This is a genomic window from Nonomuraea sp. K271 (assembly GCF_009908215.1).
Lineage (GTDB): Bacteria > Actinomycetota > Actinomycetes > Streptosporangiales > Streptosporangiaceae > Nonomuraea > Nonomuraea longispora.
In genome coordinates this window covers 1-47173 of record NZ_JAAAHR010000060.1, presented here as the reverse complement: position 1 = coordinate 47173, position 47173 = coordinate 1, and the positions used below count along the sequence as shown (strand labels likewise).

General features: G+C 70.4%; 43 protein-coding genes and 4 pseudogenes. 21 read left to right on the top strand and 26 right to left on the bottom strand.

The window, feature by feature from the left end; translation table 11 throughout:
- The 4 genes and pseudogenes from GUY59_RS21635 to GUY59_RS21620 all read left to right on the top strand — a co-directional run.
- A pseudogene (locus GUY59_RS21635) lies at positions 1-373 on the top strand (hypothetical protein); the annotation flags it as partial.
- A 159-nt stretch (positions 374-532) separates the two neighbouring features.
- Positions 533-1159, top strand: coding sequence for a hypothetical protein (locus GUY59_RS21630; RefSeq protein WP_138202323.1), 627 nt, complete (start codon positions 533-535; stop codon positions 1157-1159).
- Complete coding sequence (locus GUY59_RS21625) at positions 1156-2244, top strand: C40 family peptidase (protein WP_138202324.1); 1089 nt, start codon at positions 1156-1158, stop codon at positions 2242-2244. The genes GUY59_RS21630 and GUY59_RS21625 overlap by 4 nt, the downstream gene beginning before the upstream one ends.
- Positions 2245-2257: 13 nt before the next feature.
- Positions 2258-2650 carry a (deoxy)nucleoside triphosphate pyrophosphohydrolase gene (locus GUY59_RS21620; RefSeq protein WP_138202325.1) on the top strand — a complete coding sequence of 131 codons (393 nt, stop codon included), beginning with the start codon at positions 2258-2260 and terminating at the stop codon, positions 2648-2650.
- Positions 2651-3125: 475 nt separating this feature from the next.
- Here GUY59_RS21620 and GUY59_RS21615 read toward each other — a convergent pair whose 3' ends face one another.
- On the bottom strand, positions 3126-3341 hold the full coding sequence (locus GUY59_RS21615) for a hypothetical protein (RefSeq protein WP_138202326.1): 216 nt from the start codon (positions 3339-3341) through the stop codon (positions 3126-3128).
- Positions 3342-4436: 1095 nt separating this feature from the next.
- Between GUY59_RS21615 and GUY59_RS21610 the strand changes: the two genes are divergently transcribed.
- Positions 4437-5774, top strand: coding sequence for a hypothetical protein (locus tag GUY59_RS21610; RefSeq protein ID WP_161714644.1), 1338 nt, complete (start codon positions 4437-4439; stop codon positions 5772-5774).
- A gap of 66 nt (positions 5775-5840) precedes the next feature.
- Here GUY59_RS21610 and GUY59_RS21605 read toward each other — a convergent pair whose 3' ends face one another.
- The 7 genes from GUY59_RS21605 to GUY59_RS21575 form a co-directional block, all read right to left on the bottom strand.
- Positions 5841-6593 (bottom strand): succinate dehydrogenase/fumarate reductase iron-sulfur subunit, encoded by a 753-nt coding sequence (locus GUY59_RS21605; RefSeq protein ID WP_138202327.1) that lies wholly within the window; start codon positions 6591-6593, stop codon positions 5841-5843.
- Entirely contained in the window at positions 6590-8488 is a 1899-nt protein-coding gene (locus tag GUY59_RS21600) for a fumarate reductase/succinate dehydrogenase flavoprotein subunit (RefSeq protein ID WP_132334174.1), read from the bottom strand. The genes GUY59_RS21605 and GUY59_RS21600 overlap by 4 nt, the downstream gene beginning before the upstream one ends.
- A 12-nt stretch (positions 8489-8500) precedes the next feature.
- Positions 8501-9289: a hypothetical protein gene (locus GUY59_RS21595; RefSeq protein ID WP_132334173.1), complete on the bottom strand. Its 789-nt coding sequence runs from the start codon at positions 9287-9289 to the stop codon at positions 8501-8503.
- A gap of 193 nt (positions 9290-9482) precedes the next feature.
- On the bottom strand, positions 9483-9932 hold the full coding sequence (locus GUY59_RS21590) for a response regulator (protein ID WP_138202328.1): 450 nt from the start codon (positions 9930-9932) through the stop codon (positions 9483-9485).
- A complete protein-coding gene (locus tag GUY59_RS21585) occupies positions 9929-11071 on the bottom strand; it encodes a sensor histidine kinase (RefSeq protein ID WP_138202329.1) in 1143 nt (380 codons plus the stop codon). Before GUY59_RS21585 ends, GUY59_RS21590 begins: the two co-directional genes overlap by 4 nt.
- Positions 11068-12201 carry a PP2C family protein-serine/threonine phosphatase gene (locus tag GUY59_RS21580; protein ID WP_138202330.1) on the bottom strand — a complete coding sequence of 378 codons (1134 nt, stop codon included), beginning with the start codon at positions 12199-12201 and terminating at the stop codon, positions 11068-11070. The genes GUY59_RS21585 and GUY59_RS21580 overlap by 4 nt, the downstream gene beginning before the upstream one ends.
- Before the next feature lie 32 nt (positions 12202-12233).
- Positions 12234-13163 carry a LysR family transcriptional regulator gene (locus GUY59_RS21575; protein WP_132334169.1) on the bottom strand — a complete coding sequence of 310 codons (930 nt, stop codon included), beginning with the start codon at positions 13161-13163 and terminating at the stop codon, positions 12234-12236.
- A 134-nt stretch (positions 13164-13297) separates the two neighbouring features.
- Here GUY59_RS21575 and GUY59_RS21570 point away from each other — a divergent pair, with 134 nt between their 5' ends.
- The 3 genes from GUY59_RS21570 to GUY59_RS21560 are packed head-to-tail and all read left to right on the top strand — an operon-like array spanning position 13298 to position 16700.
- Positions 13298-14044, top strand: coding sequence for a succinate dehydrogenase cytochrome b subunit (locus tag GUY59_RS21570; RefSeq protein WP_289514066.1), 747 nt, complete (start codon positions 13298-13300; stop codon positions 14042-14044).
- Positions 14041-15963, top strand: coding sequence for a fumarate reductase/succinate dehydrogenase flavoprotein subunit (locus GUY59_RS21565; RefSeq protein ID WP_138202331.1), 1923 nt, complete (start codon positions 14041-14043; stop codon positions 15961-15963). Before GUY59_RS21570 ends, GUY59_RS21565 begins: the two co-directional genes overlap by 4 nt.
- Positions 15960-16700, top strand: a complete 741-nt coding sequence (locus tag GUY59_RS21560) for a succinate dehydrogenase/fumarate reductase iron-sulfur subunit (RefSeq protein WP_138202332.1) — start codon at positions 15960-15962, stop codon at positions 16698-16700. Before GUY59_RS21565 ends, GUY59_RS21560 begins: the two co-directional genes overlap by 4 nt.
- Positions 16701-16707: 7 nt before the next feature.
- Here GUY59_RS21560 and GUY59_RS21555 read toward each other — a convergent pair whose 3' ends face one another.
- Positions 16708-17538: an alpha/beta fold hydrolase gene (locus tag GUY59_RS21555; protein ID WP_138202333.1), complete on the bottom strand. Its 831-nt coding sequence runs from the start codon at positions 17536-17538 to the stop codon at positions 16708-16710.
- Positions 17513-18001, bottom strand: coding sequence for a hypothetical protein (locus GUY59_RS21550; RefSeq protein ID WP_252375030.1), 489 nt, complete (start codon positions 17999-18001; stop codon positions 17513-17515). Before GUY59_RS21550 ends, GUY59_RS21555 begins: the two co-directional genes overlap by 26 nt.
- Before the next feature lie 104 nt (positions 18002-18105).
- On the opposite strand from GUY59_RS21550, the gene GUY59_RS21545 reads away from it, so the two are divergent.
- The gene (locus GUY59_RS21545) at positions 18106-18306 is read left to right on the top strand and encodes a hypothetical protein (protein ID WP_138202335.1); all 201 of its coding nucleotides are present in this window, start codon (positions 18106-18108) and stop codon (positions 18304-18306) included.
- 47 nt (positions 18307-18353) lie between these two features.
- On the opposite strand, the gene GUY59_RS21540 is transcribed toward GUY59_RS21545, so the two are convergent.
- Genes GUY59_RS21540 through GUY59_RS21530 form a run of 3 tightly spaced genes read right to left on the bottom strand, consistent with a single transcriptional unit; the run spans position 18354 to position 19694 of the window.
- Complete coding sequence (locus tag GUY59_RS21540; RefSeq protein ID WP_138202336.1) at positions 18354-18761, bottom strand: hypothetical protein; 408 nt, start codon at positions 18759-18761, stop codon at positions 18354-18356.
- Complete coding sequence (locus tag GUY59_RS21535; RefSeq protein ID WP_132334163.1) at positions 18758-19006, bottom strand: hypothetical protein; 249 nt, start codon at positions 19004-19006, stop codon at positions 18758-18760. The genes GUY59_RS21540 and GUY59_RS21535 overlap by 4 nt, the downstream gene beginning before the upstream one ends.
- A gap of 58 nt (positions 19007-19064) precedes the next feature.
- Positions 19065-19694 (bottom strand): TetR/AcrR family transcriptional regulator, encoded by a 630-nt coding sequence (locus GUY59_RS21530; RefSeq protein ID WP_132334162.1) that lies wholly within the window; start codon positions 19692-19694, stop codon positions 19065-19067.
- Positions 19695-19800: 106 nt separating this feature from the next.
- On the opposite strand from GUY59_RS21530, the gene GUY59_RS21525 reads away from it, so the two are divergent.
- Both GUY59_RS21525 and GUY59_RS21520 read left to right on the top strand, forming a co-directional pair.
- Positions 19801-21258, top strand: coding sequence for an MFS transporter (locus GUY59_RS21525; RefSeq protein WP_236667373.1), 1458 nt, complete (start codon positions 19801-19803; stop codon positions 21256-21258).
- Between the two features lie 168 nt (positions 21259-21426).
- Positions 21427-21783 (top strand): cupin domain-containing protein, encoded by a 357-nt coding sequence (locus tag GUY59_RS21520; protein WP_132334160.1) that lies wholly within the window; start codon positions 21427-21429, stop codon positions 21781-21783.
- A gap of 22 nt (positions 21784-21805) precedes the next feature.
- Here the strand turns inward: GUY59_RS21520 and GUY59_RS21515 are convergent, their stop codons facing one another.
- The gene (locus GUY59_RS21515) at positions 21806-22189 is read right to left on the bottom strand and encodes a nuclear transport factor 2 family protein (protein ID WP_252375031.1); all 384 of its coding nucleotides are present in this window, start codon (positions 22187-22189) and stop codon (positions 21806-21808) included.
- A gap of 77 nt (positions 22190-22266) precedes the next feature.
- Positions 22267-23421, bottom strand: coding sequence for an RtcB family protein (locus GUY59_RS21510; protein WP_138202338.1), 1155 nt, complete (start codon positions 23419-23421; stop codon positions 22267-22269).
- 342 nt (positions 23422-23763) lie between these two features.
- Here GUY59_RS21510 and GUY59_RS21505 point away from each other — a divergent pair, with 342 nt between their 5' ends.
- From GUY59_RS21505 to GUY59_RS21495, 3 genes are read left to right on the top strand one after another with little or no spacing between them, the layout of a single operon-like run.
- The gene (locus tag GUY59_RS21505) at positions 23764-24606 is read left to right on the top strand and encodes a DUF1996 domain-containing protein (protein WP_236667372.1); all 843 of its coding nucleotides are present in this window, start codon (positions 23764-23766) and stop codon (positions 24604-24606) included.
- Positions 24607-24663: 57 nt separating this feature from the next.
- Positions 24664-25209, top strand: a complete 546-nt coding sequence (locus tag GUY59_RS21500; RefSeq protein ID WP_138202340.1) for a DUF305 domain-containing protein — start codon at positions 24664-24666, stop codon at positions 25207-25209.
- A gap of 9 nt (positions 25210-25218) precedes the next feature.
- Positions 25219-25890 (top strand): phosphotransferase, encoded by a 672-nt coding sequence (locus tag GUY59_RS21495; RefSeq protein ID WP_138202341.1) that lies wholly within the window; start codon positions 25219-25221, stop codon positions 25888-25890.
- A gap of 30 nt (positions 25891-25920) precedes the next feature.
- Here GUY59_RS21495 and GUY59_RS21490 read toward each other — a convergent pair whose 3' ends face one another.
- From GUY59_RS21490 to GUY59_RS51425, 3 genes and pseudogenes are all read right to left on the bottom strand, one after another.
- Entirely contained in the window at positions 25921-26715 is a 795-nt protein-coding gene (locus GUY59_RS21490; RefSeq protein ID WP_252375032.1) for an SDR family oxidoreductase, read from the bottom strand.
- A 78-nt stretch (positions 26716-26793) separates the two neighbouring features.
- On the bottom strand, positions 26794-27414 hold the full coding sequence (locus GUY59_RS21485; RefSeq protein ID WP_138202351.1) for a phosphotransferase: 621 nt from the start codon (positions 27412-27414) through the stop codon (positions 26794-26796).
- A 69-nt stretch (positions 27415-27483) separates the two neighbouring features.
- Positions 27484-27672, bottom strand: a pseudogene (locus tag GUY59_RS51425) (respiratory nitrate reductase subunit gamma); the annotation flags it as partial.
- Between GUY59_RS51425 and GUY59_RS48860 the strand changes: the two are divergent.
- The 3 genes and pseudogenes from GUY59_RS48860 to GUY59_RS21465 all read left to right on the top strand — a co-directional run.
- A pseudogene (locus GUY59_RS48860) lies at positions 27671-27972 on the top strand (MFS transporter); the annotation flags it as partial. The pseudogenes GUY59_RS51425 and GUY59_RS48860 sit on opposite strands and share 2 nt — an antisense overlap.
- Positions 27973-28179: 207 nt before the next feature.
- A complete protein-coding gene (locus GUY59_RS21470) occupies positions 28180-29868 on the top strand; it encodes an ABC transporter ATP-binding protein (RefSeq protein ID WP_138202343.1) in 1689 nt (562 codons plus the stop codon).
- Positions 29869-29871: 3 nt separating this feature from the next.
- Positions 29872-31632 carry an ABC transporter ATP-binding protein gene (locus GUY59_RS21465; protein WP_138202344.1) on the top strand — a complete coding sequence of 587 codons (1761 nt, stop codon included), beginning with the start codon at positions 29872-29874 and terminating at the stop codon, positions 31630-31632.
- 112 nt (positions 31633-31744) lie between these two features.
- Here GUY59_RS21465 and GUY59_RS21460 read toward each other — a convergent pair whose 3' ends face one another.
- Together GUY59_RS21460 and GUY59_RS21455 are read right to left on the bottom strand one after the other, a co-directional pair.
- A complete protein-coding gene (locus tag GUY59_RS21460) occupies positions 31745-33133 on the bottom strand; it encodes an alpha/beta fold hydrolase (RefSeq protein WP_138202345.1) in 1389 nt (462 codons plus the stop codon).
- A 165-nt stretch (positions 33134-33298) separates the two neighbouring features.
- Positions 33299-35362, bottom strand: coding sequence for a S9 family peptidase (locus tag GUY59_RS21455; protein WP_138202346.1), 2064 nt, complete (start codon positions 35360-35362; stop codon positions 33299-33301).
- Between the two features lie 44 nt (positions 35363-35406).
- Between GUY59_RS21455 and mshB the strand changes: the two genes are divergently transcribed.
- The 3 genes from mshB to GUY59_RS21440 are packed head-to-tail and all read left to right on the top strand — an operon-like array spanning position 35407 to position 37259.
- On the top strand, positions 35407-36312 hold the full coding sequence (mshB, locus tag GUY59_RS21450; protein WP_138202347.1) for an N-acetyl-1-D-myo-inositol-2-amino-2-deoxy-alpha-D-glucopyranoside deacetylase: 906 nt from the start codon (positions 35407-35409) through the stop codon (positions 36310-36312).
- 11 nt (positions 36313-36323) lie between these two features.
- Positions 36324-36737, top strand: coding sequence for a DUF6113 family protein (locus GUY59_RS21445; RefSeq protein WP_138202348.1), 414 nt, complete (start codon positions 36324-36326; stop codon positions 36735-36737).
- Between the two features lie 18 nt (positions 36738-36755).
- Positions 36756-37259 carry a flavin reductase family protein gene (locus GUY59_RS21440; RefSeq protein ID WP_252375033.1) on the top strand — a complete coding sequence of 168 codons (504 nt, stop codon included), beginning with the start codon at positions 36756-36758 and terminating at the stop codon, positions 37257-37259.
- 68 nt (positions 37260-37327) lie between these two features.
- Here GUY59_RS21440 and GUY59_RS21435 read toward each other — a convergent pair whose 3' ends face one another.
- Positions 37328-38218, bottom strand: a complete 891-nt coding sequence (locus tag GUY59_RS21435) for a hypothetical protein (protein WP_161714643.1) — start codon at positions 38216-38218, stop codon at positions 37328-37330.
- A 75-nt stretch (positions 38219-38293) separates the two neighbouring features.
- On the opposite strand from GUY59_RS21435, the gene GUY59_RS21430 reads away from it, so the two are divergent.
- Positions 38294-38716, top strand: coding sequence for a hypothetical protein (locus GUY59_RS21430; RefSeq protein ID WP_138208206.1), 423 nt, complete (start codon positions 38294-38296; stop codon positions 38714-38716).
- Between the two features lie 56 nt (positions 38717-38772).
- Here GUY59_RS21430 and GUY59_RS21425 read toward each other — a convergent pair whose 3' ends face one another.
- The 5 genes and pseudogenes from GUY59_RS21425 to GUY59_RS21405 form a co-directional block, all read right to left on the bottom strand.
- Positions 38773-41259: a penicillin acylase family protein gene (locus GUY59_RS21425; protein WP_138208207.1), complete on the bottom strand. Its 2487-nt coding sequence runs from the start codon at positions 41257-41259 to the stop codon at positions 38773-38775.
- Between the two features lie 105 nt (positions 41260-41364).
- Entirely contained in the window at positions 41365-42729 is a 1365-nt protein-coding gene (gene cysS, locus GUY59_RS21420; RefSeq protein WP_138208208.1) for a cysteine--tRNA ligase, read from the bottom strand.
- 21 nt (positions 42730-42750) lie between these two features.
- Positions 42751-44595, bottom strand: a complete 1845-nt coding sequence (locus tag GUY59_RS21415) for a sigma factor-like helix-turn-helix DNA-binding protein (RefSeq protein WP_138208209.1) — start codon at positions 44593-44595, stop codon at positions 42751-42753.
- Between the two features lie 50 nt (positions 44596-44645).
- Entirely contained in the window at positions 44646-46469 is a 1824-nt protein-coding gene (locus tag GUY59_RS21410; RefSeq protein ID WP_138208210.1) for a UvrD-helicase domain-containing protein, read from the bottom strand.
- A 4-nt stretch (positions 46470-46473) separates the two neighbouring features.
- Positions 46474-47173 (bottom strand): annotated as a pseudogene (locus tag GUY59_RS21405) (hypothetical protein); the annotation flags it as partial.

Sequence of the window (47173 nt, the reverse complement as noted above, 5' to 3'; positions counted from 1 at the left end):
CGGCGGGGGGTCCGGCGGTGGCTGGGCGCGGCGCGGCGGCTCGTCGGGCGGCTCCCGTAACGGCTCGTCCGGCTCCTCGCGCGGGTCCAGGTTCGGCGGGTCGGGCGGCACGCGGTCGCGCGGCTCCGGCGGCGGGCTGTTCGGCGGCTCCAACAACTCCAACGGCTCAGGCCGGTCCGGCGGGTCGCGGTCTGGCGGCGGCGGTGGCCGCGGCCAGGCAGGCCCCCGGATCTTCACGTCCGGCGAGTCGTCGTCCCGCTCCTCGGAGGCGCCCCCGCTCTGGCTGCGCAGCGGCAGCGACGGCGGCGGCTCCGGAGGGGACAGCCCCTCGGTGCCGTTCTGGCTCAAGCCGAACTCCACCGACAAGGACTGAACGTGACGCCTCCGCGCCCTGAAGGGAGCGGCTTCTCGCCCCGCTTGCGCGAGAGACGACGGCCAAGCCCTGACCGATGCCCGAAAGCACGAAGCCGAAGCTGTCCGGAGGCGCCGGAAATGGCTGGGGTCCTGGTGACGGTCCCCTCGGGAGGAACTGATGGCACAGCCAGGTGACAGGCGCGGGCTCGCCTTCGCCGTCATCGTCGTGGTCGTCGCCGCGGTCGGCATCTACCTGACGATCGGGCCGTCCGCGGAGGAGCCGGCGGAGCCCGCGCCGGAGGCGACCTCCGCGGCCGTCACACCCGCGGCGTCGAGCACGCCGCTGGCGACCGCGAGCGCCGAGCCGTTCGACGTCTACTCCTACCTGCCCATGCAGAAGGAGCAGCTCGCCGCGGCGGCGGACCTGGCCGAGCGGTTCGCCGCCGAGTACGGCACGTTCCGCCACGACGAGGACCCGGCGGCCTACGCGGCGCGGCTGAAGGCGTACACGACGGCCGAGTTCGGCAACGAGCTGGCCAGGACCGTCTCCTCGGCGGGCACGATCGAGCAGAACCGGAACGATGAGATCGTCTCCACGGCCACGGCCAGGCTGAAGGAGATCAGGCAGGTCGAGAAGACCTCCGTCGTGTTCGTGATCAGCACCACCCGGCAGGTCGCCGCGAAGAGCGGCGACAAACGGCAGGACGAGGAGTTCGCGGTCACGGTGAGCCAGGAGGGAGCCGACTGGCGGGTCTTCGACCTCCGCCCGGCGACCGAGGGCCAGGAGGGAGACATTCTTCAGTGAAAGGCGCGCGTCTCGCTCTCGTGATCGGCCTCGCCGGGGCGTTGATCCTGGTGGCGGTCATACTTTCGCCGATGTTGCTGATCTCGTTGCCGTCCTTCATCTCGGGAGGCGGCACCTCCGTCGACTGCGAGGACGACACGCAGGTGGAGGAGGTGTCCGACTCGGGCAGCTCCGACATCCCCGGCAGATATCTGGAGCTGTACAAGAAGCACGGCAAGAAGATCGGCGTGCAGTGGAACATCCTGGCCGCCGTGGGCAAGCGCGAGACCGACCACGGCCGCTCCGACCTGCCGGGCGTCAAGGACGGCACCAACCACGCGGGCGCTGCGGGGCCGATGCAGTTCCTGATCTCCACGTGGGGCGGCAAGGCCAGGATCCCGATGTCGTCCGACGTCAACGGCTACGCCTCCGACGGCGACGGCGACGGTGTGGGCGACGTCTACAACCCCGCCGACGCCATCCTGGGCGCGGCGAAGATGCTCAAGCGCAACGGCGCGCCGGAGAACGTGCGGCAGGCGCTGTTCGTCTACAACCGGGCCTGGTGGTACGTCGACCAGGTCGTCGAGATCGCCAGGAAATACGCGAAGTCGGGTGAGGTGAAGGTCCCGCCGCAGGCTTCGGAGGAGTGCGACGACCCGCTGATCGAGGCCGCGCCGAGCGACGTCGTGGCCAAGATTTTGAAGTACGCGCTGGACCAGCGCGGCAAGCCGTATCTGTGGGGAGGCACGGGGCCCGACGCGTTCGACTGCTCGGGCGTCATCTACGCGGCCTACCGGGCGGCGGGATTGGTGATTCCGCGGACGACGTTCGTGCAGTGGCCGTTCGGCGTGAAGGTCCAGGAGGGGGAGGAGCAGCCGGGCGACCTGGTGTTCTTCAACTCCGGCCCCGGCACGTCCGCCAACAACCCCGGTCACGTCGGCCTGGTCGTGTCCAAGGGCAAGATGCTGGAGGCCCGCTGCCGGCTGTGCGGGCCCATCAAGGTGACGAGCTACCAGGCCCGTACGAACCGGGTGGGCTTCACCCGTCCCCTGCAGAACCCCGACGTGCTCGAACAGCTGAAGAAGCTGCAGAATCCATCCCTGTAAGGAATGTGACGTGATGAGCACGGTCGTGGTCGTTGCCGCGGTGATCGCCGCCCCCGGTGGCCGGGTGCTCGCGGCCCAGCGCGCCGAACCGGCGGCGCTGGCGGGCGGGTGGGAGTTCCCCGGCGGGAAGGTGGATCCCGGTGAGGACGAGCGGGCCGCGCTCGTACGCGAGTGCCGCGAGGAACTCGGCGTCGAGATCGCGGTGGGCGAACGCGTCGGCGGTGAGTGGCCGCTGTCGCCGGGGTACGTCATGCGCGTGTGGTTGTGCTCCTTGGCCTCGGGCGTGCCCGAAGCCAAGGAGCACCTGGCCCTGCGGTGGCTCGGTCCCGGCGACTATTACGACGTCGAGTGGCTGGACGCGGACCTGCCCATCATGAAGACCGTGGAGAACCTGCTACCCCGGTGACAATCAACTCACTCTGTGTGACATGATGATGACTCGGTGTGATTTGTCGCAACGGGGGAGTGGGAATGATGCGGCGTGGCTGGATCATTGCCGGGGCCCTGCTTCTGACGGCGGTTCCGTGTGTGCCCGTGGGGGCCACCGGGGTTTCGCTGGTGCTCGAGCGGATCAAGGGGTCCGACGGCGCGGGCAAGTGGGTCAGGACGGGGGACGTCCAGCGGTTCAAGGTGCGGCTGAACGGGATGGGCATGGGCGCGAGGGTCGCGGTGGCGGCCAGCCCGGCGGAGGCGCTGGCGGAGGTCGTCTGCGTCCCGCCGCCCGCTCGTTCCGACTTCCCGGAGCCCGCCGGTTCCGGCGTCACGGGGCCTGCCCGGCCGGGAGCCGCCGCGCCTGACCCCACGACGGCGGACCGGGCCGTCCCTCCGGCAAGCCCAGGGGAGGCGGCGTCCGAGGCGCTCGCCCTGCGGGCTTTGGAGGATCACTCCGGCTCCACCCGCGCCGGCGGCGTGCTGCCGGGGACACGGGTGTGCAAGCTGGGCCAGGTCTCCGGGGAACGATCGGTCGACGTGACGCTCACCGCGCCGGCCGGGGCCAGGGCGGTCGCGCTGGCGGCGGTCGCGAGGATGCGCACCGACTCCGGTGACGGGCTGACGACCATGGCCGGCACCGCCACCACGCGGGTCAGGAGCGCCATGCCGTCCGGTCGCCGTGGTGACGCCCATGTGCTTTCTGGCCCGCAGGACCAGCCGCCGGTTCACCACCCTGTCGTCCCCTATGGTCCGCCACCGGGCCCACCCGGGCCGGTGTGGCCCGGAGTGGAGGGCCCGCCACCCGTCGGTCCTGAGGCCGGGTGGCCGCCGCCTGGTTTCGGCATGGAGGTCTGGCCGCCCGTCGGTTTGGGCGGGCGGCCGCCTGTGGGTCCCGAAGGGCCTGACGAGGAGCGGCTCGCGATGCGGCGCGGGGCGCGCGAGCCCGGCATGCCCGGCTCGCAGGCGCGGCAACCTGTGGAGGCCGGGTCCGCCCATTCCCGGGGGACCGGCCAGCCTCAGGTTTCCGAGGAGTCGCAACGATCGGTGCGGGCTCAGGGGCCGGTGCCGGAGGCCGTGCCCGTGCGGTCACAGGGGTCGATGCCGGAGGCTGCTCCTGTGCAGTCGCAGGAGGCGGTGCGGGGAGCCGCGCCTGTGCCGTCGCAGGAGGGGGCCGCGCCTGCGCAGGGGCAAGGACCCGTGCGGGGCCAGGCATCCGCGCCCGCGCAGCCTGAAGGCCCCGCGCAGCCTCAGGGGCCCGCGCAGCCTCAGGGGCCCGCGCAGCCTCACGGGTCCGTGCCGGCTCACAAGGCGACGCCCGCGCGGTCTCAAGGCGCCGCCCAGGTTCGTACGACCGCGCGGGCTCAGGGATCGACCCGATCCCGTGGAGTGGTGGGGTCCCAGCCTGGGGGATTCGGTCAGCCGCTGCCCTACGAGGCCCCGCAGGCGATCGGGGGAGGCGTACCGTCGCCTGAGGTTTCTTTCCCGTCGGCCGCAGGCCCCGCATCGGCGCCGTTGCCGTTCGAAATGGTGTCGTCGGCGAAACGGGTGCCCCCGGATGAGCGGGTCAGCATCGTGGACGGCATGACGGGTTTCTGGCTGGCGGCCGTAGCCGTCGGAGTGCTCCTGGGGGCATTGCGGCTCATTGTCACGGTACAACAGGGCCGTAATCGGAAAATGGGGTTGTAAATCAGTCTTTACTGTTACTTTGACCCGGCTAGTATTCCCTTGACCATGGTTTCGGAACTGTGCGGAGGGCAGCGGTGGCACGCACGCGAGCGACGGCTGTGTCCGCGATCGTCCTGGCGCTAGGCCTGGCCGGTGCGGGAGCGGCTCCGTTCATCGTGCAGAGCGCCAGCGCCTCCGCGGCTGCGTACGACCCTGTCGAGGGGTGCAACCCCGGCGAGGTGTGCGACGCGTACCCGGAGAACCCCGAGACCACGGTGACGGTCACGGCGACGGCCGGCGAGCCGCCGCCCGACGAGCCGGAAGAGGAGCAGGACCCGGAGACGACGATCACCCAGACCGTCACCGCGACTCCTACGAAGACCAAGAAGAGCCCCACGCCGAAGAAGACCACCAAGACGGCGACCCCGAGCGCCACGCCGTCCAGCCCGCAACAGCCGCCGCCGCAGCCGCTGCCCACGCAGAGCGTCGAGGTGCCGCCCAGCACCTCCGCCACCGCCACTCCCGAGGAGAGCGTGGAGATGCCGGCTGTCGCTCCGAGCGACACGCCGACCGACCCGCTGCCGAGCGAGACGCTGCCCGCCTCCTCCGAGGAGGTGCCGCTGGAGTTGCGGAACGCGGCGCCCGAGTTCGACCAGCGCACGCTGACGCAGAAGCTCAGCATTCCCGCGCTGGTGCTGGTGCTGCTCGCGCTCTTCGCCGTGCTCATCTTCGAGGGGCGGCTGCGCCGGATGGCCCACGCGGCGGCGGTACGCAAGGCGGGGCCGGTGGGCCACCCGGAGATGCCTCCGGGTGGCGGTTACCCGGCGGGTCCCGGTTACGCCACGGCGGGCTTTCCCGCCCCCGGCTATCCGGGAGGCACGGCGTACGCGCCGATCATCAGCTTCGTCCCCGTGCAGACCTACCCGGGCGGCCAGGTGCAGTACGGCGCCGTCTACCAGGAGCCGCAGCCGGTCCCGCCGCAGGGCTACCCGCAGCAGGAGCAGCCCCAGGCGGAGGAGCCGGTGGTGCTGCGCCCGGACGAGTTCGGCTCCTACACCCACGAGGCGCCCAAGCAGAGCGAATACCGTGACCCGTTCGAGCCGGTGATCCCGCCTGCGGACATCCCGCCGGGCGGCGCGAGCCCGTACGAGGACGACAGGGAACACCCGATCCCGCCGGCCTCGGCGGCGGAGGCGGGCGACGCGGAGCCCTGGCAGGGCCAGCCGGCCTCGTTGTTCGAGCCGCCCGCCCGCGGCGACGCCGACTACGACCCGCCGCCCTACCTGCCCGCCGACGGCGAGGTGACCGCGATCCAGCCGCTGCCGGACCAGCCGGAGCCGGGGCAGCCGGCGGGCGCGCAGGAGGGGCAGGAGCCCGCCCAGGAGACGCCGGGCGACGCCAAGCGCAAGCGCCGCTGGGGCCGCAAGAAGTAGCGCACGTACGAACCACGAAGGCGGGGGCCGGACGATCCGGCCCCCGCCTTTCGTGTGTCAGCGCCCCTACGAGCTGCGCTTGAAGATCTTGTTGCCCAGCCACACCAGCGGGTCGTACTTGCGGTCGACGACGCGTTCCTTCATGGGGATCAGCGCGTTATCGGTGATCTTGATGTGCTCGGGGCAGACCTCGGTGCAGCACTTGGTGATGTTGCAGTAGCCGAGCCCGTGCTCCTCCTGGGCCGTCTCCTGCCGGTCCGCCACGTCGTACGGGTGCATGTCGAGCTCGGCGATCCGCATGAGAAACCGGGGGCCGGAGAAGTTGGCCTTGTTCTCCTCGTGGTCGCGGATCACGTGGCAGATGTTGTTGCACATGAAGCACTCAATGCACTTGCGGAACTCCTGGGACCGCTCGACGTCGACCTGCTTCATCCGGAACTCGCCGGGCCGGACGTCGGCCGGCGGCGTGAAGGACGGGACCTCCCGGGCCTTCTGGTAGTTGTAGGACACGTCGTTGACGAGGTCCTTGATGACGGGGAACGTGCGCATCGGCGTGACCGTGATGGTCTCGTCCTCGCTGAAGGTGGACATGCGGGTCATGCAGCCCAGGCGCGGCTTGCCGTTGATCTCCATGCTGCACGAGCCGCACTTGCCCGCCTTGCAGTTCCAGCGCACGGCCAGGTCGGGCGCCTGCGTGGCCTGGAGCCGGTGGATGATGTCGAGGACGACCTCGCCCTCGTTGACCTCCACGGTGAAGTCCTCGAGCCTGCCCTCGCCGCCCTCGCCGCGCCAGACCTTGAACTTTGCCTTGTAGCTCATGACTTCGCTATCCCGTCGAACTCGGTCATCTCTTCGTCGGTGAGGTATTTGCTCAGCTCGTCGCGTTCGAAGAGACCGATCAGCTCGTCGCGCATGCGCGGCTGGACCTTCTCCTCGACGCTGACCGAACCGCCCTCGGTGGAGCAGACGAGCAGCTTGCGGCGCCACTCCGGGTTCATCCCGGGGAAGTCGTCGCGGGTGTGCCCGCCGCGGCTCTCCTCGCGCAGCAGCGCGGCGCGTGCCACGCACTCCGAGACAAGCACCATGTTGCGCAGGTCGATCGCGAGATGCCACCCGGGATTGTAGACGCGCGAGCCGGCTGCTCCGACCAGGGCCACGCGCTCCTTCAGCTTCTCCACGACCTGGAGCGCCTCGGCGATCTCGCCGGGCTTGCGGATGATGCCGACCAGGTCGTTCATGGTGCGCTGCAGCTCGTGGTGCACCTCGTAGGGGTTCTCGCCGCTGCGTCCGAGCGGCGCGAGCGCCTCCTCGCGGGCCGCCTCGACCGCGTCGTCGGCGACCTTGGGACGGCCGGCGAGTCCGTCGACGTACGCCGCCGCGCCCGCGCCCGCCCGGCGCCCGAACACGAGCAGGTCGGACAGCGAGTTGCCACCCAGCCGGTTGGAGCCGTGCATGCCGCCGGAGACCTCGCCGGCCGCGAACAGGCCGGGCACGGCCGCCGCGCCCGTGTCGGCCTCGACCTCGACGCCGCCCATGATGTAGTGGCAGGTCGGGCCCACCTGCATGGGCTCGGCGGTGATGTCGACGTCGGCCAGCTCCTTGAACTGGTGGTACATCGACGGCAGCCGCTTCTTGATCTCCTCGGCGGGAAGCCGGGTGGACACGTCGAGGAAGACGCCGCCCTGGGGCGAGCCGCGACCGGCCTTGACCTCGGCGTTGATCGCGCGGGCCACCTCGTCACGCGGCAGCAGCTCCGGCGGGCGCCGGTTGTTGGCCTGGTCGGTGTACCAGCGGTCGCCCTCTTCCTCGCTGGTGGCGTACTTGTCCTTGAACACGTCGGGGACGTAGTCGAACATGAAGCGCTTGCCCTCGGAGTTGCGCAGCACGCCGCCGTCACCGCGGACGGACTCGGTGACGAGGATGCCGCGCACGGACGGCGGCCAGACCATCCCTGTGGGGTGGAACTGGATGAACTCCATGTTGATCAGGTTGGCGCCGGCGAGCAGGGCCAGGGCGTGCCCGTCGCCGGTGTACTCCCAGGAGTTGGAGGTCACGACGTACGATTTGCCGATGCCGCCGGTGGCCAGCACGACGGCCGGCGCGTCGAAGATGATGAAGTTCCCCGTCTCGCGCCAGTAGCCGAACGCGCCGGAGATCGCGTCGCCGTCCTTGAGCAGCCGGGTGACCGTGCACTCGGCGAAGACCTTGATGTAGGCCTCGTGGTCGCCGTGCGTCTCGTAGTCCTCCTGCTGCAGCGCGACGACGCGCTGCTGCAGCGTGCGGATCATCTCCAGGCCGGTACGGTCGCCCACGTGTGCGAGCCGCGGGTATTCGTGCCCGCCGAAGTTCCGCTGGCTGATCTTGCCGTCTTTGGTGCGGTCGAACAGGGCGCCCCAGGCTTCGAGCTCCCAGACGCGGTCGGGCGCCTCCTTGGCGTGCAGTTCGGCCATCCGCCAGTTGTTGAGGAACTTGCCGCCCCGCATGGTGTCACGGAAGTGCACCATCCAGTTGTCGTCGGGGTTGACGTTGCCCATCGCGGCGGCCGCGCCGCCCTCGGCCATGACGGTGTGCGCCTTGCCGAACAGCGACTTGCAGACGATCGCCGTGCGCTTGCCCTGCTGGCGCGCCTCGATCGCGGCCCGCAGGCCGGCGCCGCCCGCGCCGATGACGACGACGTCGTACTCGTGACGCTCTGTGTTTAGCGAGTTTTCCACTGAGGCTGGTCCTTACGCGTACGGGAAGGCGATGATGCCCTTGGCGACCAGGCGCACATAGAGGTCGGCGCCCATGACGGAGAACATCGAGGCCCACGCGAGGGGCTGGTGCTTGGCGTTGAGCTTGGAGACGAACGTCCAGGCCCGGTAGCGCAGCGGGTGACGGGAGAAGTGGTTGAGCCGGCCCGCGGTGATGTGGCGGCACGAGTGGCAGCCGAAGGTGTAGCCGAGGATGAGCACGGCGTTGAGGACCAGGATCCACGAACCGAGACCCAGTGGCTTGTGCACCACGGCCAGGACGGCGTCGTAGGTGAGGATGGCGCCGATCACCACCGCGAAGTAGAAGAAGTAGCGGTGGATGTTCTGGATGATCAGCGGGAACCGGGTCTCACCGGTGTACTTCCCGTGCGGCTCCTGCACGGCGCACGCCGCCGGCGACAGCCAGAACGAGCGGTAGTAGGACTTGCGGTAGTAGTAGCACGTCAGCCGGAACCCGCCGGGCAGGCCGAGGATCAGCAGCCCCGGCGGGAGCGCGTACCAGTCGCCGACGGGCGCCCATCCGAACAGCCGCGCGCCCTCGCAGACCTCCTGGGTCGTCAGGCAGGGCGCGGCGAACGGGGCGATGTAGGGCTCGACGAAGTTGCTCGTGTCGATGATCGCCCACACACCGTAGACAAGGAATGAGCTGAGCCCGAGGAACGTCACTAGCGGTACGAGCCACCATCGGTCGGTGCGCAGCGTGCGCACCTTGACCTGGGCACGCTGCCTTCTCGCTGGTGCTTCGGGCGTCGTTTGGGTCATCGCGGACCTCTCCACCTCCCGCGGACCCATCGCGCAGGGGGTCCGTGGTTTTCGTATTCGCTGGGCGCGCGGATGGCGATCTCCGCTCAGGCGCGCGTTGGTGGGGGATACGTTACGACGACAGGATCGAGTTTAGTGAGCCGGGTCACTCACAATTTCGATGACTCGCTGTGATTCCTGTCACGTAGCCGCGTCACAGGCGCTGCCCCGAGGTGGGAAGTTTAACCACCGTTACAAAAAAATTATCGATTTGCCGGACAACGCGGATGAATTGCTCGAAGTCCACCGGCTTGGACACGTACGCGTTGGCGTGCAGCCGGTAGCTGTGCAGGATGTCCTCCTCCGCCTCCGACGTCGTCAGGATCACCACGGGGATCGTGCGCAGCGCCGGGTCGTCCTTGACCTCCCGCAGCACCTCCCGGCCGCTCATCCTGGGCAGATTGAGGTCGAGCAGGATGAGGTCGGGGCGGATCGCGTCGCGGTATTCGCCCTCCCTCCGCAGATAGGCCATCGCCTGCTCGCCGTCGTTGACCACGTTGAGGCGATTGCGCACCTTGTTGTGGTCGAACGCCTCCTTCGTCAGCAAGATGTCGCCTTGATCGTCCTCCACCAGGAGCACGTCGATCGGCCGCAGGTCAGTCATGATCGGTCTCCAGCCACGGGTAGTGTCCAGCGGAACGTCGTGCCCCCGCTCTGCGCGTCGCCGTCCAGCCACAGTCTGCCACCGTGGTACTCGACGATCTTGCGGCACAGCGCGAGCCCGATCCCCGTACCCGGGTACACGTCCCTGGGGTGCAGCCGCTGGAAGATCAGGAAGATGCGGTCGGCGTATTTCGGCTCGACCCCGATGCCGTTGTCGGAGCAGCTGAACTCCCACATCTCGCCCGACCTCTCCGCCCCGATGTGGACGCGCGGAGGCTCCTCGGAGCGGAACTTCACCGCGTTCTCGATCATATTCTGAAAGAGCTGGGTGAGCTGCATCCGGTCGCCGGTGACCTGGGGCAGCTCGTCGTGGGTGACCGTGGCACCGGTCTCCTCGACCATGGCCGAGAGGTTGTCCAGCGCCGCGTCCAACGCCACGCCCGACTCGACGGCGGTCTTCTCGCTGGTCACCCGACCGACCCTGGAGAAGTCGAGCAGGTCGTTGATGAGCAGTTGCATGCGCTTGGCGCCGTCGACCGCGTAGTGGATGTACTGCCTGGCCCGATCGTCGAGTTGCGGGCCGTAGCGCTGCTCCAGCATCTGGCTGAAGCTGGCGACCTTGCGCAGCGGCTCCTGCAGGTCGTGGCTGGCGACGTAGGCGAACTGCTCCAGTTCGCCGTTGGACCTGCGCAGTTCCACGCTCTGGTCGGTGGCCACCCGCCAGGCCGCGACGATGCGGTCGCGCATGGAGTCGACGTGGCTGGCCAGCTCGGCCAGCTCCGCCGGCCGGTCGACGTGCAGAGCGTGGTCGAAGTCGCCGGCGGCGACCGTACGCACCTGCGTGGTGAGCCGTTCGATGGGGTTCAGCACCGCGTGGCGCACGATGAACGCCAGCCCGACGCCGCAGGCGAGCAGCACCCCGAACACCACGATCAGCGCGTAGTTCAGCCGGGTGAGCTGCGCGGCCACCTCGGGCGGCGGGGACAGCTCCATGGTCCTGACGCTCATCAGCAGAATCACCGTGACGCCGGTCACGAACGCGAGAGCGGCGATCGCTCCGACGAACAGGAACCAGCGGGCGACCGGCAGCCGGCCCAGCCCCGTGGGCTCCCGGGCGGGCGGCAGCGGGTGGATGCTCATCCTCTCCTCCTGCGCAGCAGCACCACGGCCAGGTCGTCACTCAGTGTGCCGACGTGGGTGATGAGCCGGTCGAGATCGATGTCTCCGTGGGCGCGTACGAGCTCGACGAGGCCGTCCACGCCGATCTCCCCGCCGGGCTCGCCCACGGCCGCCTCGATCAGGCCGTCGGTGTAGAGCATCATCGTCCACTCCTCGCCCAGCGGGACGTCGATGACCCGCCACTCCACGTCGGGGAAGATGCCGAGCGGCGGACCGGAGGGCGTGTCGCACACCACCTCGACGTGACCGTCGCGCACCAGCACCGGAGGAGGGTGGCCGACCACGCGCATCCTCGCGTACCGAAGGTCCGGGGCGATGGTGGCCGTGCAGAGGGTGGTGAAGATCTCGGGGGCCTTGCGCTCGGCGCGCAGAAGCGCGTCGAGCGTGCGCAGCATCGTCTCGTCGGTACGCCCGGCCAGCACCAGCGTGCGCCAGGCGATGCGCAGTGCCACGCCGAGCGCCGCCTCGTCGGGACCGTGTCCGCAGACGTCGCCGATCACGACGTGCACGGAGCCGTCCGGCGTCTGCACGGTGTCGAAGAAGTCACCGGCCAGCGTGCCGCCGCTGCCCGGCAGGTAGCGGGTGACGTGCTCGATCGCCTCGGTACGCAGCAGTGCGGCGGGCAGCAGCGCGCTTTCCAGCCTGGCGTTCTCCTTGGCCTGCAGCTCAGCCTGCACGAGCGCCAGATGGGCCAGGTCGGCCCGCTTGCGCTCCATCGCGTATCTGATGGCCCGTGCCAGCAGGCGCGCGTCGATGTCCTGCTTGACCAGGTAGTCCTGGGCGCCCGCCTGCACGGCGGCGACGCCGACGTGGACGTCGCGCAGGCCGGTGAGCACCAGCACGGCCGCGTGCGGGGCCAGCTTCAGGACCTCCTCCAGGGCCTGCAGCCGGCTCGCGTCGGGCAACGTCAGGTCGACCAGCACACACTGGATGTGTTCGTTCAGCTTCTCCTTCGCCTCGCGCAGACTGCGCGCCCAGGAGGTCCTCGGCGGGGCTTCCGCCTCTTTGAGCAGCTCTTCGACGAGGAAGGCGTCGCCATCGTCATCCTCGATGAGGAGCAGCGTCAGCGTTTCTGAAAGATTTGCCGTCAAGACGCCTCTTCGGGGAGTTGGAGCGGTGGTGCTCATTCTGCGATGAGCTCCACCCCTTGTGGAAGCGTGCCCTCATGCCCAGATTCCACCACGAAAGCTAGCAGGATCTCACGGAACGCCTGGGCCGCTCTGGTCGGCTCGACGTCCTTACGGTGAGCGAGGGCGATCGTCCGGCTGAGCCCCGGCGGCGCGAGCGGCGTGCCCGACAGGCCGGGCCGCCCGTCGAGCACCATCGACGGCACCACGGCCACGCCGAGACCGGCCTCCACGAACCGCAGCACCGCGTCCATCTCGCCGCCCTCCACCGCGAACCTCGGCTCGAACCCCGCCTGCCGGCACGCCGCCAGCGTGGCCTCCCGCAGGTCGTAGCCGCGCCGGAACATCACCATCGAACGGCCGCGCAGGTCCTCGATGCGCAGGTAGGGCCCGCGCGTCGCCTCGCGGGAGGGCGCGACGACCACGAGGTTCTCCCTGAGGATCTCCTCCGTCACCAGGACCGGGTCGTCGCTGTGCAGCGGCATTATGATCATCGACAGGTCGAGCTGCCCCCTGGCCAGCGCCCTGACGAGGTCGCGCGAGCCGCCCTCCTCCACCAGCAGCTCAATCCCCGGGTACGCGCGGTGGAAGCGGGCCAGCGCGTCGGCCAGCAGCCCCGCGCACAACGACGGCGTGGCGCCCAGCCGCACCCGGCCACGGCGCAGCCCCGCGAGCTCGGCCACCTCCTGCCGGGCGGTGTCGGCGTCGGCCAGGATGCGGCGGGCCAGCGGCAGCAGCGCCTCTCCTGCGGCGGTCAGCGTGACGTTGCCCCGGGCGCGGGAGAACAGCCGGGCGCCCAGATCGTCCTCAAGGGTCTTGATCTGCTTGCTGAGTGACGGCTGCGCCACCCGCATGCGCTCGGCCGCCTGGGTGAAGTGCCTGGTCTCCGCGACCGCGACGAAGTAGGCCAGTTGTTGCAGCTGCATGTGATTTTCCTCGCATCGGCCGACCGTCCCTGGCTTGGAGCGACCGTACAAACCAAGCATCATAGCCGGTGGCTATCGAAACGAGGCCTACGATGACTTGGACGGATCATCGCTGCGTACATAGCGTCTAAGACGTGACTGCCACGATAGAGCGCGGCGCCGCCACAGCGCCCGTCACCCCGCCCAGCACCCCGAAGCGCAGCAGAGCGCGCGGCTTCATGGGTTCCTCGAACGGCAAGAAGGCCGTGATGGCCGTCACGGGCGCCGTGATGGTGCTCTTCCTCGTCCTCCACATGCTCGGCAACCTCAAGATCTTTTTCGGCCGCGACTCGTTCAACGACTACGCGCACGCGCTGCGCACGCTGCTCGAGCCGCTCGCCCCCTACCGCACGGTGCTGACGATCGTGGAGATCGTGCTCGTCGCCTCCGTCGTCCTGCACATGTGGGCCGCGATCTCGCTGGCCCGGCGCGCGGGCAAGGCCAGGCCGGTGAAGTACGTCGCCAAGAAGTCGCAGGCGAGCGGCTACACCACCCACATCATGCGGTTCGGCGGCCTGACGATCGCGCTGTTCGTGGTCTGGCACCTGCTCGACCTGACCTTCGGCGTCGTCAACCCCAAGGGCTTCGACGCGGCCCCCGCCGACCGGATGGTCGCGGGCTTCGACCCGTCCCGGTGGTGGGTCACGCTCATCTACGTCGTCGCCGTCGTCATGGTCGGGCTGCACCTGCGGCACGGCGTCTGGAGCGCGTTCCAGACACTCGGCTGGGCCGGCCGAACCCGCACCAGGACGCTGCGCCTCGGTGCGGGGCTGCTGTCCGCCGTGCTGGTCGTCGGCTTCCTCGCCCCGCCCCTCGCGATCACGTTCGGAGTCGTGCAGTGAACTACACCCAGGGCCCGGACATCCGGGACACGAAGGCGCCCTCCGGCCCCATCGAGGAACGGTGGGAGAAGCGGAAGTTCAGCGCCAGGCTGGTCAACCCGGCCAACAAGCGCAAGCTCCACGTGATCGTGGTCGGCACCGGCCTGGCGGGCGGCTCGGCCGCCGCGACCCTCGGCGAGCTGGGCTACAACGTCACCTCGTTCTGCTACCAGGACTCGCCCCGCCGCGCCCACTCCATCGCCGCGCAGGGCGGCATCAACGCCGCGAAGAACTACCGCGGCGACGGCGACAGCATCCACCGGCTCTTCTACGACACCGTGAAGGGCGGCGACTTCCGCGCCCGCGAGTCGAACGTCTACCGCCTCGCCCAGGTCTCCGTGAACATCATCGACCAGGCCGTCGCGCAGGGCGTGCCGTTCGCCCGCGAGTACGGCGGCCTGCTCGACACCCGCTCGTTCGGCGGCGCCCAGGTCTCCCGTACGTTCTACGCCCGCGGGCAGACGGGTCAGCAACTGCTGCTGGGCGCGTACCAGGCGCTGGAGCGGCAGGTCGCGGCCGGGACCGTCACCATGCACACCCGGCACGAGATGCTCGACCTGATCGTCTCCGACGGGCGGGCGCGCGGCGTCATCGTGCGCGACATGGTGACCGGCGAGATCGAGCGGCACGTGGCCGACGCCGTGGTGCTGGCCACGGGCGGCTACGGCAACGTGTTCTTCCTTTCCACCAACGCCAAGGGCTGCAACACCACGGCGATCTGGCGGGCGCACGAGCGGGGCGCGTACTTCGCCAACCCCTGCTACACGCAGATCCACCCGACCTGCATCCCGGTCTCGGGCGAGTACCAGTCGAAGCTGACCCTGATGTCGGAGTCGCTGCGCAACGACGGACGCGTGTGGGTGCCGCTGCGCAAGAACGACTCCCGCGCCCCCGGCGACATCCCCGAGCAGGAACGCGATTACTACCTGGAGCGGATCTACCCCGCGTTCGGGAACCTCGTGCCCCGTGACATCGCCTCCAGGGCCGCCAAGAACGTCTGTGACGAGGGCCGCGGCGTCGGTCCCGGCGGGCTCGGCGTCTACCTGGACTTCCGCGACGCGATCGGCCGGCTCGGGCGTGACGCCGTGGAGGAGAAGTACGGCAACCTGTTCGAGATGTACGAGCGCATCACGGGCGAGAACCCGTACGACGTGCCGATGCGCATCTACCCGGCCGTGCACTACACGATGGGTGGGTTGTGGGTGGACTACGACCTGCAGGCCACGATCCCCGGCCTGTTCGTCATCGGGGAGGCCAACTTCTCCGACCACGGCGCCAACCGGCTCGGCGCGTCGGCGCTGATGCAGGGGCTCGCCGACGGATATTTCGTGCTTCCCACCACCATCGGTGACTACCTCGCGGACGGCCCGTACGGCGACGTCGACGAGGAGGCCGTCGCCGAGGCCGAGGTCAAGGTCCGCGACAAGATCGAGCGCCTGCTGTCCGTCAACGGCACCCGCACCCCCGACTCCTTCCACCGCGAGCTGGGCAAGCTCATGTGGGACTACTGCGGCATGGAACGCACGGAGGAGTCGCTGCGCAAGGCGCTGGAGCGCATCCCCGAGCTGCGCGAGGAGTTCTGGCGGGACATCAAGGTGACCGGCACCGCGGAGGAGCTGAACCAGGTCCTGGAGAAGGCCGGCCGCGTCGCCGACTTCTTCGACCTCGCAGAGCTCATGTGCCTGGACGCCCTGGTCCGCACGGAGTCGTGCGGCGGCCACTTCCGCGCCGAGTCACAGGACTCCGACGGCGAGGCGCTGCGCGACGACGAGCGCTTCGCGCACGTTTCCGCCTGGGAGCGCACCCCCGGCGGGCCGGTGCTGCACAAGGAACCGCTCGAGTACGAGTACGTCAAGATGACCCAGCGGAGCTACAAGTGAACCTGACCCTGCGCGTCTGGCGCCAGAGCGGCCCCTCCGACGACGGGCGGATGGTGACGTACCAGGTGGAGGACGTCTCCCCGGACATGTCCTTCCTGGAGATGCTGGACGTCCTCAACGAGCGTCTCATCCTGGAGGGCGACGACCCGATCGCCTTCGACCACGACTGCCGCGAGGGCATCTGCGGCATGTGCGGCATGGTCATCAACGGCGTGGCGCACGGCGAGCAGCGCGCCACGACGACGTGCCAGTTGCACATGCGCCACTTCGAGGACGGCGCCACGATCACCATCGAACCGTGGCGGGCGGCGCCGTTCCCGGTCGTCAAGGACCTGGTGGTGGACCGGAGCGCGTTCGACCGGATCATCCAGGCGGGCGGTTTCGTCTCCGTGCCGGCCGGTTCGGCGCCCGACGCCCACAGCATCCCCGTACGCAAGGAGGACGCGGACGACGCGTTCGACGCGGCGACCTGCATCGGCTGCGGCGCGTGCGTGGCCGCCTGCCCGAACGGCTCGGCCTCGCTGTTCACCGCCGCCAAGATCACGCATTTGAGCCTGCTGCCCCAGGGCCAGCCGGAACGGGTCCCGCGCGCCAAGGCCATGGTGGACCAGATGGACGCGGAGGGGTTCGGCGGCTGCACGAACACGGGGGAGTGCACAGCGGTCTGCCCCAAGGGCATCCCGCTGGACACCATCGCCCAGATGAACAGCGACTACCTCAAGGCCAACAGGAAGTAGGCCGTCCTCACTCCCGGGCGGCGAGGAAGCCCGTGATCAGGTCGGCGACGGCCGCCGGCTGCTCGGCGAGCAGGTCGTGGCCGGCGTCCAGCTCCCTGACCTGGATGTTCGCCGGCAGGCCGGCGAGGTCGCGGCGCACCCCCCTCCTGAACGCCTCCATCAGCTCCCCGCCGGGCATGCCTTGCGGGTCGCGGGCCGCGATGACGACCAGGGCGTCGCAGGAGACCTCACGCAGCAGGGGGATCGTGTCGCGGAACTCCGGGGTACGGCGCACCGCCTCGAGCAGGTCCACGCCCGGCCGGGCGTGGACCTGCCCGCCCCTTTCGACCAGCGCCCTGGCGGGGAACATGGGCCTGAGCTCGGCGGGCAGCGGCCGGCCCAGGCTCGCGGCCTGCTCGTCGAACGTGGCCCTGAGCCGTGCCAGCTCCCGATCCCTCGCCTCCGGGTCCATCCCCGGGTAGTTGCCCGGGTCGCTCTCGGCGCTGCGCAGCCCGTCGAGGTTGACGATCGCCGGGCATTCGGGATGACGCCTGGCCCACGCCATGGCGAGCATGCCGCCCAGCGACTGGCCGACGACGGGCGGGTTGCCGAGCCCCAGGTGTTTCACCACGGCCTCGAGGTCGTCCAGCGCCTTCTCCCACTCCCACGGGCCGTCGCCGGACCGGCCGTGGCCCCGCAGGTCGAGCGCCACGGCCCGGTGGCCGGGCAGGTCGAGCGGGTCCCAGGCTTCCAGCGTGCCGCCCAGGCCGTGAAGGAGGAGGACGGGCTCGCCGGAGCCGCCGTGGTCGCGTACGGCGAGGGGGATGTCGTGATCAGTGATGGTGACGTCGTGCGGCATGATGCTCCTGAGGTTGGTTGAGCCGTTCGCGGATGGAGCGGGTGCTCACCCCGCCGCCGGGATGCCGGTCGAGCTTCGCGCGCTTGACGAGGTCGTGAACGCCCTGCCGGGTGATGCCGAGCATCGCGCCCGCCGTGGCGAAGGGCACCGCTTCCTTGCCCGGATGGCCCGCGCGCCGGGCCACGGCCCTGCCGAACGCGGTGCGCCACCACTCGTCCGGTGGGTCGAACGGGCCGTCGCCGGGGAAGAGGGCCGCGACCAACCGCGCCGCCGTACGGACCGCGAGGCTCTCGTCGGGGCCGAGCAGCTGGGCGGCCCACACCTCGGCCTCGATCCGCAGCCGCGCCCTGACCGGTTCGACCTGCTCGTCGGAGCCGAACAGGATCTCCAGCGGGTCGACGATCCGCCGCCCGACCAGCTCGGCCAGCTCACTTGCCAACGCCACATGCTCGCGCGTGCTCACTTGACGCACAATAGCAAGTACTTGCGCCATAACGTCAAGTAGCTGGGGCGTGCGGCGTACACGGCCTATCGTGGCCGCGCCAGCCCGAAATCGAGGAGCCCTGTATGTCGGAGCGCGAACAACTGAGTATGTTGAGGAACATACAAAGGGGGCATGACGTCACGTCGGCGTTCCTGGCCCTGTTCGCCATGAAGGGCTTTCAGCCCGATCTGGTCGCCGCGGCACGTCGCAGGGGAGATGTGCTGCTGGTCGACCTGCCTGGGCTGCTCGGAGCCGGCGAGCCTGTGGTGGTTCCCGGCTCGTGATCGGGTGGGCCGGCAGGGGCGAGTGAGGCAGCGGCCGGAAGGCCCGGTCAGGCGGTCTGGCGGGACTCGTCGTTGGCGTTGGTGCGGATCTGCTGGATGCGCTGCTTGGTCAGGCCGAGCAGCTCGCCGATGTCGCCGTCGGACAGGCCCAGCTCGTGCATGTGCTTGACCCGCTTCTTCAGCGTGCGCGTGTAGTCCTCGGCGATCGCGGCGGCCTGGCGCTGGAGTGCGGCGAAGTCGTCGAGGTCCTGCTCGGACAGGCCGGGCAGTGCGTAGTGGAAGACGGGCGCGGCCGGCCGCTCGCGGTCGGCGAACAGGAACGGCAGCCCTTCGGTGACGTCGGCGTGCAGCTCCTTCAGCGTGCGCGCGGACATGCCGCCGGCCACGCCGTCCACCTGGGCCAGCCACAGGCTGCCCGCCAGCGTGATGTGCACGTCAACGCGGTCCGCGGTCATGCGTCCTCCAGCCAGTGGTCGCCGAACAGGTGAGCGAGCCCCTGCTCGAGGGAGTCGACCAGGTGGGGCGTCTCCCCGGGGTAGAGCGGGACGATCGCGCGGGCCGCGACGCGGCCCTCGGCGTCCCACAGCAGGAGGAAGCGTTGCCGCCTGGTCGTCTCCGCCCAGTCGCAGCGCAGGCCATGGGTGTGGGAGAGCCCGATGATCCGGTCGCGGATGGCCGCGTAGTCGTCTCGTTCCACCACACGCGGCAGACTATATCCCTTGCCTACCACCGACAAGAGGTCTTGTCGCCGACATTCGCTATGGCGTGTCCCGGGCCCAGGCGCGCAGGAAGGTGCACACGGCGGCGCGGGCCAGGTCGCGGAGTTCGGTGTCGCCGATCTGGCGGGTGCCCAGACGGGAGCGGGCCTCCAGCGGGCCGAGGAGCAGTGCGAGGAACTGCTCGGCCGCGAGGTCGGGGTCGGTGGCGCGCAGGCGGCCGGAGAGTGTGAGCCGGGCCAGGCGGTCGGCCAGCGCCTGGGTGAGGTGGTGGGGGCCGCTGCCGGTCACGACGTCGAGAATGTCAGGAAATCTCGTGATCTCGGAGTAGAGCAGCCGCTTCAACGCGCACGAACGTTCGTCGGTGTGCAGTCGCAGCAGCGCGTGGGCGACGTCCTCCAAAGCGCCGGCCAGATCGTCGCCCGGGTCGGCCAGCGGCGCGAGCGCGCCGATCCGGGCGTCGAGCGCGGCCTGCGAGGCGGCCTCCACGGCGTGCCGGAACAGCGTGGCCTTGTCGGTCATGTGGTTGTAGACCGTCGGTTTGGCCACGCCCGCTTCGTCGGCGATGTCCTGCACGCAGGCCTGCGTGTATCCCAGGCGGGCGAACACGGCGAACGCGCCGTCGAGGATCGCCTGACGCTTGTCGATGCGCCCGCGGGCGCTGGTGGCCATAACTGTGATTGTACGCCCTGGTTCAACGCTATGGACGTACGGGTTGCATGCGAACGCATGAGATAACTACGTTGAACTCATGAGTTCAATACCGTCGGATAACCGCATGGATGCCCGGCTCCTGGGCATGATCGGCGTGATCCTGCTCGGCGGGTTGCTGGGCATTCTCAACAGCACGATGGCCGCCGTCGCCATCGACACCCTGGCCGGCGCCTTCTCCACCTCGCTCAGCACGGTCGGCTGGACGTCCACCGGCTTCCTGCTCGCGGTCACCGCCACCATCCCGTTCACCACGTGGGCCGTCGACCGGTTCGGCGGCAAGCGGCTGTGGCTGACGGGGCTCGCCCTCTTCCTGGCCGGATCGTTGCTGGCCGGGCTGGCCTGGAACGTCGGCAGCCTGATCGCCTTCCGGGCGCTCCAGGGGTTCGGGGCAGGACTGCTCGACCCGCTCGTGCTGATCCTGCTGGCCAGGGCCGCGGGACCGCGCCGGGCCGGACGCGTGATGGGGCTGATGGGCGTGGTGCTGTCACTCGGGCCCGTGCTCGGGCCGATCGCGGGCGGCGTGGTGCTCGCCGGCCTGTCGTGGCGGTGGATGTTCCTGCTCAGCGTGCCCGTCGGACTGGTCGCTCTGCTGCTGGCCGTACGCGTGATCCCTGCCGAGGAGCCGTCCGATGGGTCGTCCGATAGGTCGTCTGGTGGGTCGTCCGATGGGTCGTCCGGTGGGTCGTCCGGTGGGTTGCCCGCCCGGCTGGACGTCGTCGGGCTGGCGCTGCTCGGGCCCGGATTCGCGGCCGTCGTCCTGGCGCTGTCGCAGACGGCCGAGCAGGGGTCGTTCGCCGCCTGGCAGGCGCTGCTGCCGCTGGCGGCCGGCGTGCTGCTGCTGGCCGCGTACGCCGTCCACGCGCTGCGTGCGCGAGGGGGGAACGCGCCACTCATCGACCTGCGCCTGTTCGCCAGCCGCGGATTCACCGCCAGCGTCACGATCATGGGGCTCGGCGGGTTGTCCCTCTTCGGGGCGCTGTTCGCGCTGCCGCTGTACTACCAGCAGGCGCACGGGCACGGCGTGCTCGCCGCCGGCCTGCTGATGGCCCCGCTCGGGCTCGGCGGCTCGATCGCGATGCCGCTGGCCGGGCGGCTGTCGGACCGCATCGGCGCGCGCGGCCTGGCCGTCGGGGGCGTCATCGTCGCCCTGCTCAGCGCGGTGTCCTTCACCCGGATGGGAGCCGACACCCCCGAGATCTGGCCGGCGCTGGCGGCGCTCACGCTCGGGCTGGGCAGCGGATGTTTCAGCGCGCCCACCATGGGTTCGCTCTATCGCACGCTGCCCGGGCCCATGGTGGCGCAGGGCAGCTCGGTGCTCTACATGCTCAACCAGCTCGGCGCCGCACTCGGCGTGGCGGTCGTCACGCTCGTCCTGCAGACCGCCGGCGACGTGATCACCGGTTTCCACGGCATCTTCTGGTTCGTCGTGGCCGTGCTCGTGATCGTGCTGGCGGTCATCCCGCTCCTGCCCGGCAGGCCGCCTGCACATGTCGTACAGGAAGAGCCGGCGAGAACCCGATGACGGCGTGGTCTCGCGTCCTGGACGGTCACCGGCGGCTCATCCCGCGCCGCGGCACCGGCATGCGGAAATTGGGTCATGATGAGAACCAATTGCGCGGGATTGGCTCTGTGAACGAGCCTTTTTCGCGGCTTGGATGTTTTCTCGTACACCAACCGCCGAGGAGGAGAAATGGCTGTCGAAGTCAGCGCTCAGGTGTCGGTTCCCGAGGTCATCGGCACGTTGCCGGGGCCGTGGCAGCAACGACAGCTCGCCGAGGTGAACGACGCGGTGGTCCGGCTGGCCCGCTTCCACGGTGCTTTTCCGTGGCACCACCACGACGAGGACGAGCTGTTCCTGTGCTGGGACGGAACGTTCAGCATCGAGCTCGAAGGGCGGGAGTCCGTCATCATGCGGACGGGTGATGTCTTCGTCGTGCCCCGAGGATTGCGGCACCGGCCCGTGGCCGACGAGCCGGCGCACGCGCTCATGGTGGAGAAGCCGGAAACGAAGCAGTACGGCAGTCAGCCCGAGAACGGACAGGTGTGAAACGCTCCACCCGATGGACGGCTCACCAGCGCTCCACGAGGTGCTCGCGGCCGGGCGGCGGATCGTAGGGCTCCGGCCAGTAATCGGTGACGCGGCTGATCAACCCCAGGGGCGAGGCCTCGAACCAGACGCACGCGTCCAGTGGCTCATCGCCGACGCGAGCGTCGATCCACGCCGCCGCATGGAGGCCGTCGGCGACGACGCGCCGCACCCGTAGGTGCCAGTCGCCGGGATAATCCCTGTTGAACTGGAGAAAGGCCGGCTTCCCGCGGATGCGCTCGCGGGTCTGCGGCATCTCGTACACCACGTCCTCAGCGAGCAGGCCGCCGAGCGTCTGCCAATCCCGCTGCTCGGTGCTGTCGACGTAGGACTGCACGGCACGCCGGGTTCTGGAGGTCTCGTCCACCCGCCGCACTCTACGTTCTGGCGCCGACAGGAAGACGGCTCCCCGCCTGTCGCGCACGCGGGGAGCCGGCGGGCCGGTCAGCCCTTGTAGTTGAAGATCTGGCGCAGCGTGTGCTGCACCTGCACCAGGTCTCTCTGGTCCGCCATCACCTGGTCGATGGGCTTGTACGCCTCCGGGTGCTCGTCCACCAGGGCGGCGGCCCGGTCGGCGTTCCAGGTGCGGCCGCTCATGGCCGCGGTGAGCGAGGATGCCGACAGCTCACGCTTGGCCTTCGTGCGCGACATGCGGCGGCCCGCCCCGTGGGAGCACGAGGTGTACGACTCGGGGTTTCCCCGCCCGCGCACGATGTACGAGCGCGTGCCCATCGAGCCCGGGATCACGCCCTCGTCGCCGCTGTCGGCCTTGATGGCCCCCTTGCGGGTGATCCACAGCGACTTGCCGTAGTGGGTCTCCTGCTGGGTGAAGTTGTGATGGCAGTTGATCGTGCGGACGCGCCGTCCCTTGCCGGCGACGCGGAACAGGGCGTTGATCAGAACCTTGTCCATCCGGGCGCGCGAGGCCATCGCGTAGCGCTGAGCCCACAACATGTCCTCGACGTACGCGGTGAACTCCGGCGTGTTCTGGACGAAGTACGCCAGGTCAGGGTCCTCCAGGCCGACCTGCTGCCTCTTCATCATCTTCTTGGCGCCCGTGATGTGCAGCTGGGCGAGCTGGTTGCCGATGCCGCGCGAACCCGAGTGCAGCACCGTCCAGACGCGGTCGCGCTCGTCGAGGCAGACCTCGACGAAGTGGTTGCCGGAGCCGAGGGTGCCGAACTGGTCGGCCACCTTCTTGGTCTGCTTCGGGTTGAGGTCGGTGTGGGGGAGCCCGAGGTCGCTGAGTGCGCGGTCGGTCGACGGGTCGTCGTGGCCCTTGCCGACGCCGGCGGGGATGCGCTGCTCCACCAGCGGCATGAGGGCCGCGAGCGTGTCGGGCAGGTCCGAGGCCGTGAGCGTCGTCTCCGTGGCCACCATGCCGCAGCCGATGTCGACGCCGACGGCGGCGGGGATGATCGCGTTCTCGGTGGGGATCACGGAGCCGACCGTGGCACCGATGCCGACGTGCGCGTCTGGCATGAGAGCGACGTGGCCGGAGACGAACGGCAGGCGGGCGGTGCGTGCGGCCTGCATGATCGCGCCTTCGTCGATCTCGCTGGCCCACGACAGCAGGTTCGGTGCGGGCTGGTTCGGCATGACAGAGAACTCCTCACTGGGTCTTGATCAGTGTGGCTGGACCAGTAAGGATTTCCCACTTATTTTACGCAGCCCCGGCCGGAAACGCTTCCCGGCCGAGCGCGGGCAGAGAGAGCGTTTTCTCGCCAATCGGGCCGGTTTTCACATGGTAACAAGCATCTTGACATCGGTGTTAGTGGCGAGGACTCTTCTAGTCAGGGAGCGCTCCCCGAAAACACCCCCCGCTTCTCACTTTGACGGAGACGTCGTGAGTCCACCCCCCGGCCCCGGCGTACGACGCCTGAGGGCCTTCCAGCGCCTTGTCACCGTGCGGGTCCGCCGATGACCACCAAGGGAGCCGCCATGCTCGTTTCCCGACTTCTCGCGTTACTGTCCGTGCTGATCGGTATGGTCGCCGTCGTGCCCCGGCCCGCGGTGGCCGAGCCCGTACGGGTGGCGGAGTTCCTCGCCGACTGCCCGTTCAGCCACCGGCTGCCCGACGACCCGATCGTCTTCCCCGGCCTGCCGGGCGCCTCGCACATGCACAGTTTCTTCGGCAGCCGCGTCACCAACGCCCACACCCAGCTCAACGACCTGCTCAACGGCGCCACGAACTGCAACCCGGCCGTGGACAAGTCGTCGTACTGGGTGCCGACCCTCTACAGGGACAACGCTCCCGTCGAGCCGGCCATCGTCACGTTCTACTACCTCGGCGAGGGCGTGCGTGACGACATCGTCGCAAGGACCCAGCCGCTGCCGCTCGGGCTGCGGATCGTCGCGGGCAACGCCATGGCGACCGGGCCCGACCACACGACGATCTCCCGGTGGTCCTGCCTGCACGCCGGGCACGTGGGCGCCTCGAAGGACTTCGTCACCTGCCCGCCGGGGACGATGCTGGAGTCGTACCTCGACTTCCCGCAGTGCTGGAACGGGCGTGACCTCGACTCCGCCGACCACAAGAGCCACATGGCCTATCCGGTGGCCGGCGCCTGCCCGAGTACGCATCCTGTACCGGTGCCCAAGCTGCGGCAGGTGATCCGTTACCCGGTGAACGGCGACCCGTCGCACTTCCGGCTGGCGTCGGGAGGCGGGTTCACGATGCACGGCGACTTCTTCAACGCCTGGCCGGAGGGGGAGATGGAGCGCCGGGTACGCGACTGCATCCGTCCGGTGATCAAGTGCGGCGCCGACGGGCGGCCGTCGTAACTCCTGTCCGTCGCCCGGGCGGGCCGTCCCGCCCGGGCCTTCGCGGAGGTCGTACGCGTGTCACGGGTGCTCGGGTCCCTGCTGCTGACCTTCATGCTGCTCGGCTGCTCGGCCGCCCCCGCCCCGGCCCCCAGCGGATCCTTCACCACCACCGACGTGGCCTGGCTGCAACTGGCCGAGGCGCTGCACACGCGGGCGCTGCCGCTCCTTGAGCTCGCCGTCGACCGCACGGCCGACCGGCCGCTCGCCGGGCTGGCCGCCCGGCTCGGCAAGAAGCACGAGAGCGAACGCGGCCGGCTGCGTGCCCTGCTCGCCCAGGCCCGGGTCACCGGCGGGAACCCGCACGAGCGGCACGACATGCCCGGCATGCCCACCGCCGCCGACCTGGAAGCGCTGTCGGAGCTGCGGGACGACGCGTTCGACCGGCGGTTCGTCACGTTGTTGCGGGCGTACCTGAAGCAGCTCGCGCTGGTGGCGGACGGCGAGCAGAACGCGGGCGGCGCGCAGCAGGCACGCGAACTCGCGGCCGCCATGCGGCGCGACCACACCGCAGACCTGGGCGAGCTGGATCGCATCGCCGGGCGTCATCAGGCGGCCCGGTAGGTTGGCCCGATGGAGCTCGGGGAGTTGCTGGGGTCGGGACGCAGCGCCGATGTGTACACGATCGGCGAGGACCTGGTCCTGCGCCGCTACCGGTCGGGTCCCGACGCGCGCAGGGAGGCCGCGGTCATGGAGTACGTGGCCGGGCACGGCTATCCCGTGCCCCGCGTGCATCCTGGGGAGGAGCCGGCCACCGACCTGGTGATGGAGCGGCTGACCGGGCCCACGATGTTGCACGCGATGCTCGGCGGCGAGCTCAGCCCCGAGGCGGCGGGCGACGGCATCGCGCGGCTCCTGCTGCGCCTGCACCGCATCCCCGCGCGGTGCTCGGCCGATCCCCGCGATCGGGTGCTCCACCTGGACCTGCACCCGGACAACGTCATGCTCACACCCCGCGGCCCGATGGTGATCGACTGGTCCAACACCGAGGAGGGTTTGCCTGAGGAGGACTGCGCCATCTCGGCGATGATCCTCGCCCAGGTCGCGGCCGACGACGAGGACGGGCAGGCGCCGGCGGCACGGGCGGCGGTCAGCGCGCTGCTGGCCGGGCTGGGCGCCGCGATGGACTATGGCGATGCGCTGGAGCGGGCCAGAGACCGGCGGGGCGCGAACTCCACGATGACCGCCAGAGAGCTGAGCCTGCTCGACGCGGCGACGGCCCTGGTGCGCGAGCTGGGCCGGTGAGCAGCGTCCGGCGTGCGGGCGACGGCCGCCTCACGGCCGCCAGACGCCCCGCGCGCCCGCCTCGGTGACGTAACTCTCGAACGGCTTCGGCGGCCGGTCGGTCACCTGGCTCACGACCTCGGTGACCGGCTGGTCGCCGAGGGCGCGCAGCGCGGCGAACGCCTTGGCCGCACGGATGGCCTCGCCGGAGAAGCCCTGCGCCGCGATGTATTCCTCCTCGCCGCCCAGGTAGGTGATCTGGCGGCCCACCGCCCAGCCGATGATCTCCGCGGCCTCCCCGAACGACAGGGCGCGCGGCCCCGTGATCTCGTAGGAGCGGCCCGCGTGGCCGTCCTGCGTGAGGGCCGCGGCGGCCACCGCGGCGATGTCGTCGGCGTCGACGAACGCCTGGCGCACGGCGCCCATCGGCAACATCAGCTCGCCCGCCATGACCGCGGGCCGCAGGAAACCCTCGTCGAAGTTCTGGTGGAACCAGCTCGGCCGCAGGATCGTCCACCCGGCGCCGCTGTCGCGGACGGCGCGCTCCGCGGCCATCAGCCGCTCGTCGCCCATGACCTCGATGCCGCCGCTGGACAGCAGCACGATGTGCCCGACCCCCTGCTCCACCGACAGCGACACGAACGCCGGATCGATCGGGACGCCGTCGGGGGCCATGAGGAAGACGCCGGACACCCCTCCCACCGCGGGCTCCCATGTGCCGGGCCGCGCCCAGTCGAACGCGGTCTCGCCGCTCCTGGAGGCGGCACGCACGGCGTGGCCTGCCGCGCGCAGCTGCTCGGCCACGCGCCGCCCGATGGTGCCTGTCGCGCCGAGGACTAGGATCACGTGCCGAGTCATGCCCCGAGTCAAGCAAAGGACACCGACAGAACCTGTCAAGGACGTCCGGCGGCCCGCGTCATCCGGTCATTCGGCCCAGGCGGAGGTGGTGTCGAGGCGCTCGCGCCACAGTTTCTCCCCGCCCCCGCCGGGCTCCCATCGGCCGCAGAAGCCGAGCAGGTCGCGGCAGCGCGCCAGCATCGCCGCGTGGCGCTCGGGCCAGCCGGGCACGGGTTCGCCGTATGCGGCGAAGAAGCCGGGCAGCAGCGGCACGTGCTCGGGGTGGTGCATACGGACGATCCACTCGCACCAGGCGAGGTCCTCGACCGGCCGCCCCGGATGGGCCCACTCCCAGTCGAGGATCGCTGTCGTCTCGAACGTGACCGGGTGGAACAACATGTTCTGCGGCCCGTAGTCGCCGTGCACGATGCCGAGCCGGTGGATGCGGGCCAGCATGCGGCCGCACTCGGTGAGCACCTCCGGGGCGCGGCCGTCGTCCAGCAGGTCCTGGCCGTGGGAGCCCTCGACCCAGCGGGTGGTGAGGCTGGTCGCGGTGACCTGGTGGACGCGGGGCACGGGGATGCGGCCGCGCAGGCGGCGCAGATATCTGCTCTCCGTGCTGAGCCTGAACGCCGACTCGGGCCCCTGGTAGCACTTCACGACCAGGGCGCCGTCGCCGACCGTGCTGTTGGTGTACCCGTGCTTCACAAGGGTCGATTCTGGCGCACCCCGACCCCTGACGGGTGCCCCGGCACGCCATCGCCCGCGCCTCCGATACACGATGTAAGGACGGAACAAACAGCCCAACGGGGTGGAAAGTGCGCGCATCTGGGGGCTGAACGGGAGAAGCGTGAGCAGCGCCGTCCCGGCCGTGGTGTGCACCGTGTAAAGAATGCCCGCGCGGGCGCTCCCACCGCATACCCTCACGTCGTCACCTGAAGTGAGACTCTGTTGCACAAAGTGCATGTTCGAACTCTGTACGGGCCAGGTGCGGAACCTGGCGCCGGCCACGGCGGCCTTCGCGGTGACGTTCTGGGCGTGGAACCTCGTCGGCCCGCCGTCGGGGAGCTACAGCGGGTGGTTGCGGCTGTCGCCCACGCAGCTCTCGCTCCTGGTGGCGATCCTGTGATCGTCGGCTCGCTGGGACGCATCCCTACAGTCATGCCGGCCGACCGGTTCGGCGGGCGGCGCATGTTCGCGGCCGTCTGCCTCGTCTCGAACGTGCCCGTCCTGTTCACCGGCTGGGCCCACTCGTACGGCCGGCTCGGCTATTTTCGGCCGCTCGTCATGGGGCCGTCCACGCCGCCACCGAGGCGTACACGATCGGCTACTCTCTCCTCGCGGTCACGGCGCTGGTGACGCTGGCGTACCCGATGCGGGCCTTCACAGGGACCGAGCGCCACCAGGGGAACGTTCCAGCAGGTCGAAAACCCATTGCCGGGCCGCCCCGCACCTTGTCAAGGTTGTCAGGCCATGCGCTCCCTTCCTGAGGCCGATCCCGGCGTGCCCGACATCCGCAGCCCGCTGCGCTATTTGTGGTGGACCGCGCGCAGGCAGTGGTCGACGCTGCTCGCGGGCATCGGCTTCGCCACCCTGTGGTGGCTGGTGCAGGCCCTGATGCCGGCCGTGCTCGGCAAGGGCATCGACGCCGTCACCGCCAAGGACTCCCGCGCGCTGCTGCTCTGGGCGGGCGTCCTGCTGGGGCTCGGCCTGCTGCAGGCCTACACCGGGCTGATGCGGCACCGGATGGCCGTGCAGACCTGGTTGTCGGCCGCCTACCGCACCGTGCAGGTGACCGCCAGGCAGGCCGCCAGGCTCGGCGCCACGCTGCCCAAACGGCTGTCCACCGGCGAGGTCGTCAGCGTCGGCAACTCCGACATCGCCCACATCGGCAGCTCCATGGACATCCTGCTGCGCGGCACCGGCTCCGTCGTGGCGATCGTCACTGTCACCGTGATTCTGTTCTCGACCTCGCTGCCGCTCGGCCTGCTCGTGTTGTTCGGCGTGCCGATCATGGCCCTCGCCGTCTCGCCGCTGCTGCGCCCTCTGCACCGGCGGCAGCGCAGGCACCGCGAGCTGGTCGGCGACCTGTCCACCAGGGCGAGCGACATCGTGGCGGGTCTGCGGGTGCTGCGCGGCATCGGCGGCGAGCAGGTCTTCGCCGGCCGTTATCGCGAGGAGTCGCAGCTCGTCCGCCAGGCCGGCGTCGGCGTGGCCAGGATCGAGTCGGTGCTCGAAGGCGCCCAGATCGTGCTGCCGGGCCTGCTCATCGCCGTCGTCACCGGCGTCGGCGCCTCCTTCGCAGTCGCTGGCGAGATCCCCACCGGCCAGCTCGTCTCGTTGTATCTCTACGCGGTCTTCCTCATCGGCCCCCTACGCACCCTCACCGAGGCCGCCGACAAGCTCACCAAAGGCCACGTCGCAGCAGGCCGCGTGATCCGCATCCTGTCGATCGAGCCCGAGGTCTCCGGCGGCACGGCAAGCAGCCCCGGCGGCGTGCTGCGCGATTCCTACAGCGGCGTCACCCTCCAGCCGTGCTCGCTGACCGCCGTCGCCGCCGACTCGCCCGACGACGCCGCCGCCATCGCCGACCGGCTCGGCCGTTACGCCGACGGCGACGTCACCTTCGGCGCGGCCGACCTGGCCGACCTGCCCCTCGCCGAGATCCGCGCCCGCATCCTCGTCGCCGACAACAGCGCCCGCCTGTTCACCGGCCGCCTGCGCGACGAGCTCGACGTGCGCGGCGGCGCCACCGACGCCCAGCTGCGCGAGGCGCTCCACGCGGCCTGCGCCGACGACATCGTCGAAGCCCTGCCCGACGGGCTCGACACGGTCGTGGCCGAGGCCGGTCGTGAGTTCTCCGGCGGGCAGCAGCAGCGGCTGCGCCTGGTCAGGGCGCTGCTGGCCGACCCCGAGGTGCTCATCCTGGTCGAGCCCACCAGCGCCGTCGACGCCCACAGCGAGGCCCGCATCGCCGGGCGGCTGGCCAAGGCCCGCGCCGGCCGCACCACGCTGGTCTGCACGACCAGCCCTCTGGTGCTCGACCGCACCGACCACGTCATCTACGTCGAGGACGGCAGGGTGCTGGCCGAGGGCACACACCGGCAGTTGCTCGACAACACGCCCGCCTATGCCGCGACCGTGACCCGCGGGGAGGACTGACACATGACCCGCGAGATCCTTCCGGTCGCCGACCGCAAACAGGTGCGCGCCTACGCCAGGCGGCTGACCTTGCGCTATCCGCGCGAGCTCACCGTCGCCCTCCTCCTGCACGGGCTGGCCGCCGTGGCCGGGCTGGCCGTGCCGTGGCAGCTCGGCAGGCTGGTGCAGGACGTGCAGTATGGCGCCGAGGTCAACGTCGTCGTCGTGGCGGCCGCCATCGGGGCGTTCCTGCTGCTGCAGGGCGTGCTCGTCCGCTACGCCGTGCTGGCCTCCGCCAGGCTCGGCGAGAAGGTGCTGGCCGAGCTGCGCGAGGATTTCGTCGACCGGGTGCTCGGGCTGCCCTTGTCCACCGTCGAACGGGCCGGTGCCGGCGACCTGATCACCAGGACCTCCCGCGACGTCGACGCCCTGTCGCGCACCGTGCGGCACGCCGTCCCCGAGACGCTCATCGCGTCCGTCACCTTCGCGATCACCGTGGGCGCCCTGCTCCTGGTCAGTCCGCTGCTCATGCTGCCCATGCTGATCGCCGGCCCGGTGTTGTGGATCTCCAGCCGGTGGTATCTGAAGCGGGCGCGCGACGGCTATCTCCGTGAGAACGCCGCCTACGCCGACCTCACCGAAGGGCTGGCCGAGACCGTCGAGGGCGCCAGGGCGGTGGAGGCGCTCGGGCTGCAGGAGCGGCGCAGGGCCCGCACCGACGACGACATCGCCCGCTCGTACGCCGCCGAGCGCTACACGCTCCACCTGCGCTCCATGTGGTACCCCGCCGTCGAGCTGGGCTATGTGCTGCCCGTCGTGGCCACGCTGCTGGTCGGCGGCCTCTTCTACACCAACGGCTGGGTCACGCTCGCCCAGGTGACCACCGCCACCCTCTATGCCCAGCAGCTCATCGACCCACTCGACAGGTTCCTCATGTGGATCGACGAGCTGCAGGTGGGCGGGGCATCCATGGCCCGGCTGCTCGGCGTGGCCAACGTGCCCGACGACCGGGTGGCCTCCGCGTCGTCGTCTCCCTCCGGCGAACTGCTGGAGGCGTCGGACGTGCGCTACGCCTACCGTGAGGGCCGCGACGTGCTGCACGGCGTGTCGCTGACCGTGCAGCCGGGAGAGCGGCTGGCCATGGTCGGTCCGTCGGGCGCCGGCAAGTCGACGCTGGGGCGGCTGCTGGCCGGCATCCACGGGCCGCGCGCCGGCTCGGTGGCGGTGGGCGGGGTGCCGTTGGTCGAACTGCCTCTCGACGACCTGCGCGGCCACGTCGCGCTCGTCACCCAGGAACACCACGTGTTCAAGGGGACCGTACGCGACAACCTCGTGATCGCCCGCTCCGACGCCGACGACCAGGCCGTGCGGACGGCGCTCGAAGCGGTGGACGCGCTCGACTGGGTGCTGGAACTGCCCGACGGCCTGGAGACCCGGGTGGGCTCCGGAGGGCTCGCCGTCTCGCCCGCGCAGGCCCAGCAACTCGCCCTGGCCCGCCTCGTGCTCGCCGACCCGCACACCCTCGTGCTGGACGAGGCCACCTCTCTCATCGACCCACGGGCCGCCAGGCACCTGGAACGCTCGCTGGCCGCCGTACTCGACAAACGGACGGTCATCGCGATCGCCCACCGCCTCTACACGGCGCACGACGCCGACCGGGTGGCCGTCGTGGAGGACGGACGCATCAGCGAACTGGGCTCCCACGACGAACTGGTGGCGGCGGGCGGCTCCTACGCGGCCCTCTGGACCAGCTGGCACGGCACCTCCTCCACCCCCAACCAGTGACGCCCCTGTCTCGCGCGGTGTGACAGCCTCCGTCTTGTGCGTGGTGACGGACCCGGGGCGTTCCGTGGCGACGGTCGAGGGCGTCCCGTGGCGACGAACCCGGAGTCCGTGGTCAGCATCGGGTGGTCTTGGCGGGGACGGTGCGGTCGGTGAAGTAGCGGTTGATGTGGTCACGGGCGCACTCGTTGAAGCCGTAGAGCGTGTGGCCGGGCCCGTCGTGGTGGACGACGGCGCTGCCCGGGACCGACGACAGTGCTCGGGCCACCGCGTCGGACTCGCCCCACGCTCCCGCCCCGAGCAGGGGCGGCAGACCCTTGGGGAGGGGAGCGGGCTTGTTGGTCACGGGGACCGGCCAGCCGATGCAGCCGAGCATCGCCGTGGCAAGGGTGTTGGCGGAGCCCGCGTTAGGGGCAATCGTGCGTAGGCGGGTGTTGGTGGCGGCCAGCTCCTTGAGGCCGGCGATGCGGGGCCAGTCGGTGCACTCCGTGACGCCCGTGGACTGGTCGGGGTAGCGGGCGCCGCGGGCGGGCACGAAGCCGGACGCGTCTCCCTTGGCGGCCTTGCGGATCGCCTGCGCCAGGCCGGGCCAGGCCGGCTTGCCCTGCCGGGCCCGTCCGATGGCGAAGGACTGCAGGTCGCGGCCGTTGTAGGCGACGTTGGCGGTCGTGGTGGGGACGGGGGTGCGCTCGGCCCTGGCGATCAGCGCCCGCCAGCGGCCGGGCACGTCGGAGCAGTCGTTGGCCCTGCACCAGGCGAAGAAGCGCCGCAGGGAGCTCTCGTTGGCCTTGGCCGACTCTCCCAGCTCACGTTCCCAGCTCGCGGTGCTGTGGTTGATCGTGCCGTCGAGGACCATCGTGCGGATGCGGCCGGGGAAGAGACGGGCATATGCCTGGCCGAAGATGCCCGCGTAGGAGGCGCCGTAGAAGTTGAGCTCGCCGTCGCCGAGGGACTTCCTGATGGCCTCCATGTCTCTGGCGTGGTCGGCCGAGCTCATGTGGGCGAACAACTCGGGGTCTTTCAGGCGGCAGGCCTCGGCGTAGCCGCGGTTGGTGTCGGACAGTCGGCCGAGGGAGGCGTCGTCCTCCGGGGCGTCGGGGATGGGGACGCGGGTCCACGAGCACCGCAGGCCCGTGCTGAGGCCCTGGAACTGCTCGCCGTAGCCGCGAGTGTCCCACGTGACGATGTCCATACGCTCGCGGAGCGCGGCCCACCAGCCGGGGTTGGCCTGGGTCAGGGCGATGCCGGGACCGCCGGGACCGCCGTAGGCCACCAGCACCGACCCCTCCGAGGCGCCGGTGGCCTTGAGCCGCCCCAGTTTCAGGTTGATCGTGCGGCCGCCGGGTTTGCTCCAGTCGACCGGGACCTTGAGGTCGGTGCAGACCATCCCGATCTTGTCACGGGGGCAGGGGCGCCAATCCTGGGCGGTGGTGGTCGCCGCCGCGGCCGGGGCGGTCAGGCTCGCGCCCAGGAGCGCCAGGGTGAGGGTGAGGGATTTCAGCATGGCGTTCACGATCCCGCAGCGGGTGGCGGGATCGCGTCGGACCAGGGTTTGATCTTCGCGGCGCGGGTGTCGGACCTGGGTTTGTCAGACCCTCAGCTCAGTGCGTACGGTGGCCGCCGGGAACGTCCCCGTCCCTCGTCGGTACGGTCGCCGCTCCAGGATGGGTCAGCCCAGCGCCTGCTTGAGGAAGTCCAGTTGCAGCAGGAGCAGGTTCTCCGCCACCACCTCCTGAGGCGTCATGTGCGTCACCCCCGACAGCGGGAGCACGCTGTGCCGGCGACCCGCCGCGAGGAGCGCCGAGGACAGGCGGAGAGTGTGCGCGGCCACGACGTTGTCGTCGGCCAGGCCGTGGACCAGCAGCAGCGGGCGTTCCAGTTTGCCGGCGTCGGCGAACAACGAGGACTTCTCGTACACCTCGGGCTGCTGGTCGGGGTGGCCCAGGTAGCGCTCGGTGTAGCACGTGTCGTACAGCCGCCAGTCGGTCACCGGCGCCCCCGCGACCGCCGCGTGGAACACGTCCGGTCGGCGCAGCACCGCCAGCGCGGCCAGGTAACCGCCGAACGACCAGCCGCGGATGGCGACCTTCGTCAGGTCGAGGTCGTCGGGGTACTGCTCGGCCACCCCTTGCAGGGCGTCGACCTGGTCCTCCAGCGCCGGGGTCGCCAGGTCGTTGAGCACGGCCCGCTCGAAGGCCGTGCCGCGGCCGGGGGTGCCGCGCCCGTCGGCCACGACCACGGCGAACCCCTGCTCGGCGAACCACTGGCTCTCCAGGAAGATGCCGCGCTGGTTGAGCACCCGCTGGGCGTGCGGGCCGCCGTACGGATTCATCAGGACCGGCAGCCGGCGGGAGCCCTGCTCGTGCCACGACGGCAGCACCACGGCGGTGGCCAGGTCGCGACGGCCGGAACGGCCGAGCGAGACCCGCATGTCGAGGCCAGGACGCTCGGCGTACGACGGGATGGGCACCGCCGTGCCGTCGCGCTTCACCACCGTGGTCGAGACGCCTTCGGCGTCGAGGCTCTGCTCGGTCAGTACGCCCACCCCGCCCGACATGCGCCCCGAGAACACCCCGGAACGGGTCGAGACGGGCAGCAGGGAATGGCCGTCCCACGTCCACAGCTGGATCTCGGTCGGGTCGCCGCTCGCGCTGAACAGCACGCTGTCGTGGTCGACGTCGAGCACGGCCCGCACCTGCAACGTCGGTGGGGTGACCGGATGGTCGTCGATGTGGAGCCGGTGGCCGCCGTCGGCGGAGGCCACCCAGACCAGCGACCCGTCGTCGAGGTGTGCGGGCACGCCCGTCACGATGTCGACCCAGGCCGGATCGGTGTCCTCGCGCACCAGCGTGCTCGCGCCGGTCGCCGGGTCGACGGTGAACAGCCGCATCGTCTTCTGGTCGCGGGTCATCGTCACGATCGACAGCGCGTGGGAGTCCCAGGCGGCGGTGGTGAGGTATTCCTCGGTGTACGGCACCGCGACGCGCGACCCGTCGAGCCCCAGCACGAACAGCTCGGTGACCGCGTTGGCCGTGCCGGCCGCCGGGTAACGCTGGACCGTGGCCGGACGGTCGGGGTTGGCCGGATCGGCGATGTGCCAGACGTTGACCGGCGCCTCGTCGGCCCGCTCGACCAGCAGCGCGTCGCTCGACGGCGCCCACCAGTAGCCGCGCATCCTGTCCATCTCCTCGGCGGCGATGAACTCGGCCAGCCCGTACGTCACCGTCCCCGACTCCGGCGTGGCGAGCGCGCGGTCGGCGCCGGAGAGCACGTCCTGGACGCGCAGGGCGCCGCCGGTGACGTAGGCGACGTGCCGCCCGTCAGGGGAGAGCCGGGGGTCGATGACCGCGCCCGGAGTGTCGAGCCGGTGCGCCTGGCCGCCGGCCAGGTCCACCACGTAGAGCCCGCCGGACAGGGCGAAACAGGCCCGGGTCACGGCGGCGTCGGTGGCGTAGGAGACCACGCCGCCCGCGGACTCCCTGCTGCGCTCGCGCCTGGCCCGCTCTTCCGGTGGCAGGTCCTCCTCGTCGGCGTGAAGCGTGCGCGGATCGACGATCAGGCGTTCGACGTGGGTCTCGGTGTCGAGCTCCCACAGGCAGGTCACCGGGTCGTCGCCCGACTGCGTGCGCAGGAAGATCACCCGGCCGCCGTCAGGGGAGATCCTGAAGCCTCTGGGCACTCCGAGGGTGAACCGGCGGGTCCTGGCCGACAGTCGCGGGAAGCTCTCACTCATGGGGCCAATCCTGCCAGGGACGCATGATTGTTACGCTCAGGGCTATGACTGATCGACGGCTCCTGCTCGTGCACGCCCATCCGGACGACGAGTCGATCGGCACCGGGGCGACCATGGCGAAATACGTCGCCGAGGGCGCCCACGTCACGCTGGTGACCTGCACGCTCGGCGAGGAAGGCGAGATCATTCCCGGTGACCTCGCCCATCTGGCGGCCGACAGGGACGACGCGCTGGGGCCGTACCGGATCGGCGAGCTCGACGCCGCCTGCAAGGCGCTGGGGGTCGAGGACCACCGCTTCCTCGGCGCGCCGGGGCGCTGGCGCGACTCGGGCATGATGGGCGTGGCCTCCAACGACCACCCGAAGGCCTTCTGGCAGGCGGACCTCGACGAGGCCGCGGGCGAGCTGGTCAAGGTCATCCGCGAAGTACGCCCTCAGGTGCTGGTGACGTACGACGAGAACGGCTTCTACGGCCACCCCGACCACATCCAGGCGCACCGCGTCTCGCGGAGGGCGTTCGAGCTGGCCGCGGACCCCGGCTTCGGCACGGGCACGCCGTGGCGGATCGCGAAGTCCTACCACACCGCCGTCGCCAGGTCCGTGCTGCGCCGCAGCTCGGAGGCGCTGCGCGAGGCCGGGGTCGGCTTCCTCGTGGAGGACGTCGAGGACATGGCCTTCGGCTGCGCGGACCAGGACATCACCACCGAGATCGACGCGCGTCCCTGGATCGGCAACAAGATCGAGGCCATGCGGGCCCACGCCACGCAGATCACCGTGGCGGAGCCGTGGTTCGCGCTGTCCAACAACATCGGCCAGGAGATCGCGGGGGTCGAGCACTACACCCTGGCGATCGGGTCGCCGGGCCCGCCGGTGCCGGGGCCGCCCGTGGAGGCCGGAGGGCTCGGCGAGCCGTACAACCGCGAGAACGATCTCTTCGCAGGCATCCACTAACCTCAGTCGCTATGGAACATCGCAGCCAGGCCGAGTCGGCGCTGGGCGGGGCGGCGTACGGCATGTTGTTCGTGCTCGGGGTCGTGATGGCGGTCGTCGGCGGCTTCACTCATCCGGCGTGGCAGCTGGACGGGGTGCCGATGGCGGCGCTGGTCTGGGTGCTGGCGTTGTTCGGGGTGAGCCTGGGGGCGGGCCGGCTGATGCGCGCCCGGCTCGGGGCGGTCGCGACGGCGGTCGGGTGGCTGCTGGTGACGATGCCGTTCACGCTGGAGCTGGGCGCGGGTGACCTGGTGATCGCGCGGGGCGCTCCGGGCTACATCTATCTGTACGGTGGTCTGCTGGCCCTCGTGGCGGCCTACCTGCTGTCGCCCTCGTCAGGGGGTTCCTGGTTGTTGCGAGGGTACTCTCCGAATAATCCCATGTAGCGGCATAAAGTATCTTTCGTGCATTTCATCGAGCGGCACGTGGACCCCGCAACCCATCGCAAGGTCGTCGGCCGCTTCACCACCGGAGTCGCGATCGTCACGACCCGCCGCGACGGCGTCGACCACGCGATGACGATCAACTCCTTCACCTCCGTCTCCCTCGAACCGCTGCTCGTGCTCTTCTGCGCCGAGAAGGTGGCCCGGTTCCATGAAGCGGTGCTGGAGACCGGGGTGTGGGGGGTGTCGGTGTTGCCGGCCTCGATGGAGGACGCCTCACGCTTCTTCGCCCACCGCGGGCGACCGCTGAACGGGCAGCTCGCACGGTGGCCGCACCACCGGGGCGAGACGGGGGTGGCGTTGTTCGACAGGGCGATCGCGACGGTGGAGTGCGTCACCACGGCGGTGCACGACGCCGGCGACCACTCGATCGTGGTGGGTGGGGTGAGGGCGCTGAGCACGCCCTCGGAGGAGGCGCCGCTGCTCTACCACGAGGGCCGCTACCACAACCTTGACCTGCCGTAAGCGGCTTGCGCGGCCCATGAGTCGGACCAGGCACACGGCCTGGCCCGATCACTGGGTCCGATCCCGCGTCACTGGGCGGGAGCACTCTCCGAAGGCGGCGGCGGGGCGCCGGTGTCCGTCGGGGGCGTGTCCGTGGGTGCGTCCGTGGGCGGAGGCGTGTCCGTCGGTGCCTCGGTGGGCGGTACGTCGGTCGGCGGCAGCGAGGCCGGTGGACAGGTCGGGATCTCCTCCGTGGGGCTCGCCGAAGGCGGCACGCCGTCCGTCGGCGGCGCGGTGTCCGTCGGGGTCACCGTCTCCGTCGGGGGCTCCGTCGGGGGCTCCGTGGGTGTCTCGGTGGCGGTTTCCGTGGGAGGCGGGGGAGCGGTCTCGTCCGGCGGAGGTGTGTCCGTCGGTACGTCGGTGGGCGGAGGTGTGTCCGTCGGCACGTCGGTCGGCGGCGGGGTCTCCGTCGGCGGGTCACCCGGCCGGCAGGTGAACGTGACCGTCGGGCCGGGCTCGGTGACGGTCACTGTGACCCGTTCCGTCACGGTCGGCAGGGGGATGGGCGTCACCTCGACCCGGGGCTTGCCACGCTTCTTGTACGTGCCCCGGCCGAGCTTCTTCGTGGCCTCGGCCGCGCCGTCGACGACCGGGACGTCCGCGGTCGTGGTCTTGCACGACCCCCGCCGGCACACCCGCTGCTTGACGGTGAAGAGCGCGGGCCCTTCATGGGCGATGGAGACGTCCAGATAGGAGACGCCTCTCTTCTTGACCACCTTGGTCTTGGCGGTGTACTCCCCGGTCGTGGGACTTTCCGAAGGGACTGGAGTCTCGCTCGGGCCGTCGGTTAACGCGACCCTCGCGCCTAGTGGGCTGCCAGTGGATAGAGGTTCGGTCGCTGACGTCTGGGAGATCGCGGCTCCGCCGGCTCCTGCCAGTGCGACGGTGCCGAGCAGCGCGCCCAGGATGGAGAGTTTCATAATCCTGCTCTTGTGGGAGATTTCAGGACCCTGGCCATTATTCCGACTTGTCAAGATCGGTCAAGACTGAGACGCATGGACAAGCGCTTCCGGTTCCGGCGCGTGACGAACTGCCTGAATCTCGCCACACCGCTCGGCGTGCTCGTTGCGGTCATCGGCGGCGCCACCAGGCAGCCCGGCCCCAACGGCCTCATCCTCGCCTTCGGCTACCGCTACCGTTTCCCCGCCGCGAGCGCGTTCACCATCGGCAACGTGGTCCTGACCGGCAGAGACTCGCTGCACGTCCGGCTCGTCATGCACGAGGACCGGCACGCCACGCAGTGGGCGTGGTGCGCGGGGCTGCCCATGGTGCCGCTCTATCTGCTCGCCATGCTCTTCTCCGCGATCGTGTGCGGGGACCGCGCCTCGTACAACGTTTTCGAGCGCTCCGCCGGACTGGAAGACGGTGGTTACCCGCGCGCTCCCCTCCGGTGGCGAAAACGTGGAAGCGGTGGTTGACAGACGTTGTAAACGTTCGTTCCGTCAAGTGACTTCACGTGTACGTGGCGTACGTGTCAGGGAGTGAGCCGGAGCGTGTGCACGGCCGCCTTCCTGACCGACTCCGGCGTGGAGAGCATCGGCATCAACTCTCCACGCGCCCACGCCTCCGCCTGATCCACGTAGTTGTCGTGGAAGGCGTGCCCCGAGGCGCCGGTCAGGTTGATCCACCGCGACTTGTCCAGGTCGGACATGTCGACGATCATGCGCATCGACGGTACGGCGGTGACCTCGTACCCGCTCTGGACGTTCCACCCCGTGGCGTTCACCGCGTCCTTGCCGCCGGGCACCGGCAGCGGCCCGCGGTTGAACAGCGCCTCCACCGGCGCGATGCCCGAGGTCCCGAGCGAGTCGTGGACCAGGTCCAGCCGGTGCAGGTCTCCCCAGCGCCACGCCGTGACGTCGTCACCGAGACGGTCGGCCAGTTCCTGGTGCGCCGAGGCCATCGCCTGGCGCAGGATGTCGTCGCGGGTCTCCTTGCGGTTCTTGGTGGTGACGTCGTCCCAGAAGGGGTCGCCGGGGGTGACGAGCAGCCGCCTGACGACCTCGTACCAGCGGTCGCCGCCGGCCGGCCTGGCCTGCTCGGGCAGGTCGTCGTTGAAGGTCAGTACGAGCACCTGACGCCACACGGCGTTGAAGTACGCGGCCGCCGCGGAGCCGAGGTCCTCCCGCCTGTCCCACGTCTTCAGCAACTGCCTGGCCTGGCCGCTGGGCCCCGCCAGATCCACCTGCATCAGCGCCGGGACGAGCGTCTCGGCGAAGCCGTTGTAGGTGTCCTGTTGGATGCGCGCCATGGCCGCCGCGTCGATCGGGCCCTTCGCGAGCGCCTCCTCGATGAGGTCGCGGATGCGCTGGGAGCGGTAGCCGTACGCCCAGTCCTTGGTGAGCAGGGGTCGGTAGCGTGCGGGGTCGATGACGGCGTTGTTGGCTGTGACGATGAACCCGTCGGCCGGGTCCTCCACGGACGGCAGGCGGTCGAACGGGATCGGCTCCGGCTTCCAGTCGTACTCACCCGTCCATCCGGGGACCGGCCAGGTGCCGTCGCCGTTCTCGCGTATGGGGATGCGTCCGGGCGCCTGGTAGCCGATCTTGCCTGCCGTATCGGCATAAATCAGGTTCTGGGCGGGAACCTCGAACAGCGCCGCCGCCGCCTTGAACTGCTCCCAGTCGCTCGCCCTGTTGAGCTCGAAGACGGCGTCGGCCGTCCGCCCCGGCGTCAGCGCCGTCCACTGCAGGGCCACCGCGTTGGCCTCGCCGCTGGGCCTGGCGGTCTCGATCACCTCGTTGATCAGCGGCCCGTGCCGCGTGCTCCTGACCGTGATCGTGACCGGGTCGCCGCCGGCCACCTTGATCTGCTCCTTCCTCGTCTCCAGCTTCACGCGCTCGCCCCGGTACAGGTACGTGTCGCCCTCCACCTGCTCAAGGAAGAGGTCGGCCACGTCAGGCCCGAGATTGGTGAAGCCCCACGCGATCTTGTCCGTGTGCCCGATGATCACGCCGGGCACGCCGGAGAAGGTGAACCCCGTCACGTCGTACGGGCACCGCTCCGAGAGCTTCCTGCAGTGCAGCCCCGCCTGATACCAGACCGACGGCATCTGCGGGGCCAGGTGCGGGTCGTTGGCCAGCAGCGGCTTTCCGCCGGTCGTGTTCGTGCCGGAGACCACCCACGAGTTCGACCCGACGCCCTCGCGGTCCTCGGTGCTCATCGTGCTGGGCACGGCGTCGAGGGCCTCGGCCGCCTGGATGAGCAGCCGCCCGGCCCGCCGCCGTGGCTCCGCCTCCTGGTCGAAACGTCCCTTGGCGAGGGCGCCCTGCGTGACGATCGGGGAGTGGCGGTCGTACGGGTAGTCGGGATAGAGCTGGTCGACCCGCGCCCTGGGCAGCTTGGTGAGCGCGAGCGACCGGTCGATCTCGCTCTCCACGTTGGAGCGCAGGTCCCACGCCATGGCCTTGAGCCAGGCGACGGAGTCGGCCGCGGTCCACTTCTCCGGCTGGTACGGACCGTTCTGGAGCTTCAGCACGGAGTATTCGATGCTGCGGTCGGAGGCGTTGGGGTTGGCGGCGAGCCAGGTGTTGACACCCTTGGCGTACGCGTTGAGGTTGTCCCGCGTGTCCTTGGTCAGCCCGCCGAGCTCCTGTTCGGCGACCCTGCGCCAGCCCATGGTCCTGAGCGCCTTGTCCGTTTTGAGTGTGGCGGCGCCGAAGAGCTCCGACAGACGCCCGGCGGTCATGTGGCGCCGGAGGTCCATCTCGAAGAAACGGTCCTGGGCGTGCACGAACCCCTGGGCCATGAACAGGTCGGCAGCAGTGTCAGCGTAGATGTGCGGGATTCCTGATTTATCGCGAAAAATCTCCACATTTGTGGATAAACCAGGCAACCTCAGCGACCCGTCCATCTGAGGGAACGACGTCCGCACCGTGACGATGATCACCCCCGCCAGCACCAGCGCCAGCGCGAGCAGAACGGTCAACACCCGAGCGAACCACCGCAAAGGCCACGGCATCCACGCATAGGGCCTCACCGAATACCTCCATCATGCCGAAACTGGCATCAAGTCTGACAGCCCAAGATCACTCCTTGGACCGTCGCAACGGACCGCCCGGAGGGATCAGGCCCAGGTCTGGCCCTCCGGGGTGTCGGCCACGCGGACCCCCATCTCGGCGAGTTCGTCCCTGAGCCGGTCGGAGGCCGTCCAGTCCTTCGCCTCGCGGGCACGGGCGCGTTCCTCCAGCAACTCCCCGGCCCCGGGCGGCAGCACCCGCGTCTTGCCGATCTCGGTCGGCAGGTCCAGCGCCAGCACCTGGTCCAGGTGCAGGAACGCCTCCAGCTTCGCCCCCGGCGCCACCGACTCGTCCCGCTCCAGCTCCCACAGGACTCTCAGCGCCGCCGGCGTGTCGAGGTCGTCCTCGATGGCCGCCTCGACCCGCGCCACGTGATCGAGGGGCATGGGCGCGCTGACCGACTCCGACCACTCGGCCACCCGTGAACGCCACCGGCGCAGCGTGCGGTCGGCCGCCCGCAACGTCTCCCAGGTCAGGTTGACCTGCTGGCGGTAGCGGTGCTCCATGAAGGCCATGCGCAGGGCGAGCGGGTCGAGACCGGCGTCGACCACGTCGGACAGCAGCACCACGTTGCCGGTGGACTTGGCCATCTTGCGCCCGTCGAACAGCAGGTGCTCACCGTGCACCCAGTGCCGTACGACCTCGTGCCCGGCGGCCGCGTCGGACTGCGCCCGCTCGTCCTCGTGGTGCGGGAACCGCAGGTCGATGCCGCCCGTGTGAATCTCGAAGCGCGACCCGAGATGGCGCAGCGACATGGCCGAGCACTCCACGTGCCAGCCAGGGAAACCGCGTCCCCACGGGGCGTCCCAGCTCAGCTCGCCCGTGGCGGGCTTCCACAGGGCCCAGTCGGCGTGGAAGCGTTTGCGGGGATCGACGGCGTCGATGCGGTGGGCGGGCTTGAGCGCGTCCAGCCGGTTTCCTGAAATTTCACCGTAGGTAGGAAATGTCCTTACGTCGAAGAAGACCGACCCGTCCGGCACCGCGTACGCGTGCCCCTTCTCGATCAGCTTGGCGATCAGCTCGATCATCTGGTCGATGTGCTCGCTCGCGCGCGGCATGTGCTCGGGAGGCCGCAGGCCGAGCGCGGCGGTGTCACGCCGGAAGGCGTCCTCGTAGAAGCGGGCCAGCTCGCCCGCTGAACGGCCCTGCGCCCGCGCCCGCGCGAGGACCTTGTCCTCGCCCTCGTCGGCGTCGTCGTCGAGATGACCGACGTCGGTGATGTTCTGGCAGACCAGCACACGCACCCGCCGCAGCTCCAGAACCCGTCTGATCAGGTCGGACATCAGGTAGGTGCGCAGGTTGCCCACGTGCGCGTGACGGTAGACCGTCGGCCCGCACGTGTACATCCGCACCGCCCGCCCGGCGTCGATCTCCTCGACCTGCCGGGTGCGCGTGTCGTAGATCCGCAACATCTCCCGAGCTTAGCCCGAGCGTCATCCGCCCAGGAAACCGAGAATGTCCCTGTCGCCGCGCTCGCGCAGCCGGTTCAGGATCTCGTCGCGCGTGGCGAGGTCGGACGCCCCGATCCTGGCCCCGATCAGCCGCAACCCCTCGATCTCCGAGTTGACCGGCGCGGTGATCCCTATGAGGTAGAGGGCCCGGTTGAGCGGCGACATCCCCGGCGGAGCGGCCGGCATGTGCCGCGTCAGCAGCTCGCCGCCGTCCGACACGGTCAGGAACACGTGGTCGCCCTCGCTCGCCTTGAAGTCGGCCAGCACGTTGCGGATCGACCCCATGGTGGGCTGGTTGTGCCAGCTGATCACCACGTCGCCGGTCGGCGTGGAGGCGGTCAGCGACCCGCCGGGCGCCATCCCGAGGTAGGCCGCGAACCCGGTCGGCAGCGGCGATCCGGAGCCGCGCAGGTGCTCGGCGTTGATGTCCACCCGGTGCCACCAGCGCCCGTCGCGCGAGCGGAAGCTGCGCCGCGTCTCCGACACGTCCTTGCGCGGCTGGTACGGCTCCGCCTCCCCGCTCGGCGAGGTGCCCGCCACCCGGATCCACCCCCGCTGCGTGCGCTCGAACCCCGGCCCGCCGGAGTAGGCCCGCACGGAGCTCTCGCTCACCTCGTAGCGCGAGGTCAGGTTCGTCACGATCGTGCTCACCGACGCCTCGCCGCCGGCCCGTTCGATCTCCCTGGCGATCATCTCCCTGATCCCCAGGTATTCGTCGCCGCCCCAGCGGGTCAGGCCGTACTTGTTGCGGTCGACCCGGCGGAACCGGTCGTCGGCGGTGAGCTGGTTGCGGATGCCGACCAGGCTGTAGTCCTCGCCGATGCGCTCCTGGATGTCCTCGGGTGACAGCGGCGTGCCGGCGACCGTCAGCACCGCCTCGGCCTTCTCGTTGATGCTGCGCGGCCACGGCACGACGTGCGTGCCGAGCACCCGCAGCTGCGGCACGCCGAGGATCCACCGCTCGGCGACGTCCTCCCGTACGCCGAGCTGGGCGACCATGGCGACGGCCTCGCTGAGCGGGTGCGGCCCGTCGGCGAACAGCTGGCGGGTCTTCTCCCTCAGGTCGTCGGCCCCGCCCGCCACGAGCCAGCCGTCGGACTGCTCGTAGCCGGTGAGCAGCGTGCGTACGAACCGCCACGCGGGGATGCCCAGGCTGCGCAGCTCCGTGACGTGCCACGGGACCGCGGCCTGCAGGTCGTCGGCGGGCACGGCCGAGCCCAGCCGGCCGCGCAGCCACGACACGTGCGCGGCCAGCGCGGCGGCCTCCGGCTTGCCGAGCCAGGCCTCCACGTGCTCGCGCAGGTCACGCTCGATCTGCCTGATCCGCTCCCGCGTCACCGAGAAGCGCTGCGCCAGCTCGTCGAGCGTGGCCCGCTGCGTGGCGTACAGGCGGTCGCGGGCGATGGCCCGCTGCCGGTCGTCGAGCGACCCGAACAGGTCGTCGATGAACTCGGGCAGCGGCTTGTCCGTCCTGGACGGCGCAGGCACGGCCTCGGGAAGCGGTTCGAGCAGCCGCTCGAACACGCCGGTGAACAACTTCTGCACCACGTCCCTGCCCAGGGTCTCCGGCGTGCGCTCGGCCTCGGCGGGGTCGGAGAACCGCAGCAGCGGAAGGATGTCGCCGAGCATCAGATGACCCCAGCAGGCCACGGCGAGACCGGCCAGGTGGCCCGCCACGGTCTGCGTGCCGGCGATGGCGCAGGCACGGTCGAGTGGGATCGCCTGCCACCAGGCCTCGGGCAGCTGCGGCTCCTCCACGATCGGCGCAATCTGACCAGGGGAGGTCCAGCGCAGTGGTGGCGCGAGGTCGCTCAGGCTGAGGTTCATTGAGGTCCAACCGGCAATGGGACGTTATATCCGCAGTTCAGACTATGTGATCAGAGGGACAAAAAGGGGCTCCCTCGTCCGGAATGGGAGATATAGAGCATCGATCGGGCACGGGTGCAGGCGACGAACAGTATGCTCCGTTCACGCTGCAGCGCACGAGCCCTCGCGTGCGGTTCTTCCGGCGGCGGCTCGGGCACCACACCCTCCGCCACGCCGATGAGCGCCACCCGCTCGAACTCGAGCCCCTTCATGTGCGGGAAGGCCGAGGCGCGCACGTGCAGGCCCGACAACGCCCGCCGGGCCGCCCGGACGTGCCGGGCGTCGCGGGCGCCGACCCCGATCTCGGCCGCGGGAACGCCGTCCGACAGCCACGACTCGACCACGGCCCGCAGCCCCTCCAGCTCCGCCTCACGCGTGGCGTACGCCCTGACCACCGGGCGGGCGCCGTTGCGCGCCGCGCGCAGGCCGTACATGTCGGTGGCGCCCTTGACCAGCCCGGTCGCGAGACCGCCCCCGCGCAGCCTGACCACGAACGACAGCAGCTCCTGCGGCAGGCGGTAGGAGAGCCTGAGCGTGTGCTGGACGGCCGCGATGCCGACCGCGCCCAGCGCCACCCGCGTGTCGGTGATCCGCTGGTGCGGGTCGCCGACCACGAACAGGTCGTCGCGCGCGTGCGGCGCCGCCGCCCGCAGCAGCCGCCACTGGGCCGGGGAGACGTCCTGCGCCTCGTCCACCACGATGTGCCGGTACGGCTTGTGCCCGGGATCGACGTCGTCGAGCAGATCGCCCGTCGATCGGGACAACCACCTGAGCGCCTCGTCGGTCAGCTCGGCCAGCGAACGCGCCCCCTGCCCCACCAGCGCCGGTCGCCGGCCCTCCGCATCGGTCACGATCCGCATGGCCAGCCGATCGGCGTTGTCCACCTCGACCCGCTTGCGCACCACCTCATCATCGATCAGAAGGTCGAGTTTCGCAGACAGTTCCTCGGCAAGCCCCTGCGAAAACGTCACGAGCAGCACCGGTCCCGCGCCGTGCGCGGCCAGATGAGCGGCCCTGTGCAGGGCGACGACGGTCTTGCCCGTGCCCGCTCCGCCCACCACCAGCACCGGCTGCTCGTAGCGCGCCGCCCTGGCCAGCCGGTGCTGCGGCGGATGCAGGAACGTGCACCAGTCGGGCGCCCGCAACACCCGGTCGAGCTCCACCTTGCCGGCCACGAACACCGCCCGGTCCGGGCTGCGCAGCAGCGCCGCGTACAGATCGTCGGGGTCGACCGGGCCCTGGTCCTCGCTCGACGCGCGCCAGGAGTCCAGCTCCCGCCACGCCTCCGCCAGCGTGCCGCCGCGGGCGAGCACCGCGAGCGGGGCGTGCTGGGTCGGCGGCAGGAGAGGCTCCAGCGCCGCCACGTCGGCCTCGGTCGAGAGCAGCCTGAACAGCGGCAGCGCGTGCACGTCCAGGCCCAGCGCGAGCAGATCGCCGTCGCAGATGGGGGCGAACAGTCCGGACGACGACCGTACGGACCTGCGTAACGCGGGCTCGACCCGTTCGAGCGCCTCGGCGTCCCACTCCTCGATCACGCCGAGCACCGGGTTGACGCCGAACCTGTGGCGCTGCGCGTACGACCAGGCCTCCGGGTCGGGCAGCACCGTACGCAGCCAGTACACGTCCCGCTGCCGCACCACAACCCCGCGATGCCCCTCGGCCAGGCGCAGCGTCGCGACCTTGGCGTCCCTGGCGCCCCGCACCCGCTGCGGATGCGGAGCGCCGGCCAGGCTGAGCAGGAACCGGCGCAGCGCGACCACGGCATCCCTGCGCACCGGCGGGGCCAGTGCGCTGAGCTCCCTGGGAAACTCAGGGCCGATCGCGAGCCGCGGCACCGGCTCAGTCCAGCAGGGCGAGCAGGTCGCGGTCCCCGCGCTCGCGGAGCCTGGCGAGCAGGTCGGGCAGGCTGACCGGGCCCGTCATCCCGATCCTGGTGGCGATCACCCTGGCCGCCTGGTCCCGGGTGCCTCCAGGAGCGGTGTACCCGACCAGGCGCAGCGCCTTCGTGATCTTCTCCGCGCCCTGGGCGGCGACCGGCAGGTGCCTGGCCCTGAGCACGCCCTCGTCCGACAACGTCAGGAACAGGTGGCCGCCCTCGCGCGCCCCCACGTCGACCAGGAGACGCTCGATCGACTCGAGCACCGGCCTGCCGTGCCAGGTCATCGTCAGCTCGCCGGCGGCGCTCCTGACCGTCCTGCTCTCGCCCGGCGACAGGTTCAGGTACGACGCGAACCCCGTCGGCAGCGCGCACTCGCCGCCCGCGAGCTGCTCGGCCGTCACGTCGATGCGCAGCCACCAGCGACCGTCCGGCTGCCTGAAGCAGCGCCGGGTCTGGGAAACGTCCTTCAACGGCTGGTACGGCCGGCCGGACTCGTCAACGGCGCCGCCGTTCGACTCGCCCGCCGACGGGACCGGCGCGAACGCCTGGAACTGCGGCGGGCCCGCAGGCGGGGACGCGGGCGGGGACGCCACCTGTACCGGGCCGAACGCCGACTGCCCCGGCTGGGCCTGCTGTGCCTGTGCCTGCGCGGGCTGGGGC

Excerpts from the sequence above, each read along its gene's own strand:
- GUY59_RS21630 (WP_138202323.1), top strand. The coding sequence starts at position 533 with ATGGCACAGCCAGGTGACAGGCGCGGGCTCGCCTTCGCCGTCATCGTC.
- GUY59_RS21620 (WP_138202325.1), top strand. The coding sequence starts at position 2,258 with ATGAGCACGGTCGTGGTCGTTGCCGCGGTGATCGCCGCCCCCGGTGGC.
- GUY59_RS21615 (WP_138202326.1), bottom strand. The coding sequence starts at position 3,341 with ATGGCGCTCCTGACCCGCGTGGTGGCGGTGCCGGCCATGGTCGTCAGC.
- GUY59_RS21605 (WP_138202327.1), bottom strand. The coding sequence starts at position 6,593 with ATGAGCTACAAGGCAAAGTTCAAGGTCTGGCGCGGCGAGGGCGGCGAG.
- GUY59_RS21595 (WP_132334173.1), bottom strand. The coding sequence starts at position 9,289 with ATGACCCAAACGACGCCCGAAGCACCAGCGAGAAGGCAGCGTGCCCAG.
- GUY59_RS21590 (WP_138202328.1), bottom strand. The coding sequence starts at position 9,932 with ATGACTGACCTGCGGCCGATCGACGTGCTCCTGGTGGAGGACGATCAA.
- GUY59_RS21585 (WP_138202329.1), bottom strand. The coding sequence starts at position 11,071 with ATGAGCATCCACCCGCTGCCGCCCGCCCGGGAGCCCACGGGGCTGGGC.
- GUY59_RS21575 (WP_132334169.1), bottom strand. The coding sequence starts at position 13,163 with ATGCAGCTGCAACAACTGGCCTACTTCGTCGCGGTCGCGGAGACCAGG.
- GUY59_RS21555 (WP_138202333.1), bottom strand. The coding sequence starts at position 17,538 with ATGCCGCACGACGTCACCATCACTGATCACGACATCCCCCTCGCCGTA.
- GUY59_RS21545 (WP_138202335.1), top strand. The coding sequence starts at position 18,106 with ATGTCGGAGCGCGAACAACTGAGTATGTTGAGGAACATACAAAGGGGG.
- GUY59_RS21540 (WP_138202336.1), bottom strand. The coding sequence starts at position 18,761 with ATGACCGCGGACCGCGTTGACGTGCACATCACGCTGGCGGGCAGCCTG.
- GUY59_RS21530 (WP_132334162.1), bottom strand. The coding sequence starts at position 19,694 with ATGGCCACCAGCGCCCGCGGGCGCATCGACAAGCGTCAGGCGATCCTC.
- GUY59_RS21525 (WP_236667373.1), top strand. The coding sequence starts at position 19,801 with ATGGATGCCCGGCTCCTGGGCATGATCGGCGTGATCCTGCTCGGCGGG.
- GUY59_RS21520 (WP_132334160.1), top strand. The coding sequence starts at position 21,427 with ATGGCTGTCGAAGTCAGCGCTCAGGTGTCGGTTCCCGAGGTCATCGGC.
- GUY59_RS21510 (WP_138202338.1), bottom strand. The coding sequence starts at position 23,421 with ATGCCGAACCAGCCCGCACCGAACCTGCTGTCGTGGGCCAGCGAGATC.
- GUY59_RS21505 (WP_236667372.1), top strand. The coding sequence starts at position 23,764 with ATGCTCGTTTCCCGACTTCTCGCGTTACTGTCCGTGCTGATCGGTATG.
- GUY59_RS21495 (WP_138202341.1), top strand. The coding sequence starts at position 25,219 with ATGGAGCTCGGGGAGTTGCTGGGGTCGGGACGCAGCGCCGATGTGTAC.
- GUY59_RS21470 (WP_138202343.1), top strand. The coding sequence starts at position 28,180 with ATGCGCTCCCTTCCTGAGGCCGATCCCGGCGTGCCCGACATCCGCAGC.
- GUY59_RS21465 (WP_138202344.1), top strand. The coding sequence starts at position 29,872 with ATGACCCGCGAGATCCTTCCGGTCGCCGACCGCAAACAGGTGCGCGCC.
- GUY59_RS21460 (WP_138202345.1), bottom strand. The coding sequence starts at position 33,133 with ATGCTGAAATCCCTCACCCTCACCCTGGCGCTCCTGGGCGCGAGCCTG.
- GUY59_RS21455 (WP_138202346.1), bottom strand. The coding sequence starts at position 35,362 with ATGAGTGAGAGCTTCCCGCGACTGTCGGCCAGGACCCGCCGGTTCACC.
- mshB (WP_138202347.1), top strand. The coding sequence starts at position 35,407 with ATGACTGATCGACGGCTCCTGCTCGTGCACGCCCATCCGGACGACGAG.
- GUY59_RS21445 (WP_138202348.1), top strand. The coding sequence starts at position 36,324 with ATGGAACATCGCAGCCAGGCCGAGTCGGCGCTGGGCGGGGCGGCGTAC.
- GUY59_RS21435 (WP_161714643.1), bottom strand. The coding sequence starts at position 38,218 with ATGAAACTCTCCATCCTGGGCGCGCTGCTCGGCACCGTCGCACTGGCA.
- GUY59_RS21430 (WP_138208206.1), top strand. The coding sequence starts at position 38,294 with ATGGACAAGCGCTTCCGGTTCCGGCGCGTGACGAACTGCCTGAATCTC.
- GUY59_RS21425 (WP_138208207.1), bottom strand. The coding sequence starts at position 41,259 with ATGCCGTGGCCTTTGCGGTGGTTCGCTCGGGTGTTGACCGTTCTGCTC.
- cysS (WP_138208208.1), bottom strand. The coding sequence starts at position 42,729 with ATGTTGCGGATCTACGACACGCGCACCCGGCAGGTCGAGGAGATCGAC.
- GUY59_RS21415 (WP_138208209.1), bottom strand. The coding sequence starts at position 44,595 with ATGAACCTCAGCCTGAGCGACCTCGCGCCACCACTGCGCTGGACCTCC.